Annotated in this window: 39 protein-coding genes, 1 tRNA gene and 1 other annotated feature (1 of these 41 only partly in view); of the genes, 1 reads left to right on the top strand and 39 read right to left on the bottom strand. The window is 52.6% G+C overall.

Annotated features, from left to right (window positions below; genetic code table 11):
• Positions 1–56: 56 nt before the first annotated feature.
• The 28 genes from ilvN to KGZ93_11345 all read right to left on the bottom strand — a co-directional run bounded on the left by ilvN (position 57) and on the right by KGZ93_11345 (position 29,627).
• The gene (ilvN, locus tag KGZ93_11480; GenBank protein MBS3910220.1) at positions 57–545 is read right to left on the bottom strand and encodes an acetolactate synthase small subunit; all 489 of its coding nucleotides are present in this window, start codon (positions 543–545) and stop codon (positions 57–59) included.
• Between the two features lie 4 nt (positions 546–549).
• On the bottom strand, positions 550–2,283 hold the full coding sequence (gene ilvB, locus KGZ93_11475) for a biosynthetic-type acetolactate synthase large subunit (GenBank protein ID MBS3910219.1): 1,734 nt from the start codon (positions 2,281–2,283) through the stop codon (positions 550–552).
• Between the two features lie 48 nt (positions 2,284–2,331).
• Entirely contained in the window at positions 2,332–3,996 is a 1,665-nt protein-coding gene (gene ilvD, locus KGZ93_11470; protein ID MBS3910218.1) for a dihydroxy-acid dehydratase, read from the bottom strand.
• Positions 3,997–4,040: 44 nt separating this feature from the next.
• Positions 4,041–4,274 (bottom strand) — a binding site (T-box leader).
• Positions 4,275–4,591: 317 nt separating this feature from the next.
• Positions 4,592–4,810 carry a type II toxin-antitoxin system Phd/YefM family antitoxin gene (locus KGZ93_11465; GenBank protein MBS3910217.1) on the bottom strand — a complete coding sequence of 73 codons (219 nt, stop codon included), beginning with the start codon at positions 4,808–4,810 and terminating at the stop codon, positions 4,592–4,594.
• A 347-nt stretch (positions 4,811–5,157) separates the two neighbouring features.
• Positions 5,158–5,388: a hypothetical protein gene (locus KGZ93_11460; GenBank protein ID MBS3910216.1), complete on the bottom strand. Its 231-nt coding sequence runs from the start codon at positions 5,386–5,388 to the stop codon at positions 5,158–5,160.
• Between the two features lie 110 nt (positions 5,389–5,498).
• Positions 5,499–6,563: an isocitrate/isopropylmalate dehydrogenase family protein gene (locus KGZ93_11455; GenBank protein MBS3910215.1), complete on the bottom strand. Its 1,065-nt coding sequence runs from the start codon at positions 6,561–6,563 to the stop codon at positions 5,499–5,501.
• A gap of 400 nt (positions 6,564–6,963) precedes the next feature.
• Entirely contained in the window at positions 6,964–7,443 is a 480-nt protein-coding gene (locus tag KGZ93_11450) for a transposase (protein ID MBS3910214.1), read from the bottom strand.
• 86 nt (positions 7,444–7,529) lie between these two features.
• On the bottom strand, positions 7,530–8,033 hold the full coding sequence (locus KGZ93_11445; protein ID MBS3910213.1) for a 3-isopropylmalate dehydratase small subunit: 504 nt from the start codon (positions 8,031–8,033) through the stop codon (positions 7,530–7,532).
• Positions 8,034–8,175: 142 nt separating this feature from the next.
• On the bottom strand, positions 8,176–9,429 hold the full coding sequence (locus KGZ93_11440) for a 3-isopropylmalate dehydratase large subunit (protein MBS3910212.1): 1,254 nt from the start codon (positions 9,427–9,429) through the stop codon (positions 8,176–8,178).
• Complete coding sequence (gene nifV, locus KGZ93_11435) at positions 9,422–10,618, bottom strand: homocitrate synthase (protein MBS3910211.1); 1,197 nt, start codon at positions 10,616–10,618, stop codon at positions 9,422–9,424. Before nifV ends, KGZ93_11440 begins: the two co-directional genes overlap by 8 nt.
• A 181-nt stretch (positions 10,619–10,799) precedes the next feature.
• Entirely contained in the window at positions 10,800–12,245 is a 1,446-nt protein-coding gene (gatB, locus tag KGZ93_11430; GenBank protein MBS3910210.1) for an Asp-tRNA(Asn)/Glu-tRNA(Gln) amidotransferase subunit GatB, read from the bottom strand.
• Positions 12,246–12,337: 92 nt separating this feature from the next.
• A complete protein-coding gene (gene gatA, locus KGZ93_11425; GenBank protein ID MBS3910209.1) occupies positions 12,338–13,792 on the bottom strand; it encodes an Asp-tRNA(Asn)/Glu-tRNA(Gln) amidotransferase subunit GatA in 1,455 nt (484 codons plus the stop codon).
• A 56-nt stretch (positions 13,793–13,848) separates the two neighbouring features.
• On the bottom strand, positions 13,849–14,133 hold the full coding sequence (gene gatC / locus KGZ93_11420) for an Asp-tRNA(Asn)/Glu-tRNA(Gln) amidotransferase subunit GatC (GenBank protein MBS3910208.1): 285 nt from the start codon (positions 14,131–14,133) through the stop codon (positions 13,849–13,851).
• Between the two features lie 31 nt (positions 14,134–14,164).
• A complete protein-coding gene (locus KGZ93_11415; GenBank protein ID MBS3910207.1) occupies positions 14,165–14,872 on the bottom strand; it encodes a CPBP family intramembrane metalloprotease in 708 nt (235 codons plus the stop codon).
• Complete coding sequence (gene ligA / locus KGZ93_11410; protein MBS3910206.1) at positions 14,865–16,871, bottom strand: NAD-dependent DNA ligase LigA; 2,007 nt, start codon at positions 16,869–16,871, stop codon at positions 14,865–14,867. The genes KGZ93_11415 and ligA overlap by 8 nt, the downstream gene beginning before the upstream one ends.
• Positions 16,871–17,962 (bottom strand): polysaccharide deacetylase family protein, encoded by a 1,092-nt coding sequence (locus KGZ93_11405; protein ID MBS3910205.1) that lies wholly within the window; start codon positions 17,960–17,962, stop codon positions 16,871–16,873. Before KGZ93_11405 ends, ligA begins: the two co-directional genes overlap by 1 nt.
• 354 nt (positions 17,963–18,316) lie before the next feature.
• A complete protein-coding gene (locus tag KGZ93_11400; protein ID MBS3910204.1) occupies positions 18,317–19,039 on the bottom strand; it encodes a UPF0280 family protein in 723 nt (240 codons plus the stop codon).
• 149 nt (positions 19,040–19,188) lie between these two features.
• Complete coding sequence (locus KGZ93_11395; GenBank protein MBS3910203.1) at positions 19,189–19,578, bottom strand: hypothetical protein; 390 nt, start codon at positions 19,576–19,578, stop codon at positions 19,189–19,191.
• A gap of 440 nt (positions 19,579–20,018) precedes the next feature.
• A complete protein-coding gene (locus tag KGZ93_11390; GenBank protein MBS3910202.1) occupies positions 20,019–20,840 on the bottom strand; it encodes a hypothetical protein in 822 nt (273 codons plus the stop codon).
• A gap of 22 nt (positions 20,841–20,862) precedes the next feature.
• Positions 20,863–21,174: a hypothetical protein gene (locus KGZ93_11385; protein ID MBS3910201.1), complete on the bottom strand. Its 312-nt coding sequence runs from the start codon at positions 21,172–21,174 to the stop codon at positions 20,863–20,865.
• 161 nt (positions 21,175–21,335) lie between these two features.
• Positions 21,336–21,863, bottom strand: coding sequence for a hypothetical protein (locus tag KGZ93_11380; protein ID MBS3910200.1), 528 nt, complete (start codon positions 21,861–21,863; stop codon positions 21,336–21,338).
• Between the two features lie 83 nt (positions 21,864–21,946).
• Positions 21,947–22,840 carry a hypothetical protein gene (locus KGZ93_11375; GenBank protein MBS3910199.1) on the bottom strand — a complete coding sequence of 298 codons (894 nt, stop codon included), beginning with the start codon at positions 22,838–22,840 and terminating at the stop codon, positions 21,947–21,949.
• Between the two features lie 338 nt (positions 22,841–23,178).
• Positions 23,179–23,724: a hypothetical protein gene (locus tag KGZ93_11370; protein MBS3910198.1), complete on the bottom strand. Its 546-nt coding sequence runs from the start codon at positions 23,722–23,724 to the stop codon at positions 23,179–23,181.
• 538 nt (positions 23,725–24,262) lie between these two features.
• A complete protein-coding gene (locus KGZ93_11365; GenBank protein MBS3910197.1) occupies positions 24,263–24,655 on the bottom strand; it encodes a hypothetical protein in 393 nt (130 codons plus the stop codon).
• Between the two features lie 273 nt (positions 24,656–24,928).
• Positions 24,929–25,990, bottom strand: coding sequence for a flippase-like domain-containing protein (locus KGZ93_11360; GenBank protein MBS3910196.1), 1,062 nt, complete (start codon positions 25,988–25,990; stop codon positions 24,929–24,931).
• A gap of 153 nt (positions 25,991–26,143) precedes the next feature.
• Positions 26,144–27,625: an HD domain-containing protein gene (locus KGZ93_11355; protein ID MBS3910195.1), complete on the bottom strand. Its 1,482-nt coding sequence runs from the start codon at positions 27,623–27,625 to the stop codon at positions 26,144–26,146.
• Positions 27,618–29,327 (bottom strand): Flp pilus assembly complex ATPase component TadA, encoded by a 1,710-nt coding sequence (tadA, locus tag KGZ93_11350; protein MBS3910194.1) that lies wholly within the window; start codon positions 29,325–29,327, stop codon positions 27,618–27,620. The genes KGZ93_11355 and tadA overlap by 8 nt, the downstream gene beginning before the upstream one ends.
• Positions 29,328–29,553: 226 nt before the next feature.
• Positions 29,554–29,627, bottom strand: a tRNA-Glu gene (locus KGZ93_11345).
• Between the two features lie 175 nt (positions 29,628–29,802).
• Between KGZ93_11345 and KGZ93_11340 the strand changes: the two genes are divergently transcribed.
• The gene (locus KGZ93_11340; protein ID MBS3910193.1) at positions 29,803–30,312 is read left to right on the top strand and encodes a rubrerythrin; all 510 of its coding nucleotides are present in this window, start codon (positions 29,803–29,805) and stop codon (positions 30,310–30,312) included.
• 227 nt (positions 30,313–30,539) lie between these two features.
• Here KGZ93_11340 and KGZ93_11335 read toward each other — a convergent pair whose 3' ends face one another.
• From KGZ93_11335 to KGZ93_11285, 11 genes are all read right to left on the bottom strand, one after another.
• A complete protein-coding gene (locus KGZ93_11335) occupies positions 30,540–32,105 on the bottom strand; it encodes a VCBS repeat-containing protein (protein ID MBS3910192.1) in 1,566 nt (521 codons plus the stop codon).
• 310 nt (positions 32,106–32,415) lie between these two features.
• Positions 32,416–33,483, bottom strand: coding sequence for a chemotaxis response regulator protein-glutamate methylesterase (locus KGZ93_11330; GenBank protein MBS3910191.1), 1,068 nt, complete (start codon positions 33,481–33,483; stop codon positions 32,416–32,418).
• Positions 33,484–33,496: 13 nt separating this feature from the next.
• Positions 33,497–34,363, bottom strand: a complete 867-nt coding sequence (locus KGZ93_11325) for a protein-glutamate O-methyltransferase (GenBank protein MBS3910190.1) — start codon at positions 34,361–34,363, stop codon at positions 33,497–33,499.
• 83 nt (positions 34,364–34,446) lie between these two features.
• Positions 34,447–34,935 (bottom strand): purine-binding chemotaxis protein CheW, encoded by a 489-nt coding sequence (locus tag KGZ93_11320; GenBank protein MBS3910189.1) that lies wholly within the window; start codon positions 34,933–34,935, stop codon positions 34,447–34,449.
• Positions 34,936–34,953: 18 nt separating this feature from the next.
• On the bottom strand, positions 34,954–36,675 hold the full coding sequence (locus KGZ93_11315; GenBank protein MBS3910188.1) for a CZB domain-containing protein: 1,722 nt from the start codon (positions 36,673–36,675) through the stop codon (positions 34,954–34,956).
• A gap of 162 nt (positions 36,676–36,837) precedes the next feature.
• Positions 36,838–38,976, bottom strand: coding sequence for a chemotaxis protein CheA (locus tag KGZ93_11310; protein MBS3910187.1), 2,139 nt, complete (start codon positions 38,974–38,976; stop codon positions 36,838–36,840).
• A gap of 81 nt (positions 38,977–39,057) precedes the next feature.
• A complete protein-coding gene (locus tag KGZ93_11305) occupies positions 39,058–39,438 on the bottom strand; it encodes a response regulator (protein MBS3910186.1) in 381 nt (126 codons plus the stop codon).
• Positions 39,439–39,468: 30 nt separating this feature from the next.
• Positions 39,469–39,762 (bottom strand): STAS domain-containing protein, encoded by a 294-nt coding sequence (locus tag KGZ93_11300; GenBank protein MBS3910185.1) that lies wholly within the window; start codon positions 39,760–39,762, stop codon positions 39,469–39,471.
• A 45-nt stretch (positions 39,763–39,807) separates the two neighbouring features.
• Positions 39,808–41,724 carry a hypothetical protein gene (locus tag KGZ93_11295; protein MBS3910184.1) on the bottom strand — a complete coding sequence of 639 codons (1,917 nt, stop codon included), beginning with the start codon at positions 41,722–41,724 and terminating at the stop codon, positions 39,808–39,810.
• Between the two features lie 197 nt (positions 41,725–41,921).
• A complete protein-coding gene (locus tag KGZ93_11290) occupies positions 41,922–43,460 on the bottom strand; it encodes a CZB domain-containing protein (protein MBS3910183.1) in 1,539 nt (512 codons plus the stop codon).
• 250 nt (positions 43,461–43,710) lie between these two features.
• Positions 43,711–46,718: the 3' portion of a hypothetical protein gene (locus tag KGZ93_11285; GenBank protein ID MBS3910182.1), read on the bottom strand. Its footprint extends 151 nt past the window's final position; the window shows 3,008 of its 3,159 coding nt (coding positions 152–3,159); the start codon falls outside the window, past its right edge; it ends in the stop codon at positions 43,711–43,713.

Below are 46,718 nucleotides of genomic sequence, written 5' to 3'. Positions count from 1 at the left end.
CCCCTGCCGGTCTATCTTTGCCTCATTTTTGTCGGCAGGTTTACGACCTCCAGGCGCTACACCTCCGCGAGCTTGCCCCTCGCCAGCGCAACTTTGCCGGTCCTGACCAGCTCTTTGATACCGTAAGGCCTCAGGAGGTCTTCGAGCGCCTGTATCTTGTTGGACGTGCCGGTTATCTCGATGGTCAACGTAGACTTGCTGACATCGATGATATTTGCCCTGAAGATATTGGCCGTCTCGACTATCTCCGGGCGCATATTCGGCGGCGCGTTCACTTTTATAAGTACGAGTTCACGCTCGACCGAATCCGCCGGGTCCAAATCGCTTATCTTCAAGACGTTTATCAGCTTGTACAACTGCTTGGTTATCTGCTCGAGCTTGACGTCGTCGGCGTCGACGACGATGGTCATGCGCGAGATATCCGCGTCCTCGGTCGTACCCACCGCTAAGCTGTCGATATTGAAACCGCGCCGGCTGAAGAGGCCGGAGACTCTCGCTAAAACTCCCGGTTTGTTCTCGACGAGAACCGATAGTATATGCTTCATTCTCCTACTCCTCCCCCTCATCCATCATCTGACTTAACGACGCGCCCGGGATACCGCCGAGCATCTCATCGATTGACGCTCCCGGCGCGACCATCGGGAAGACGTTCTCTTCGCGCGCGATCACAAAATCTATAAGAATCGGCTCGCGGTCTTCGATTGCCTGCTTTAAGACCTTCTCGACCTCGGCCGTCTCGGTTACCCGAACTCCCTTTATGCCGTAAGCGTCGGCCAGCTTGACAAAGTCGGGCGTGCCGACGTTCAGGTCGACGTGGGAATATCTTCTATCATAGAAGAGTTCCTGCCACTGGCGAACCATCCCTAAGTAGCCGTTGTTGAGTATCGCGATGATTATCGGCAGCTTGTTGACCGCGACCGTCGCCAGGTCCTGCGAGACCATCTGGAAGCCGCCGTCGCCGTCGATGTCGAAGACGAGCGCGTCGGGGCGCCCCACCTGCGCGCCTATGGCTGCGGGCAGACCGAATCCCATCGTTCCCAGGCCGCCGGACGAAACAAAACTGCGCGGCTTGTTCGCACTGTAGAACTGCGCCGCCCACATCTGGTTTTGACCGACCCCGGTTGCGACTATCGTATCCATCTTTTTAGACAGCTCGCTTATCTTCTCCACGACATACTCGGGGCGTATCTCGCCGTTCTGGTGATAGTGGAGCGGGTACTTCTTCTTCCAGCCCGCTATCATCTCGTGCCACCTCGTCTTGTCCGCGTGCGGCTCACCTATCTTCTTGACCGCCGCCACGAGGTCGCCGAGGACGACCTTCAAGTCGCCGACTATGGGGACGTCGACCGCCACGTTCTTGCCTATCTCGGCGGGGTCGATATCTATGTGGATAATCTTCGCGTGCGGCGCGAAGGTCGAAACCTTGCCGGTAACGCGGTCGTCGAAGCGGACACCGACCGCCAGAATCAAGTCGCTATCCATTATCGCGTAATTCGCGTACCGGGTCCCGTGCATCCCGAGCATCCGCAGAGAGAGCGGGTGCTCATCGGGAAAGGCTCCTTTACCCATAAGCGTCGTCGTTACCGGCACTTGTATCAGTTCCGCCAATTCCTTAAGCTCATCCCAAGCCTGAGACTTGATGATTCCGCCGCCGGCATAGATGATGGGCTTCTCGGCCTTGTTCATCATCTTAGCAGCTTCCCTTATCTGCCTGGCATGCCCTTTGTAGGTCGGCTTGTACCCCGGTATCGTAAAATCGCTCGGGTAGTTAAAATCTATCTCCGTTTTCGCGATATCAACCGGTATATCGATAAGGACCGGACCCGGCCTGCCGGAGACGGCGAGCTGAAACGCCTGCCGGACGATGAGCGGCAGCTGGTTGGCATCCTTTATCAGATAATTGTGTTTAGTAATCGGCAATGTAATGCCGGTTATATCCGCTTCCTGAAATGCGTCGGTTCCGAGCACATGCGTCGCGACCTGTCCCGTAATTACTACTATCGGAACAGAGTCCATAAACGCGTTGGCGATTGCCGTGACGACATTTGTCGCCCCCGGCCCCGAAGTCACAAGACAAACACCCGGTTTTCCGGTAACGCGCGCGTAAGCGTCGGCCGCATGGCCCGCGACCTGCTCGTGCCGCACGAGTATATGCCGAATATTCTTCGCATAATACAGCGCGTCGTAGATGGGCAACACCACCCCGCCGGGATAGCCGAAAATGACATCTACGCCTTCCATCTCCAGACTTTTGATTAATGCTTCCGCTCCTGTTATACGCATTCACATCACCTCCAATTTTTCTATCAGCTGTCAGCGTTAGGCTGACGACTATTCCAAAATCGCCCCTTTAGCGGCGGACGATACCATCCGCGCGTAAAGCGCGAGATATCCCTTCTTCACTTTGAATTCGGGGGCGTTCCAACTGCCCATGCGAGCTTGTAATTCGTCATCAGTAAGTTTGACATCGAGCGCTCTGCCCGGAATATCTATTTCTATCGTGTCGCCCTCTTTGAGGGCCGCTATCGGGCCGCCCTCCTGGGCTTCCGGTGAAACGTGGCCGATAGCGGCACCGCGCGTACCGCCGGAAAAACGACCATCGGTGATGAGCGCGACCTTGTCGTCCAGGCCCATGCCCGCCAAAGCCGACGTCGGCGTGAGCATCTCGCGCATGCCGGGGCCGCCTTTCGGCCCCTCGTAGCGGATGACGATGACGTCCCCCGGGTTTATCCGGTTGCTCAATATCGCATCTGTCGCCTCCGGTTCACCGTCAAAAACGCGCGCCGGACCGGAATGCACCAGCATCCTTTCAGCGACCGCGGCCTGCTTGACCACCGCTCCATCGGGAGCCAGGTTTCCGAAGAGAATCGCGAGCCCGCCCGTCTCTGAATACGGGTCGCTAAGCGGCCTGATAACCGTGTTGTCGAGAACCTCCACGCCGGACAGGTTGTCCGCCAATGGCTTCCCGGTAACCGTCATAACCGTCGTATCCAAATGACCGCCCTTGTTAAGCTCGGCCATTACCGCCATGATTCCGCCCGCCCGGTAGAGGTCCTCGATATGCTGAGTGCCCGCCGGGCTTATCTTGCAAAGGTTAGGCGTCTGTTGGCTTATCTCATCGACCATCTCCAGGTCGAACTCTATATCCGCTTCATGAGCGATGGCCGCCATATGAAGTACCGTGTTGGTCGAACCGCCGAGCGCCATGTCGACCGCGAGCGCGTTCCTAAACGCCTCCTTGGTCAATATCCGATCCGGCTTGATATCGCTCTCCAGCAACCCCATGACCGCCATGCCCGCGTGCTTAGCCAGGCGAATCCGCTCCGAATAGGTCGCGGGGATTGTCCCGTTGCCCGGGAGCCCCAGGCCTATCGCCTCGGTGAGGCAGTTCATCGTGTTAGCGGTAAACATACCCGAGCATGAGCCGCAGGTCGGGCAAGCGCAGCTCTCGTACTCGGCAAGCTCCTCTTCGGTCATCTTGCCCGAGCCGACGGCGCCGACCGCCTCGAAGACGCTGATAAGGTCGATGTCTTTGCCGCGATACTTTCCGGCGAGCATCGGCCCGCCGCTCACGACCACCGACGGAATATTCAACCGGGCGGTTGCCATAAGCATCCCCGGCGTTACCTTGTCGCAACTAGGGATGAGCACCAGCGCGTCGAAACGGTGCGCTTCGACGACCAACTCGACCGAGTCGGCGATTATCTCCCGGCTCGGCAGCGAATACTTCATCCCGGCATGGTTCATAGCGATGCCGTCACAGACGCCTATCGTCGAGAACTCGAACGGGGTGCCGCCGGCGAGGCGAATCCCCGCCTTTACCGCCTCGGCTATCTTGTCCAGGTGAATATGGCCCGGCACAATATCATTGGCGGAGTTAGCAACACCAATAAACGGCCGGCTCATCTCTTCGTCGGTCAACCCGGTCGCCTTCAAGAGCGACCTGTGCGGCGCCCGAATAACTCCTTTTTTAACCTCATCGCTTCTAAGTGCCATAGAACCCTCCGGATGATATTCTGAACTAAAAAACCCCCCATCCCTTATGGGACGAGAGGAATATCTCGCGGTACCACCCAACTTCAGCAAGGTTATTTTCAACCTTACCGCTCTCTGCACCCGTAACGTGGGCAGACGGGTCAAGCTACTCGGCGACGCTCGCTGTTCACATGACCGGCTCAAGGGCGACGTTCGACTTACATCCTATACCGGCTTCCCACCACCCCCGGCTCGCTCTTATAGTAAGAAAGTCTACTACTCCCCGTCATAGCCTCTGTCCTTGTAGGTTTTCTCTTAGTAGATTTACTTGGAGAATATTAGATGGATTATACAGAACGCAAAGGTGGGTGTCAATATACCGTTGGAAACTCGGATGTTACAAGGCGACAATTGAACACAGTTTGCAAATTGCTCTCGATAAGGGCTTGCAACTTCATTTCGAGTGCAAAATTGGACTGCGTTAAGACTGATAATTTTTGATTGGCAATTTCAAAAAGAGACATATTATTTTTCCAAAAAATATTTTGTTATGGAAGGGGCGTGCCAACGCAACCCATCAGCCGCGCCGCTTTTTGGCGTCGGCTGGATGGGTTTGTTAGCCCATTCTTGATTCCCTGACTGCGTCCAGGATGTCTTGGGTCGTTGCTTTGGTTTTAACCCCTGCAACATCAAATGGGGACTTGGTTTTTTGATCTTTTGCCTTTAGAGAAAATACCGAGCCATCCTTTCTTCGAATTTCGATTTCTTCTCTTTGAGCAATCCGTAACAACTTTGAAAGATTCTGACGTGCCTCTGAATAAGTAAATACTTTCATGTCTAATTACTCCAATATGTCGATATTTAATTCGGCAGCCACATGCTTCATACGGTTATCGAGCGTAAGCTTCCGTTACGGTTAGACCCAGAGGCTTTATAACATCTTCTCGTAAAACCTCTCCGGGGTGAGTTGGTTTTCTCATTCTAAACACTCCTCATAAATTTAATGATAATCACGGTAATCTACATCTGTTGCATCTGTGCCGTCAGACCGAAAAATAACTCGCCGGTTGCCGCTAACCCAAACAGACCAATTTTGCCGCCTGTCACCGAGCACTCACACACCCTACAAGCTATCCAAATACTCGGCGACGAGCTTTTCTGTGGCATCGATTTCCGTGCGCCCTATCCTATCGAAGGTATTCTTGGGCGTGTGCCGGCTGTTGTCTTTTCAGACGCGTCGCATGTGGCGTCGGGCGCTTCCGTCTTCAAGCCGGCGCTCTTTAGAAGTACGTAGATGCCGGTGGCCGCTCTCTCGACAACGAGCGATTCTACCACCGCAGGCCCCCACAACCAGCCCAGGCTTAAAATCACGAAAACGAGGCCTAGGATTAAAAGGCCTCGTTTTAAAATCATAGGATGTTGCCCCCCCATGCATACTATCAGCAATCCGTCTTCTGCTAATGCCGCCACTTAAAGCCCGACACTTTAATCGCAGGCCGAACGCTCGCGGCTGACCGCTTCTCTTACGATTGAATCTTGTCGATAATCGCGTCGGCTATCCCCGACGTTCCGGCGGTTCCACCTAAGTCATAAGTTACGTTCTTGCCTTCGGCGATAACGTCGCGCGTCGCGTTAAAGACTTTGTCCGCGGCTTCACGCTCGCCGAGATGCTTGAGCATCAAGACACTCGTCAAAATCAGCGCCGTCGGGTTGACCTTGTTCAGCCCGGCGTATTTGGGCGCGCTGCCGTGGACCGGCTCAAAAACGGCGTATTCTTCGCCGATGTTGGCGCCCGGCGCCATACCGAGGCCGCCCACCAGTCCGGCGCACAAATCGCTTAGGATGTCGCCGTAGAGGTTGGGGCATGCAATCACATCATAGAGTTCAGGCTTTTGGACGAGCTGCATGCACATATTGTCCACGATTCTATCCTCGGTCTCGATATCGGGATAGTCCTCGCCGACCTCGTTCGCCACGCGCAAGAAGAGGCCGTCGGAATATTTCATGATATTGGCCTTGTGGACCGCGGTGACTTTTTTACGCCCTTCCCTCCGGGCATATTCGTAAGCGAAGCGAACGATGCGCTCGCTGCCGCTTACCGAAATCGGCTTGATGCTGATGCCGGCGTCTTCGAAACGGAACTTGCCGCCGCGCTCCTTGATAAAATCGATAAGCTCTATCGCCTCATCGCTTCCTTGTTCAAACTCGATGCCGGCGTAGAGGTCTTCGGTGTTCTCGCGCACGATGACCAAATCGATATCCTCATACCGGCTTTTGACGCCTTTTAAGCTATAGGCCGGGCGCAGGTTCGCGTAGAGGTCGAGCGCTTTCCTGAGCGCGACGTTAACGCTGCGAAAACCCGTGCCGACCGGTGTGGTTATCGGTCCCTTTATCGCGACCTTGTTTCTCTTAACCGACTCGATAACCTGGTCGGGCAAGGGCGTGCCGTATTTATCCATTACATCAGCGCCGGCCTCTTGAATCTCCCAATCGATTTTGACGCCGGTCGAATCGACCACGCGGCGCATCGCCTCGGATATCTCCGGCCCGATACCGTCACCCGGAATCATCGTAATTGTATGCATCATAAGGTCCACCTCTCCTTGTCCGCCTTGTTGCGTAGGGGCGGAGCTTGTCTCCGCCTCATATTATTGCGTAGGGGCGGAGCTTGTCTCCGCCCAAACAACGTTAACCCTCAACCACTAAATCGCAATTTACCAATACATTTTTTTACCAATAACGTCTGATGCGGATTGGTTTTCGAATATAGAGGTCAGAACTCTGCGCATCTTCAAAGCGCACATTTCCTCTCCCGAAAACGACCAGCTAGAGTGACCTGGTATTTTAATTCGCATCAAAGCCTGTTGCGCAAAGTGAAAAAAGACAGTAAAAACCACAATATATGTTGTATTTGCGTTAGTCAGTAATGACAACATATGGATGACGATTGAGTTTATGCAACAGGCTCATCAACGTCAATAATCAACGTCAATATATTAAATTATCGTTTATCCCGCTATATGGATAATCATCGATCGATCCGGCTAATCCTTTTCGAACCGGATTATTAACAATATACGTGGCGATCTCTAAAAGGCTTTCACTGCCCCTAACAATGTGATCGTAACATCCACGTTGCCATACGATACCGGAAATACCATGCATCCAAGCCATTCTGGTTGATTTGCTCTTAAAGCCCTGAACATATCTGCTCACTGGGGTATTACTTAGACCCGGTGATAACAGCAAATGTAAATGATTTGGCATCAAACAATACGTAAATAAATCGAAATTCAAACGATCGATTTCCTCAGATATCGTGTAGCACACGGCTTTATTTAACTCTTCGCCAACAAAAATGGCTCTTTTGTCTTTGCAGCAAATTGTTAAAAAATAGGCATAAGGTTGTGAATAGTCAAATTCGCGTAGCCTTAAGCGTTTTCTTGTAGTAAAATGGCGCCCCTCCATAATTGCAGTCCTTCAATAATGGGCCGAGACAAGCTCGGCCCCTACGCAACAAATCCTACTTCTATGATTGCCGATTAATCCTATTCTTACGCGTCTAGCGCGAAACCGCCGTGCTTGCGAAAGTGCTCGAGAAGGCCGCCGTCGTTGAGTATCTTAATCATGACGTCGGGCAGCGGTTTGGCTTGGATGGTGATGCCTTTGGTGACATTGCGAATCTCGCCCTTGCCGACGTCTACCTCGAGTTCATCGCCCCGGTCGATTTGGGTCGTGTCGCAAATCAGCACCGGCAGGCCGACATTGATGGCGTTGCGGTAGAAGATGCGCGCGAACGACTGGGCGAGCACCGCGCCGACACCGGCTATCTTGATGATAGTCGGGGCGTGCTCGCGGCTCGAGCCAAGCCCGAAGTTCTTGCCCGCCACGACGAAATCACCGGGCTGCACCTTCTGCGCAAACTCCGGGTCGGCGTCTTCGAGGACGTGCTTGGCGAGTTCCGGCAGGTTGGTACGCAAATGAAAGAGCCTGCCCGGCGCGATATGGTCTGTGCTGATGCTATCTCCGAATTTGAATACTTTTCCTTTGATTTGCATGCGATTATCCACTCGTTTCTATTACAATTCTTTAAAAACACATAACTTTTAAATCTAATATCTATGCTCAAATCTAACATCTATGTTCTTAATGGACTCCCTAAGCTAACCCATCACAAACAATTGTTTTCAGGAACCAAATCTACAAGTACTTCCTCGGGTCGGCGATTACGCCCTCTAGAGCGGTCGCCGCGGCCGTCGCCGGCGAACTCAAATAAATAAACGCCTCGGTATTGCCCATGCGACCCTGGAAATTGCGGTTCTGGGTAGCCAAGCATACCTCACCGTCCCCCAAAATGCCGCCATGGACACCGACACAAGCCCCGCAACCGGGATTGACGATAGCGGCGCCCGCCGACGCGAGCTTCGCGAGAATTCCCTCCTCGATCGCCTGGAGGTATACCTCCTTAGAGGCGGGGCAAACGAGCAGCCTGGTATTGGGATTGCGGCTCTTGCCCGCCAGTATCCGGGCGGCGATACGTAAATCCTCAATCCTGCCGTTGGTACAGGTACCGATGAAGACCTGGTCGACCTTGGTCCCTATGACCTCGGAAATCGTCTTCGTGTTGTCTACGGTGTGCGGGCACGATATGGTCGGCTCGAGGTCGGTAACGTCTATCTCGACAACGCGCTCATAGGTCGCGTCGGCGTCGGGCGCGATTTCACGCCACTTGTCCCCGCGACCGCGCTCTTCTAGATATTTCTTGGTCTTCTCATCCGTCTTAAAAAGCCCGGCTTTGGCGCCGGCCTCCACGGCCATATTCGCCAGCGTAAATCTGCCCGACATATCCATCGCGTCTATAGTCGGGCCGCTAAACTCGATCGACTGATAAGTCGCCCCGTCGGCGCCGATCATCCCTATAAAATGAAGCATCAAATCCTTGGGATAGACGCCCTTTTTAAACTCGCCGGTAACGTAGACCTTGATGGTCTCGGGAACCCGCAGCCACGTCTTGCCCGACGCGATACCTATCGCCACGTCGGTCGAGCCCATCCCCGTTGCGAACGCGCCGAGCGCGCCGGCGGTGCAGGTATGCGAATCGGCCCCGATAAGCACCTCGCCCGGGTTTATATAGTCTTCGACCATCCGCTGGTGGCAGACCCCCTCGTCGACATCGGAGAGAATCGCGCCGGTCTTCGCGGCGAAATCGCGGAGTATCTTGTGCGCGTTGGAGAGTTCTTTACGCGGGCTCGGCGCCGCGTGGTCGATAAAGAGAACCGTGCGCTCCGGGTTCGCCGCCTGCTCCATCCCCAACTTCCGCAGCTGTTCCACCGCGAGCGGCCCGGTCCCGTCCTGTACCAGCGCCGCGTCGATGTTGGCGACGACTATATCTCCGGCATAAGCGTCTAAGCCGCTATGCTCGCTCAATATCTTCTCGACAATCGTCTTACTCACAAGCCTCGTACGGCTCCTTTCCATGTTTGCGCAGGTAATCCTGGTAGATGTATACTAGTTCTTTTTCGAACAACGAACGCTTCAGCTCGACCGAGGCGCTCCTTACCGCCGTTAAAACCTCCTGGGCCGCGTCCTGGTCTATCTCTACCCCGAACTCCCTGAACTTCTGAACGATAGAAGCCGAGCCGGAGTGCTTCCCGATAACGAGCTGGCGCTCGAGGCCGACCTCTTCGGGCGCGAACACCTCGTAAGTTTTCGGGTTCTTTATGACGCCATCCGCGTGAATGCCCGATTCGTGGGCGAAGACGTTGGTGCCGACAATCGCTTTCCAAATCGGGATAGTCCGCGCCGACGCCCTCGCGACATACTCGGAGAGTTCGCGGAACATCTCCGTCTTGAAGCCAAGCTCGATATGGCCCAAGTATTTCATCGCCATGATAACCTCTTCGAGCGCCGCGTTCCCCGCGCGCTCACCGAGTCCGTTGACCGTTGTGTTTATCCAGTTCGCACCGGCTTTTACGCCGGCCAAAGCGTTGGCGGTAGCCATTCCGAAATCGTTATGCGTATGCATCTCGACGTCGGTGCCGACCGATTCCTTAAAATCCCTGATTATCTGGAAGGTGCTGAAGGGGTCCATGACGCCGATGGTGTCACAGAACCGGATGCGGTCCGCGCCGGCTTCTTTTGCCGCGTTGCCGAACTCTATAAGAAAACCGATATCGGTCCGGGAGCCGTCCTCGGCGTTGACCGAGACATACAAGCCGTTTTCCTTGGCGAATTTCACGCTCTCCACGACACTATCGACGACCCACGCCCGGTCTTTCTTGAGTTTATGTTTAATGTGGATATCGGAGGTGGCAATCGATATCGCCACGGCATCGACACCGCAATCTATGGAGTGCTGGATATCGGGGATGACCGCCCTGTTCCATCCCAAAATGCTTGAACGCAAACCGAGGCCGGCGATTTCTTTGATGACCGCTTTTTCGTCGCCGCCCATCGCCGGGATTCCGGCCTCTATTTGATGGACACCTATCTCATCCAACAGCTGGGCGATTCTTATCTTCTCATGGTTGGAGAAGACGACTCCCGCCGTTTGCTCGCCGTCACGCAAAGTCGTATCATCTATCCTGATATCTTCAGGGTTGATATGTGAGAACGGGCTTCTTAAATCAAAGTTATCTAACATTAAATCAGCCAACACAATACCTCCACTTTCGGTGCTATAGCAAGATAGAAACTATCTGGGTTCACGATAGAACATAATCGTAGATTACTATTTTAGAGGAAAAATAAGGGTTAAGGCAAGGCAAATCGCTTATTACGCTACGACTAAGTTTATGTTTTAGCTGGAAAAGCTAAAAATTTAACTACAATCTTTCCTTCAGAAGCTTGTTGATAAGCCCCGGGTTGCCGCGCCCTTTGGTCAAGCGCATCGCCTGTCCCACCAAGAAGCCGAATGCGCGCTCCTTGCCGTCGTGAAATTCCCGGACGGCGTCGGGATTTTGCGCGATGACATCGTCTACAATCTTCGCTATCTCATCCTCGCCGCTTATCTGGGTCATGCCCTTCTCTTCGACAATAGCCTTGGGCAGCTTGCCGGTCTTAAACATCTCCGAAAAAATCTCTTTCGCTATCTTGCCGCTAATGGTGCCGTCATCGATCAATTCCACCATCTCGACGAGGTGTGCCGGTTTTATCTCGCTCGCGTCTATCTCGACGTTTTCGGCGTTTAGGTAATAGGTCAAGTCCCCGAGTATCCAGTTGCTAATAATTTTGGCGTCGCCGCCATATAGGGCGGCGGCGGCTTCGAAGAAGTCACCTGTCGCTTTGGTCTCGACGAGGAGGTTCGCGTCGTGCGCGGGCAGGCCGAAATCGCTCATATAGCGCTCCTTGCGCTCATCGGGCAGCTCGGGCAATTCCGCGCGCAACCCCTCGATCCACTCCGGGTCGAACTCCATCGGCACCAGGTCGGGGTCGGGGAAGTAGCGATAATCGTGCGCGTACTCTTTGGTTCTGAGCGTGCTCGTCGTGTTCTTGGTCTCGTCCCAGTGCCGCGTCTCTTGGACTATAGCCTCCCCGTTCTCAAGGGCTTTTGTCTGGCGCTCTATCTCGTATGCGAGCCCACGCTGGAGCGACCGGAACGAATTGAGGTTTTTCAGCTCGGCTTTGACGCCGAACTCCTCCTGTCCAACGGGGCGAAGAGAGATATTGGCGTCGACCCGCATCGAGCCCTGGTCCATATTGCAGTCGGAGACCCCGAGTGAGACGAGAACCGCGCGGAGCTTCTGCGCGTACGCCTTGGCCTCTTCCGGCGTGCGAATATCCGGCTCCGAGACGATCTCCATCAACGGGACTCCCGCCCGGTTGAAATCTACTTGGCTATAGTCCGCGCCCGCTATCCTGCCGGCGCCGCCGATATGGAGAAGCTTGCCGGTGTCCTCTTCGAGGTGAATCCGGGTGACGCCTATCGTCGTCGCGTAATCTTCCATCTCTAAATCGACGTGCCCGTCGATGCAGAGGGGAGTGTCATACTGGGATATCTGGTAGTTCTTAGGCATGTCGGGATAGAAGTAGTTCTTTCGGTGGAACTGGCTGAAAAGGGAGATGTCGCAGAATATCGCCAGACCCGTCCTGATAACATACTCGACCGCTTTTTTGTTCGGAACCGGCAGCGAGCCGGGCATGCCGAGGCAAACCGGGCAGGTCTGCGTATTGGGCGCCTCTCCAAAACGCGTGCCGCAGCCGCAAAACATCTTGCTCTCGGTGTCGAGTTCGACATGTATCTCTAAGCCGATTACGCTTTCAAATTCCATATATTTCACCTATCCCCACAGAAAATATCTTCTAATAATCGCCCGATTAACCGGGCGCAGACTAATCTTTTACAGCAGACGCGAACAAGTCGCTACAGCTCGGGCTTCTCACTCCACCCGAAACTCTGCTCAAAGCTGTAGGCTACCCGCAACATCATCTCTTCGCCGAGCGTCTTCCCTATCACCTGCAGGCCGACCGGGAGGCCGCCTACCGTGCCGCACGGCACCGATATGCCCGGAAGCCCCGCCAGGTTCACCGGTATCGTGCAGATATCGGAGAGATACATCGAGAGCGGGTCGTCGACCTTCTCGCCTATCTTAAACGCCGTCGTCGGCGCGGTCGGCGAGACCAGCACGTCATAATCGGCGAACGCCCGGTTGAAATCGTCCATTATCAACGTCCTCACCTTCTGCGCCTGGCCGTAGTAAGCGTCATAGTACCCCGCGCTCAACGCATAGGTGCCGAGCATTATCCGACGCTTGACCTCATCGCCGAAACCCTCGGCGCGCGTGCGCATATACATATCTATCAAGTCTTCCGCGTCGGGAACGCGATAGCCATAACGCACCCCGTCGAACCTGGCCAAGTTAGAGCCGGCTTCGGCCGGCGCTATAATATAATACGCCGAGAGGGAGTGCTCGATATTGGGGAGGGAAGTCTCGGCGACGACCGCGCCGTTGTCCTCCAGGAGCTTTAGGGCGTTCTCGATCACCGCTCTTATCTTCGGGTCGATCCCCTCCGCCATCAGCTCTTTCGGAACGCCTATCTTTATCCCGTTCAAATCATTGACGAGCGCTTTCGTATAATCGGGCTTGTCTATCTTGACCGAAGTCGAGTCGTTGATGTCATGGCCGATGAGGTGGTTGAGGACAATCGCGCAATCGGTAACATCCTTAGTGAACGGTCCTATCTGGTCGAGAGACGAAGCGAACGCGATAAGGCCGAACCTCGAGACCAGACCATAAGTCGGCTTCATGCCGACTATGCCGCAGAGCGCCGCCGGTTGTCTAATCGACCCCCCGGTATCGGACCCCAGCGAAAATATCGCCTCATCGGCCGCGACGACCGAGGCCGAGCCGCCGCTTGAGCCGCCCGGAACCCGCTCCAAATCCCATGGGTTACGGGTCACGAAAAACCCCGAGTTCTCGGTCGAAGAACCCATCGCGAACTCGTCCATGTTGGTCTTTCCCGTCATCACGATACCTTCGTCGAGCAGGTTTTTGACCGCGGTCGAGGTATAGACGGGGATATAGTTCTCGAGAATCTTCGAGCCGCAGGTCGTGCGAATCCCCTCCGTGCTCATGACGTCTTTGATGGCGGTAGGGATTCCGGCCAGCGGGCCTATCCTCTCACCGCCCGCGATTTTTTTGTCTATTTCATCCGCCTTCGCAAACGCTTCTTCCCGCGTGACGGTTATGTACGATTTGACGCGCTCCTCGACATCGTCGATGCGCGAAAAGACGCTCTCGGCGCAGTCTTTCGCGCTTATCTCTTTTGAGACGAGCCTCTCGTGAAGTTCGTGGATGGTCAGTTTAAAAAGTTCCATGTAGCCTCCGCTTTTGTCCGATTGCATAGTCCCCGGCTTTTGGCCGTTTGGCGGCCCTAGACGATTCTCGGTACGACGAACGCCTGGTCTTCCTGGTGGGGCGCGTTAGCGAGAGCGACTTCCGGCGCCAGGCACCGGCCTACCTTATCCTCGCGCAAAACGTTCTTCAACGGGATGGCGTGCGCCGTAGGCTGGACGTCTTTAGTGTCGAGTTCCGCGATTTTGCCCGCGTGCTCCAGAATAACATCGAGCTGCTTGGCGAATCTTTCGACTTCGGCGTCGCTCAACGCGAGCCTGGCCAACCACGCAACGTGTTTAACATCCTTTTCGCTAATGGCCATATATCGACAACCTCCTGAATTATAAAAGCCCTTACCCTACAGCCGGCGGAACACCACCATAGTATACCACTACGACCGATATCAAGTTATTGAGCGCGTGCAGCATTATGGGCGGGCCCAACGAGTCGCTCCGCTCGTAAAGGTAGGCGAGCGCGAACCCGATGACGGCAATCGGCACCAACAAATACAAGTTAAAATGGGCCAGCGAAAAAAGCACGCCGCTGGCGATTACGGCAACGTTAACGCCCCAGCGCTGCCTGAGCGCCTGGTAGAGAAACCCCCGAAAAAACAGCTCTTCAGCGACCGGGGCGAGCACGGCGACCATCATCGCGGCGATAATAAAACCAGTGGTGCCCGCTCCAAAGGCTTCCGGGATTTGCCGCGCGATGTCTTGAGTCTCCTCGAGCCCGACACGTTCCGCAAGAATGACGTAGAAATAACTTATTATTTTTACCAAGAAGAACCATATCACCACAAGACCGGCGCCCGCAACCAGGTTAAATCGCTTAAAGCCGAGTGCCTTCCAGGTCGCGCCGCGCTTCAATATCGCAAAATACCACACCGCGGCGACCAAAAGCAAATAGCCGACAGCGGTCCCCGCAATGGGAACGACGCCTTTCGGCACCTCGATGACGCGCCCGACCAGAAAGACGAGCGACCCCATCGTTATCATCAAAATAAAAAAGAGCAGAGCATAAGCGACATCGGTAATCGTCCAGGGAACGCTTCTATCATCCATCAATAAGCCCCATAAACTCTTCTTCCGTCAATATCTTTACCCCTAAGGATTTCGCTTTATCATACTTGCCGCCCGCGTCTTCACCCGCGACCACATAGGCGGTCTTCTTGCTCACGCTCGACGACGCCTTCGCGCCCATCGACTTGACTATCGTTTCGGCCTCACTTCTTGTCAGCTTGCTCATAGCGCCGGTAAAGACAAAGGTCTGCCCGGCGAATCTCTGCTCGGGACGAGCGACTACGGACTGCTCCATCTTGACCCCGGCGCGCCGCAACTTCTCGATTACCCGCGCGTTGCGCTCTTCGCCGAAGAACTCGACGATGCTCTCGGCAATCCTCGGCCCTATCTCATCTATCGCGGTCAGCTCTTCGCGGGACGCTCCCGCAAGCGCGGCGACCGAGCCGAAATGCTCCGCCAGCACCTCCGCCCCGCGCGCGCCCACGTGCCTGATACCGAGCGCGAAGAGCAGGCGAGCGAGCGGTCGTCCTTTCGACGCCTCGATGGCGCCGAGCAGGTTATCGGCCGCCTTGTCCGCGAAATGCTCGATAACAAGGAGTTCCTCTTTAGTCAAAGTGTAGATATCCGCCACGTCCTTGATGAGTGATTTATCGAGCAGTTGGCGCGCGACCGATTCCCCCAGCCCGTCGATGTCCATCGCGCCCCGCGAGGCAAAATGCTGGACATGCTCGAAGATGACGGCGGGGCAGTTGATGTTGACGCAACGGGCGACCGCTTCACCCTCCGGGCGGACCACATCGCCGCCGCAGGCCGGGCACGTCGTCGGCATCACAAACTCACGCTCCTTGCCGGTGCGCTTGCTGACAATAGGCGCGACAATCTCGGGAATGACATCGCCCGCTTTATGAATGATGACGGTGTCGCCAATGCGTATGTCTTTACGCTTTATCTCGTCTTCGTTGTGGAGCGTCGCCCGACTGACCGTCGACCCCGCGACGACGACCGGGTCGAGCACCGCGGTCGGCGTCACCGCGCCGGTACGCCCGACGCTGAGCTCGATGGCCCTCAGAACGGTCGTCCGCTGCTCCGCCGGGAACTTATAGGCAATCGCCCAGCGGGGCGCTTTGCTGGTAGAACCTAATATATCTTGCTGCGCAAACGAATCGACCTTGACAACGACCCCGTCGATTTCGAAGGGGAGTGTATGGCGTTGTTCCTGCCAGCTCTCACAAAACTCGTAAGCCTCCTCGATCGAAGCCGCTTTTCCGGAGTGCTTATTAATCCTTAAGCCGGCCTCCCGTAAAAACGCCAACGTCTCCCAGTGGCTGGAGAACGATAAGCCGGAACTAAAACCGAGTGCGTAGACGAGCATGTCGAGATGGCGCTCAGCGGTAACTCCCGGATTCAATTGACGGAGCGAGCCGGCGGCCGCGTTTCTCGGGTTGGCGAAGAGGGGAAGCCCCTCCTCTTCACGCTCTTCGTTTAGTTGCTTGAATTGCCCTTTTGACAGGTACGCCTCCCCGCGCACCTCCAAGACCCCAAGCTCCCCATCTGTCAGCAGGCGCAAGGGGAGCGACTGGATAGTCTTGATGTTGGCCGTAATATCCTCGCCGACCTCACCGTCGCCCCTGGTAGCTCCCGAAACGTAAACACCGTTCTCGTATACGATGGCGACCGCGACACCGTCGATTTTCAGCTCACAGACAAAATCTATCTTATCGGTATCGAGTTCCCGACTTATTCTATTGAAGAACTCCGACAACTCTTCGAACGAGAAGGCGTTAGCGAGGCTGAGCATTTTCGACCTGTGTTTAATGGGCTTGAAAGCTTCGGAAGGTTCGGCCCCGATACGCTGTGTCGGTGAATCGGGCGTGATAAGCTCTGGATGTTGACTCTCGATAGCTTCAAGCTCACGAACTAAAATGTCGTACTCATCATCGGATATTTCGGGAGAGTCTAGCACATAATAGCGATAATTATGATAATTGACCTGTCTTCGCAGCTCTTCAGCGCGTTTCCCGACCGCCTTCTTATCGCTCATTACTCGAAAAGTTCCGGGACCGTGACCAATTCGTATCCCCTGCTCTCGATATCTTCGATAAGGCCGGGCAGCATCTCAGCGGTCTGGCTGCTGCCGCAATGCATAAGCACTATCGCGCCATTGGTAAGCCCCGCGAGTGTCCTATTCCTCACCTGCTCCGGCTTCATCCCCGGCTTCCAGTCGAGGGAATCGACCGTCCAATAAATCGAGGTATAACCCGCCTTTGCGGCGACTCTTAAGACCCGGCCGTCACGGGCGCCGAACGGCGGCCTGAAAATCGGCTTCATGCTCGTCTTCGTCAGTCCCATCAGCAACTCATCGGCCTTACTTAGCTGGTAGACTATCTCGCTATCGGTCTGCTTGGTAAAATCGATATGCGAATACGAATGGTTTCCCACGCTGTGACCCTCGCTTACGATCTTCTTCGTCAGTTCCGCGTTTTCCTCAATCCACGTGCCTATAAGAAAAAACGTTCCTTTGACATTGGCGGCTTTCAGCGCATCTAGAATTCGCGGCGTGGCCTCACTGGCCTCCCCGGCATCGAACGTAAGTGCTATTCGCTTTTTGTCCGCCGGACCCTTAAAAAGCTCTTTTGCGGAGGCTTTTATCGCGGGTTGCCCCGCCGGCGCCGCAACCTCATCCTCAACTTGAGTCTTTGCCGCATCCTCCGGAGGCAACTCCTTTACCGGAACCTTGAGTACCATGCCTATCCGCAGGTTGTTGTTGTCAGCCGAAACACGATTGAGCTTCTTGATCTCCTCGATGGTAGTCGAATACTCTAACGCGATGAGGTAATAACTATCGCCGTCCTTAACCGTGTATTTGATATGATTGGGTTCCGTCATCGTCGTTGTCGTTGTCGTCGAAGGCGGGGGTGCGTAGACCGCCGCGGCGACTTTTACGGGTTTTTCAGCGACACGTTTCGGCTCCGAACCAACCAAAATGAGTTTTGCCAGGCCATAGATTCCATAGCCAATCAGGCTTACCGCAAAAATGACAACGGCGAGGGCTACCGCAATGCGCTTGTAGTTCCATCTGACGCCTACGCGCCGTTGGGGCCTGCTTGTCTCAGAAGTTCCGATATCTTCCAAAGAGCCTCCCTCCCATGCCGATCACAGCGGGTTATGTCCTTCAAATACCGCTTGGGTTCGAGCCTTGATTAATCGCATGCTTCCACATAAGCTTTGGCGCCATAGACTAAGCGTTTACCCTAAGTGACACCTTTGATTCGCACAGCGCTTGCCGGGCTTATCGATCAACCGGTCTGTGGCTGCTAGTTCTTATTATAGGCATTGGTGTGAGCAATATACCAGTCCATTAAGGGACGAATAATAAGTACTTTCCTGAAATGCTATAGCGTAATATTGGAGAAAGGAACTGCCCCGCGGATGCGACGATGTCTACCTCAAGTAATGCTTAAGCCATGCGAAAGAGGGCTGCGGTTGTCAAATCGGCGCAAATTCGAATTTTCCCCAGCCGCCGAGTCCGTCGCCGATCACGATTATTACACCTTCGACACCGGGAACGGTCTGCGCGAAATCAATCGCTCTTCCAATATCTTCCTTCGTGCGCACCATATTGCCGACACGCGTGGCAACCGCGTCTGCGAGCGCAACGTCAGCCGAGAAAACGACGGCGGCGTCCGCCCTGCCGAAACTGATCGAGTGCCCTACGCTCCCGGATGAGGTGCAAATCCCCAGCGGAGTATCTTCGGCCTTGACGGAGACGGCTAAGCGATTACTCAAAGGAGACTCGCCCGCGTAGATACCCATCTTGCGGTCTTTATTCGACTTGATAAAGATGTCTCCACCGTTTTCTACGATAACCTCATCCGCGTGCTCCAGAAGCGCGCGACCGACATATTCGGAGATCGCTCCCGCAACCGCCGCCATCGGACCGACACCGGCGGCCTTTGCCGCGTCAGCCATAGATTGGACGATGTCGGGCGCATTCGCGGGAACCTCTACCGGAGTAAAGCTTGTCTTGAAAACCGGAAACCGCTCGATGAACTCTTCGATTAAGGCACGATAATAAACGACTAACTCATGCGCCGTCGCCGACAAATCGTCGGTGGCGCAGATCAGTAAGTCGGTCTCTTCGACTCTTACCTCGAAAGGAACGAGTCCCCCGGCTGCCATCTGATCGCGGTAGAATCGCGGCTCGTACACAGAACACCTCGCATAGAAGACTACTAAGCGTAGCCTAGCATATTTATTGGCTATATCGCCATCGAACGCACGGGGTCGGAAAGGAATGTCTCTGTAATCGAAAATGGAAAGAGGGCCGGTTTTCACCGACCCTCTTTCCATTTTCGCAGCTACTTATCGGGCGTTGAACTTACTCGATCTCCGGCTTTACCACCGGAACCATCATCTATCTCCGCTCTTACCGTTCCAACGACACTCTGCGCATCATCCGCCAGCGCCTTAAGCCCCTCAGAATACTTCGACGCCTCGGCTTGCGCTTTTTTCGCAAACGCCGCACTCTTGTCGATATCTTCCTTGGTCTCGGTCACTTTTGTCTGTATGACCTCGATATCTTTCTTGGTCTTGCTATATGCGCTCATAACTCGGTCATAGGCCTTGACCGCCTTCTCGTAAGCTGCTTGCACTCCCTGCTGCTCTTCTTTAAACTCAGCAGAAACTTGCGGGAAAAGACTTAGCACGGCTATGATTATGATAGCCGGCTTTAAAAACAGCCTTAGCATTAACACTCCTTTTTAGAGCCGAAGCTCTGTAAAACCAACACTTGCATTGAGGAGGCAGTTGCGAGCCTTGCGGCATACGGACCAACCCGCATGATATAAACTCGCATCCTGCATGCACCACTGTTAATGCTCCCTAGATTAGCCTGCCGCCAAAAATATTATAGTGTTCTTGAAAAAGCTTATAGTGCACACCTCCCGACCATAAATTCCGGCAGAATCAGCATGGAACAATATTAAGTTTTCAGAGACCCATGAGTTTTTTTGTTATAGCGAAGTTTTTGATGAGTAGAGTGCGGTAAGGATTGCGTAAATTAGATGATTCGTCTTTACTTTCGTGTAAGTTCTATTATTGTATCGGTCGGACTGCGGTAAACTTTAGGCGTAAAACTCGGCTGGCAGGGCTTGAGAATCGAGGTCGTGGAGGCGACTTACCACTGCGATTATTCTTCCCGTAACTCCCGTAACAACGTCCCCTCTTGGCTGATATCGCTCAACACACTGTGCGCTTCCTTGAGTTCGAGATGCGCGTCCCTTATCAGCTTCATTCCCTCCTGGCCGTCCACGGGAATACTCTCAAAATAAGGCTTGGCATCCTCGTTTTTCTTCTTCGCTATATCGATGTGATCTTTAAAATCGCTTAAGAGTCCCTCGAGTCGGCGTGTATCTCTTCCCCGCGACTTAAGCGTGACGACCATCTCGCTCACTTTTGACGAAGCACTTTCAGAACGGGCTATCATAGCCCCAAGCTTTTCATGCAAAATCAAGCCCGCCATGCGCTTAGACACACCGCGATAATTCCGCCAATGCTCACGAAATCTCTTCGCGATTTCTCGCAACTCATCGACGCTCTTTGCGTTTTTAATATCGGTCCGGGTCCGAAGCAACCACTCGGAATCCTGGTTGATCTCAGCCAGCATAGCCGAACGCTTATCCTCGGGGATTCCGTTTACCTGCTCTATTCTCACTTTCAGAACATCGAGATATCTAATAGCGGATTGGTCGGCGTGGAGCATGAAGGTCTTTGCTTTCTCAAGCAGGCGCTGCCGGGTTTTGCTCTCTGTACCGTCCAGCCCTTCTTTCGCGGTGCCGTAGGAGTCTCGCGCATTCTTGTATCCGGTAAAAGCATCGCTGAACGCACTCTTCTCTTTGCCGAACCGACCTTCGGCAATCTCGGCACTGTCGGACATCGCGCTCGTCATCTGAGCCTGACCGAGGCCGAACGCACACAATGTGAAGACTATCGTCAACGCTCTCAGGTACACAGTAATATCTCCATGCGTCTAGTTAAAATCCGTCGAGTTCACGATCGATTTCCGCGACCGCTGCTTCAACCCCAAAATTCTCAAAATCCGCTATATCCTCACTAAAAGCCTCCAGCTCTTCCTGTAATTGGAGAACGTCTTCGCCGAGGGCGTCCGCGTCGGCTGCCCCCATTGACGCGCCGCGTTCATCGGGTGCGCCGGCCTGCTGCGAAGTTCGTACGGGGTTCGAGTTTGCGGCTTTAAAGGGGTCTCTCTCGTCAGAATCCTTCCGGCATCCGATAAGCAGCCCGGACAGTATCGAGCATATAAGGAGTATGCTGCAGAGTTTGCGCATCGTTACCTCCGCCCACTATGCGAGTGGATCATCTATAGAAAAGGCGCGGAAAGCCATATCTTGCGCTTGGCGGCAAACCTAGTATGCGCCTAAGTCACATAATCGCACAAAAGACGAGCGGCGGCAAATTCTTTTAAGGATTAGGTTTATGTTCCGACACTCTAATAGAACCGAAGCGCCCCGTAGATGTGGTACATGGTTAGCGCCATATATAAAAGGAGTATAAAGATGCCGGTCTCTAAGACTAACCGGTATCTTCGCAAGAACCAGATGAACGCGGTTATAATCAAACCCACCGCTATCTTAAACGCGCCGGCGGCTTCAGAACCGATCGTAAACAAACGGTCCATCACCGGATTAGCTTCAGAATGACCCGCGGACAAAGCCTTTAAGGTAAAAGTAAAATCGGCGATGTTTAAGAGATTGAAGAGTATCAAGAGGAGTATCACCGCATAAAGATTTTCGCGTAAATGAAAAGCGCCTTTTCCAAAAACCTGAGAGTAGAATCCTCTCCCGCCATGGTTTTGCCGACGGTCAAAACCATGGCGGCGCTCCCAAAGCTTCAGGCTTACGGCTCTCTTCCGACGACTGGATCTCCTTCGATTCGGTCCGAAATCGGCGCAACCGTCACAGGGCATCTCGCAACCGGTTCTTACATCTTTGCCGACATAGCAGATACGCTTATCCAAGTGCAAAACCCCACAAAAGTTATTTCGCCCCACGTTAATATTTTAAGCCCGCAAACGACAAAAACATTAACGCGCCTTGATTGCTATCGGCTCAAAACTCCGCTGAATTGACAAGAATCGGGGTCGCAGTAGCCGACACTCCCAAACGTTCGACAAATGTACTCGTCGGAAGCTCCTTCGAGGTTGACGTTGAAGCGCGCTCTCATCAGCGATACAATCAAGTCCAGCGTTATGAGTACCACCCTCTTGCAACACCGGCACCTGCTCGTATCGTCCGCAAGATGCTCTATCGCTTGCGCCACAACCCTCATGGTCGTGCCGTCATTTTGTTCGGTCGAGCCTCGCACGGCGCTGAAAACCGTCTGGAAAGCAACGCCTACCGCGGCCGCCATGCCACACACACCCGTGCTATGGACAAACTTCGGATTCGACTGCTCTTTCGTAGATTCGAGAGCCGCTAGTATCTCTTCGTCACTCAAGCTTATCGAGCCCTCATTCTTAACGGCGACCAATAGAGCGGCTGTAAAGATCCACGCGTGGTCGCAAGAGTGCTTCTCCAGGGTGGGGTGGGACATCAAAAATTGAGCGATATCGAAGGGATTCCGGGAGCCGCTCACCCTTATAACCTCTTCGAGCACACTCGATAACGGCATATGCTGACAGGTGCGACAGACAAAATGTCCTTCTGGGCACCAAACCCTCGCCCGATGCTCTTCTCCGCAAAAATAGCAGTTTAAAATAACGTCTTCATCAAGGTACTCGAGGTTTTCAGCACATAGCGCGCACCTCTTTTCGGGAAATACTCGCGCCTCCGGGTTCGCTTCCGCAACGAGCAATAGCCCTAAATCCGAATGCTCTCCATCGGTAGTCGAACCTTGTACCGTCGCGGAACGCCGTTCTTTCGAGGACGCGCCGGACGCGACCTCTGGCTGCCTGCTATTTGCCTCGGATAGGTCTCCACCGGAACCTATTTCCACACATCAGCCGTGGTAGTAGCTTCCTTTTGGTTCCGCATCAAACATGCTTTACCTCTTGATAATTTATCAACTAAATATTAACACCTCTAGCGATTTATTTCCATCCCTATTTCCCTAGCGGTCTAATATGGTTTAAACCTATCTCGTGCGGTTATCATGCATTACTATCGTCGTTTTATAAATAGACTTCAATTCGAAACAGAGGCCCGTATGCCCCGCGGCCGCCTACAATGATTATATTCCGACAAGTGCGAGTAATGTTGGACAACATAAAACCAGCGAACCCGCACTTTGCAGGCGTTCGCTGGTCCAATTCTCAACTGTTACTATGATTCCCGCTACTCTTTATCGGGGAGCATTTCTTCTTTAACGATTTTCCACTTATCTTTTTCTTTTGCGACTTCCCAACGGTATGTATTCTTACCATAAGTGCTGTAGTCCTGGGCCTGCGTGCGATACTTAATAAAAAACTCGACCGCGGCTTCGACTTCCGCCTTATCGCCGGTAAATTTTTCTTCCGTGAATACGACGTCTGATATATTGAAGGAGCTAATCTTCTCCCCGGAATTATCATCCGTCGCGGCGGCTAAGTCGGCGGCGGTTAGAGCGTCCAATAAACGCTGTTGCTCTACGAGCGCCCCCGTCTCGGCGCTGTAATACTCAATCAGTAGCTGCTTGAAATCCCTGATTTTATTTCGATTCTCATCTAGACGAGCGTTATGCTTGACCACCCAGCCGTTGATGACTAAATTCTTGACCTCCACCTCGCGCTTCTTCGCGTCCGGTGACGACTTGCCGCCCAACATCATCCGCACGCCAACTACAGCCAGAACCACGACGACTGCCCCGACAACGATCGCATACGACCTCTTATTTAAGCGCACTAAATCCTCCAATCTTAAACAAAGGCCTTAAGTTATCGCCTTAACGTGACCTATGACACAAAGTCCGTGCTTCGTCCTAATTCTATTAAATAAGGCGCCCAATAGCAAATTTAAGCAACAATATGTTCATCTAAAAAAGAATCACTCGCGGCGGGTGCGGCTAGCCTCAGCTAGTCAAAGCCGGCAGGATTTCCGTTTGCGCAGTTCAAAGTGGCGTGAACGATCTTTCGGGCAAAATAAAGAGAGGCCTAAGATAACCTTCGCTTCGCCGCCCTTCCCCATTCTGGGGCTCCAATAAGGATTTCCTATGAACACCTCGGGTTTACTCACCCAACATATCCATTAGGTCCTTTATTCACTGACAGCTTATGCCTGACTCTCGATCCCATCCATTTCGGTGGGGTACGCTAGCCTTTTTCTACTATCTCAAGCCTCTCAATTTGAAATTTTCAAATATCTATTCGTAGCTTATCCCGCAACAAAATTATACTTAAAAATGTCGCTCCGGTCAAGTACATTTTTGGATGAGGCAATACGGTTATTTCTTATCACCGACAACCCGCTTACCGCTCCACTTTCGCTCGCCGCAAAGTCGCCCAGTCGCGCATTCACCCTCAGTGCCGTCCGCCGAATTCCCGCGTTTCCAGGCCGAGTAAGCGGAGAATATCGTCGAACATCTGGGACAGGGGCGCGCGACCTTCGGCTCCTGTGTTCTTACGCGCTCTCGACAATTGGGGCAAATGATCACCGGCGAGTCCTCTTCGGTCTTCGCTTTAACGGCTTGCAATGCCCCCGACATTTTTCCCGCACAGTCGACACATAGCGTAAGACGGGTCGATTGCTCGAATCGGAGCGAATCGTATTGCGCCAAGACGAGAGTCCAGATATCGCCGCACTGATTACCGCATATATCGCATTGTCCCTTTTTCAACCTTTTAACCTTTGATGTGATAGAAATGTCGACGAATTCAACGGCGATTCCTTCTTCGATAAATACGATTTCCTCTTGTGCCGACTACAGCTATGCATGCAAGCGCTCAAAAACTAATTGTAGGCTTAAGGTTAAGCCATAGAGTCCGCAAAAATCAAGTCTAAATCAAGTCTCTGTCTTGAAAGAACACGGCGGTCCGCGCCCCTTGCGTCGCTAATATCTCGCCGCGTTAAATCGGGCGGACCCAATAAACGACCGCCGCCCGACAGGTGTTTATCCCGCGTCAGCGCGTTCCGTCGCCGAGACCCGTGAAAACGACTTCGCGACCACTAAGCTGCCGGCTATCAGCGTCAAATAGTATGTGAGCGCTCGCCAGACCAACACGACCAGTCCGATCAGGTGGGCGGGGACAACACCGAAGAGCAACATCGTAAAGCCGACTTCCACCGCCCCGCTCCCACCCGGGGTTGGTGAGACGGGTACCAGACAGAAGAGCAGAAACATCCTGAAGATGAGGGTAGAAAAATTTCCCTCCCACCCAAAGCCCAGCAGAACGAGCGGAAGGACGGAGAAGAGCGCAAACCATGCTCCGACCTGGACAAGGAATACAAGGCCCAGCGCAAAATAGTTTTTCGGCGAAAACAGGTCTTTTAGGTTCGCGCTAAGGCGATTGATTTCATCGTCGATTTTGTTCTCGAAGCTCTCCCGCCGGTCGGCTTTCAACCATAGACGCATAAAGCGAGTATTAAACGCACGACACACGACATGTGTCGCGTCCGCCGGGCGCTTAATAAAGTAAAGGGCGAGCAAAGACCAAATTATGGCCACAGCGACTACTCCAATGAGTATATTCGTGCCGATCCCTTCCGGAACCGACGACCTGAAAGCAATCAATATCACGAGCCCCAGAAAAGCGAAGAGCCACGAAGAAATCATCGCCCGAGCGCCTGTAACCGCGATCGCCTGGCCCGGTGATAATTCTTCTTTAGATAGAAGGTACACCTGCGTAGGCATCAATCCGGACCCGAACGGAGTGATAAAGCCGAAGAAACTGCCGCCCAGATAGACCTTTCCCGAAGCGACCATGGATATCGGGCGCTCGATCGCTTTGGTAAGAATATAGAACGCGGCGGCGCTAAAGAACCAACTCAGAAATACCGCCGGCATCGCCGCCGCGAGATAAGCGGCATTCATCCTTTTCAACGCGTCTAGCGTGTCGGTGTCGTACGTAAAATACATGATACCGGCGATCGCCGCTATACCGAGAAACAAAACGAACGCCAAGCCTTTTTTTGCTCTATTTCGATCTATCTGATTACCTGAATCACCATGCAAAACGCGAATAAGCCTCCGTCATCGTCACACCAAACGCCATTTAAGCATAACCAATTATACGCCAATTTCCGCTAAGTGAGTGATTTAGATGACGGGCCGTACGCGAGATCGCGGCTGGCGGATACGCGTCTTAGGCAAGGGGCGACGGCTTGCTTAAGAAACTTCCGCGCGGTAGACGTCCTCGATTCTCTCGATTACGCGGCTCATTGCCACCACCATTTCCGGGTCGAATTGGACATTCGCGCCGGCATTCAACCGCGTAAGACCTTCGCGAAGCGTCAGCGATTTGCTGTAGGGCCGATCTGACGTGATAGCTTCGAGCGCATCGGCAATCGCTAAAATGCGCGCCCCAAAAGGAATTTCCTCGCCCGCCAATCCCGAAGGATAGCCTTTGCCGTTAAACCACTCGTGGTGATGGCGGACGATCGGTACGACATCGGCTAGAAATTCGATGGGACGAATTATATCGGCGCTAATTACCGAATGCGTCTTCATCGCCGACATTTCATCAGACGTCAGCGAGCTGGTCTTATTCAATATATTCTCAGCGATTCCGATTTTTCCAATGTCGTGAAGGAGGCCCGCGTACTCGATAATCCGCACATCGTCCTCACCGAGACCGAGTTCTTGGGCCAGGGTGACGGCGAACCTGCTGACGCGGTCCGAATGATTGGCGGTATACGAGTCTCGCGCGTCGATTGCCATGGCCAGCGCCCTCATGATCTCGACGGTCAGCCCGCGCATGCCGTCGACGAGTGACGCGCTCTTTATGGCGACGGCGGTCTGGTCGGTAAATAGCTTAAACCTGTCGAGTATGCTCTCATCGAAGCTACGGGTTTGCTTATACCAGACGACAATGCTCCCAATAGGCTTGCCGTCGACCGTAAGCGGCGCCGCGAGCATCGCCTTGGCTCCGAAGCAACTACACACGCTCTTAGCATCCTCACTCAAATGCGATTGGTAGAGGTTCTCGACTACTGTGACTTTGCCCGCGATTAACGAGAGGCAAAGGTCGCAGTTGATTATCTTGTCTCTCATGCGGATGAGAAGCCCGTGTTTCTCATCATCCGTAAAACCATACGCACTCTTTATCGTCATACTCCCCGTTTTCTTGTCGACGAGAGCAACCAAAGAACAATCTCCGCCCAAAAGCCCGCAAATACGCTCACTCGCTAAATCGAGTAAGGTGTCGAGACTGCTTCCGGCGAGAATCGCTCCGTCGATATCGTTTAGGAGCGAGAGTTCTTTGACTCTGGACTGCAATTCATCGATATATTCCTGGATAGCACCATAAGACGATTTAAGCTGGTCACGAATGTACTCAAGGACATCGGCAAGCTCATCTAAATGGCCGTCCGCCGGTTTGTCGATGACAATCGTCAAGTTTCCTTCCGCTAGCTGTGTCGCCGCGCCGGTGAGCGAATTGAGACTGTTGCGCGTATTGGCGGCGATAATCATGCCCAAGATCATCGATATCAGCGCGAACAAAGCCGTAGCGCAAATCAAGCCCTGTCTGAGGCTCGTCTCATCTCCCACAAATATGGCAGCCAGGCTAAGAACAAAGACCAGCGCCCCCGATATTTGGATTACGGTTATTTTGCGCCGAATGCCCTTGGCGAAAATATTTTTAATCATCCGCCGCGACCTCAGCCTCTTGAGTAACCCTCAGAACGGCCTCCACGGAGGTCTTACCTTGGACAATCTTCGCGAGACCGGCGTCGCGAAGCGTCCTAAAACCCCTTCGCAATGCGGCATCGCGTATTCGTGCGGCGGGCGCTTTGGCGACAATAAGGTTCTTGATTTCCTCGTCGACCTCTAAGATTTCAAAGATAGCTTCCCGGCCTTTGTATCCGGTTCCTTTACACTCGATACAACCGTGCGGTCTATAAAAAAGAAGGTTCGGGGCGTCGCTTAGACCGAGTTCGTCCAGCAACTCCGGGGTAGGCGCGTATTCTTCTTTGCAGTGTTCGCAGAGCAAGCGCACCAGCCTTTGCGCTATGATGCCGAGAATAGCCGACGAGGCTAGAAACGGCTCGATGCCCATTTCAATGAATCGAGCGGCGGTCGAGGGCGCGTCATTCGTGTGGATAGTGGAAAAGACGAGGTGGCCCGAGAGGGCGGCATGAACCGCAATGTCCGCGGTCTCTTTGTCTCTAATTTCGCCGACCATTATGACATCGGGGTCTTGGCGTAGAATAGAACGCAAGCCGCTCGCGAATGTGACCCCGGCTTTCGGATTGACCTGTATCTGGTTGGTTAGCGCCAGCTTATACTCAACAGGGTCTTCAATAGTCACGACGTTTTTCTCAACATCCGCAATTATATTCAAAGCGGTATAAAGCGTTGTCGTCTTGCCGCTTCCGGTCGGTCCGGCCACCAATATCATACCGTAAGGCCTGTTTATCATCCGTCGAAATCTCGGTAGGTCCCGCTCATCGAACCCGAGTTTCTCCTCGCCCACCATAATAGCCTTCTTCTCGAGCAGTCTTAACACGATTTTCTCTCCGAAAATCGTTGGGACAGTCGAGATTCGTATGTCGATCTTATCGTTTCCGGTATCGACGGAGAACCGTCCGTCTTGCGGTGCTCGTTTCTCCGCTATGTCTAGGTCGGCCATGATTTTCAGGCGTGAGACTACTTCCGCATGCATGGACATAAGGGCGGTCATGACTTCGTGCAAAATGCCGTCGACCCTGTTTCTGATTCTTAATTGGCGCTCATCGGGTTCGATATGTATATCGCTAGCCCTGTCGTTTACCGCTTGCCTTATTATCATATTGACGAGCTTGACCGCCGAACCATCCGCCATGTTCGCATTATCGATTAGTTTCTCGGAATGGTCTGTCGAATAAGTCACATCCGCGTCGGCATCCGGCGCTGTCTCTTGTATCCAGTAATATTTGTCGATTGCTTTGAGCACGCTCCGCTCCGTGCTGACGACCGCATTAATATCGCATCCGCTAATACCCGCCACATCATCGATGGCGAAGACGTCGAGCGGGTCCGGCATGGCAAGCGTCAACACATTACCGACTCTTGAAACCGGTATAACCTTATGACGCCTCGCTATCGCTTCGGGTATGAGATTGACGACCTCCTTATCGGGCACGACCTGTTCAAGGTCTATGCTGGGGATATTGAGCTGCTTGCCCAAAAACTCTATCATCGTTTCTTCGCTGACATACCCGAGCTGTCGCAAAACATGGCCAAGACGCCTTCCTGATTTTTTTTGTTCAAAAAGCGCGTCTTCCAATTGCTCTTGCGTGATTATGCCAAAGGCTACCAGGAGTTCTCCCAGTCGTATTTTACCTGAGCATTGTCCCGCGGTATTGTACATTCGAACTCCTTCTTATTCGTGCTTCAGCCTACGAATGTATTAATCGGTTACCGGCCGATTATCCTTGAATAATATGGGCGGTCTTAGCACTTAAATGAGGATCTTTGTCGAGCGCGACACAGCGATTTGCGCCGGTATGGGCCATTATGAAAATGCGCGGCGCGAATGCCGCGAAAAACCGATAATGCCCGACAAAAAAAAGACCGCGACGGGCGGTCTTTTTTTGTAGCGCGTACGGGGGTCGAACCCGTGATCTTCGCCTTGAGAGGGCGATGTCCTAGGCCACTAGACGAACGCGCCATAAAAATCTTCGACGGCTGTTTGCCGCATAAAAATTATAAACGATGGGATGCCCGGTGACAAGTCTGGTCGGATGGGATAGACTTGTTCAATATCCGCGTGCTTATAATCGGGATTTCATTTGCGCCTTGCGGTCGCAGGGTCGGGGGCGCGTCAACTAAAGGAGGACTAAACCTTGAATATATGGAAATGCGGTCTCTGCGGGTTATTGATAGCAAACAAAGAAGCACCGGGGGGTTGCACCGTCTGCGGAGCTTCCAGTGATAAGTTCAAGACTACGGAGACGTCCGCAAACATTTTAGGTTCGGCGACCGAGAACAACCTGAAACGAGCCTTTGCCGGAGAATCCCAAGTCAACCGCCGCTATCTGTTGTTTGCCAAAATTGCCGAACAAGAGGGCGACGAGATTGCCGAGGACTTATTTTTGAAGTTCGCGTACGAGGAGACTTGGCACGCCCTCTCACATCTATTGTATCTGCGCGGCGCAAAGACGACGATGGAGAACATTCTCGAGTCGATTGAGGGAGAGTCATACGAGGCGCGGAAGATGTACAAAGATTTCGAGGCGAAAGCCCGGGAGGAAGGCTTCGACGATATAGCCAAATTCTTCGGTTGGCTTTCAAAAGCCGAGGGAAGACATTCCGCGAAGTTCAAAGAGTACTTGGAGATGCGGGGGAGCGAGTAGTGCGGAATCAAGATCATGTAGCCGATAACTTATAATACGCGCCGGCGTACTCGCTTCCGCGGTGATCTTTTTCGCAAGATTTGGCGATGACGTTGAGACGGATGCAATCGCGACACTCGAAGCCTTTTATGCGGTAGTAACGACACAGCTGCGTCCGCTCTCCCGTCTCGCTAAAGATCGACGGTGAGAGACCGTAAGGCGTAGTCGCCAGGCCCCCATCGCCAAGACTAATCTTCAGTAAAGCCCTGGTCGGCAATGATCGCGTTGGACCAATCGAACGTCCCCGAAACACCTCTCCACCACGTCCTCGGCAGAAACCGATTACCGGAATCGTTCTCGAACATCCATGCCCTGGCGTGCCCGTCTCGATAACCGTACAGGAACGCCAAATCGGTTAGACCATCCGCGTTATAATCGCCGGCCATTATCTTCGCCTGATTCCAGCTAAATGCCCCCGGTTCGCCCGACCATCGCTTGCGGGCCGTTAACGAACCGGCTTTGTTCGCGTAGAGCGTTATAATGGACGTGCCTCCCTTTGGCTCATCGTAGAAGATGGCGATGTCCGCGTGGTCATCGCGGTTGAAATAGCCGGAAACCATCTTGACCCTGTCCGCCAAGAGGGTATTTGGCGCGGATTTCCACCAGACGCGGGGTGAAAAACCGTTGCCCTTGGACGCGAATACCCATATCGCCGTGGGACCTTGAGCATAGTCGTATAGGAACGCCAAATCAGAACGGCCGTCACCGTTGAAGTCTCCAGACAGCATCTTGGCGCTTTCCCAATCGAACGCTCCCGGTTCCCCCTGCCACCATTTTGACATGGCGAAGCCGCCGGACTTGTCCGCCAGCATAACCCACAACGCGCTGCTCTCGGCCGATGTGCCGTCAAACAAGGCCAAGTCGCTGCGGCCGTCTTTGTTAAAGTCTCCGGACGCCAGGCTCACCCGTTCCCAATCGAACCGGCCCGGTTGGCTGGTCCACACCATCTTGACCTTGACCCGCCGACCTTTACCCGAATAAAAGACCCAGATGGACGAGGTATCATCGTGGTTCCGATAGAATAACGCCGTATCGGCAATATTGTCCCCGTTAAAATCACCGGAAGTCATCTTTGAGTTTTGCGCCGTGAACGCACCCCCGGCACCGGACCAAACGCTAACGGCATTGAATTTGCCCTTATTTGAATAGAAACGCCAGAGAGAGCGCTTATTCGATGCCCCGTCGTACAAAACCGATAAATCGGATACCCCGTCGCCATTGTAATCGCTTTGCTTGCGCGTCAGCTTATCGCGCAACGGCGGCAAGGTTCGCTCGCCTCCGCGAGATACCGTTATCGCACGACCTCCGCCAACACTCGGGTGACGTTTGGCGACATATCCGCCCGCGCCCTTCCAGTAGGGATAAGGCGTAACTCGTACCACCGAACCGGTAGATGACGCTTGTTCGTACGCCACGTATTTTGTTTGCTCCCTGTTTGCCCAGCCCCCGAAGAGCACCACGTGAACGCCTTTTGCGACGATTATGTCGCCCGGTTCCAGGTCTCTTTTTTTGACGGGTTTTGTCGTGCCGGCCAGCGTGTTAGTCGTTTGCCCAGGCTTATTTAGTGCTAAAGCATATGAGACAAAGCCGCTGCAATCCGCTCTATAGCCCCTGAATGTGCGAGACTGGCTATACGACACCGAGTTCTTTGTCCATGACTCGGCCCGATCCATGACCTCGGATCTGGTTACCGCGGACGCGCTGCCTCCCATGAGTGTGATGATTGTCAATATTGCCGGTAAAAGACTCCGCATTACTCTTCGCAGAAGAATCACCCCTTCCGTTCGTTTTTTGCAATCCGTGATTGGTTATACTCAACGGAGAGAGGCAAGTCCAGCCCTCGGGCCGCGTTGCTCCCGCGACGGCGTCACGCTTAACGCGGCTTTCAAGTTTTTAGAATTACTTGAACATCGTGGTGAAAGGGTTCGGGTTTGAGGGTATCTCGTTAAGAGCCTTGCCAAAAAAACTCACTTCAAAGAAATTTTTCGTTCAGAGAAATAATCATACGCATGGTTCTGCTCAGCAACCGCTAGTGGAACAAAAATAGAAGTTTATCACAATATTTTAAGACGCTCTCCGGTCGCGTCCCGCTAGTAAGCGGGGAATCTCTTCGATTGAGGCGATTTTGTCGACGCCTCCCAACTCAATAGCTACTCTGGGCATACCGAAGACCACGCACGTCTCTTTGCTTTGGGCGATGTTGAAGGCACCCGCATCCTTTAGCTCCCGCATCCCCTTTGCTCCGTCGTTTCCCATCCCCGTAAGTATAATGCCGATCGCTTCGTGCCCGGCGGAATTCGCGGCGGAACGAAACAAAACATCTACCGACGGCTTGTGTCGGTTTACGGGCGGCCCGTCTTTTATTTGGACATAATAACCTTGGATATCCTTCTGCAATAACATGTGTCTTCCGCCCGGTGCTATTAGAACGGCGCCTCGCCTCACCCTATCGCCGTTCTTCGCCTCCCTGACATCAAGGTCGACCAAACCGTTAATCCTGTCGGCATAAGCCTTCGTAAATTGCTCCGGCATATGCTGAACAATGACTATCCCGGGCGAGTCTTTCGGTAACAAGACAAGTAAATCGCTAATGGCTACGGTGCCGCCCGTCGATGCGCCGAGCACAATTACGCCGTCCCCGTGTTTCGACCCGGTAAAGCGTTTTCGCGCCACGACTTCGTCTACGGAATGCGCGGGCGCCGCGACGAGTTTCGGTTGCGTTTTTCTTATATTGGCCTTAGATGCGGCCTTAACTTTTGCGATAAGCTCTTCCGCAAGCGCCTCAATACCTTCGCCGATATTTGCCTTAGGTTTCGTAACAAAATCGACCGCGCCAAACTCCAGGGCTTTAAATGTTTCAGCGGCGCGCCGATCGGTATAGGAGCTTAACATAACGACGGGCGTTGGATTTGAATGCATAATCTTCTCTAGAAACGAAATTCCATCCATGCCCGGCATCTCGACATCGAGCGTTATTACGTCGGGAGCGTGAACTTTAAGCTTTCGTTCGGCGAAATAAGCGTCGCTTGCTACTGCAACCACCTCGATTGCGGGGTCGCGCTCCAATATCTCTTTCACCAGTTGTCGAATGACCGCCGAATCATCGACAACGAGCACCTTTATCTTTGACATCGATACTCCTTAGCTACACAGAACGAAGGGTGGTCTTACGGAACGTGCTGTTACCAATTAGTTTGAACCTGCTCTCGTTGCCTATAGCCGATTCGGAGTGGCCCAAGAAAAGAACGCCGCCATCCCGCAAAACATCATGGAAACTATTTATTACCTTCGCTTTTGTTGCTTCATCGAAATAGATGATCACATTACGGCAGAGTACAACATCGATTTGCTCATTGAACGGATATCTCTCACTTGTGAGATTATGCCGCTTGAATATAACCATCTTTTTAAGCTTATCTTTTGCCATATACCGGCCTGTATTCGCATTGACGCCCTTCTTGAAATATTTTCGCAAATACTCAGGCGGAACCGGCGCGACTCCATCCTGACAGTAGATGCCCGCCCTTGCTTTTTCGAGCATCTCCGTATCGAGGTCGGTGGCTAAAATCTTTATATCCCAGCCGGCTTTATCGAGAAAGTATTCGCACAATGTAATGGCAATAGTATATGGCTCCTCGCCCGACGAGCAGCCGGCGCTCCAGATTCTAAGTTTGCGTGTGCCGTTTTTTTCGCCTTCCTCGCAAATCCCGGGCAAAACGGCCTCTGTTAAAAATTCAAAATGGTGCCTCTCTCGGAAGAAATCGGTTTTATTAGTCGTTATGCGGTTGATTAAATGCGTAACCTCCGAATAATCCCCGGTTTCAGTAAGAAAATAATAGTATTCCGCAAAGCTTGATAACCCTAAAGCACGTAATCGCTTGGATAGACGGGCCACCACAAGCGTTTTCTTCTGGTCGGTCAAATTGATACCGGTTAATTCCTTGATGAGGGTTTTTAACCGCCCAAACTCCCTATCGTCTATCTTGAATTGGGCTCCGCATTTAATTTGCATAGATGTTTCCTCGTCTTTACCGATTACCGAAAGTAATTTCGAACAGCTACGTCCCGGGGGTTTTTAGCCCCCGGGACGTACGTTTACGCTATCTCCGACAACTGAAGCTCGTTCGAGCTTAAGACCCTATCGATATCTAATATAATAATCAATTCCTCGTCTTTTCTACCCATTCCCTTGATAAAATCGACTCGTATACCTGAGGAAAAATCAGGAGTTTGCTGTATATCTTCGGGACTGAGATTTACAACATCGGAAACAGCATCCACAATAATGCCTACAACCCGTTCCCGCACTTCCATTATTAAGATAACAGTAAAGTTATCATACTCTCTCGGCTTCATGTTTAATTTCAGTCGCAAGTCCACAACGGGTACCACCGAGCCCCTCAGGTTCAATACACCCTTAACAAAAGGCGGTACATTCGGCACCTTCGCGAACCCTTGATATCCGATAATTTCCTGGACTTTTAGCACCTCAACCCCGTATTTTTCATTATCGAGAGCGAAGGTGACGAATTGGTCGCCGGCGCCAGTGGAGATGGCCCGCGTCACATCTTTGAGTTTTTCCATTTCAACCATCTCCTTTTTCTAGAATTCTTCAAAATCCTCTTCGTTCCTAATCTCCATATTCTCCGCGCCGGCCGCCCTGGCCGATACCTTCACGCTCTCTTTGTGCGCGACGCTCTCTTTGTGCGCGGTCTTGCCAACCAACGACAACCTCGACCCTTTTTCACGGGCAGTCTTACCATCCCTATTGAATAAACTCTCGTTTGCTATGGAAAAGACCGACATTGCTTTCCGCAGTTCTTCCGCCTCGTACGCCAGGGACTGCGATGCCGCGGCCGCCTCTTCAACGAGCGCGGCGTTTTGCTGCACAACATCGTCCATCATACCAACAGCTTTGTTTACCTGGTCGATTCCGGTAGCCTGTTCCTGCGAGGCCGATGATATCTCGGATACGGTCTCGGCGACCTTCTGAATCGCGTCGATAATCGCCGTGAGGGTCTTTCCGGATTCTTCGACCAGCTTGTTGCCTTTCTCGACCTTGCCGACGCTGTCTTTTATGAGGTTCTGTATCTCTTTTGCGGCTTCAGCGCTTCGTTGAGCAAGATTCCTGACCTCGCCTGCGACAACCGCAAAACCCTTTCCTTGCTCGCCGGCGCGCGCCGCTTCGACCGCCGCGTTCAAGGCTAGGAGGTTGGTCTGGAACGCTATCTCGTTTACCACATTTATGATATCGGCTATTTTCTCGCTCGCCTCTGTTACCTCGCTCATCGAAGATACTGTCTCTTCAACGACTCTGCCCCCGTTTTGGGCCAGATCGGACGCATTCCTCGCAAGGGTGCTTGCGTTTCGCGCGCTATCGGCGTTCTGCTTTATCGTTGAAGACATCTCTTCAATGGTCGCCGCCGTCTCTTCCAGGGCCGATGCTTGTTCTTGTGTCCTTTGTGAGAGTTCCTGATTGCCGGCTGAAATCTGATCGGCGGCGTTAGCAACGGTTTCCGAAGATTCGTTTACGTTGCCGACCATCTCTGATAAGTTCTTGACCATGCCGTTGAGTTCATGGGCCATTTCGCCCAGCTCGTCGCTACGATTATTAAGATCGACCTGCCGCGTGAAATCCCCTTTTGCTACTAGTTTTAGTGAGTCCACCATACGCTGGACGGCGGTGACGATATTTCTCGACAGCATGTAAGCTATGGCGACGCCGAGAAGAACGCCCACTATCGTTACTATAATCACCAGCATGTTTTGCGCTTTTTCACTCGCGGCGGAAGCCGCTTCTTGCCTCTCTATATTGCTCTCCGAGATATCTATCAACTCGGTATAGAGACCATCCAACTTCGAGATAGTGGGAACCGTTTTTTCCTTAAAATACATAAGAGAATTGGCTTTACGGCCCGCACTCATCTCATCTAATACCTGAGCGCCGCCCTCATGCAAGTGCTTATGGGGCTCCTCAAGCGACTTAAGCAGACCGGCTGTTTGGGGGTCGAGTTGTCCAAATTCCTCTGAATCGACCATGCCGTAATACCATTTGCCAAACCCACAATCACGCGGGTTCAACGTTTTCTTAAATTCAGTACCGATTAGCATATGATCGGATAGCGCTATCAACCAATCAGCGTGCTGCTTTTGAAACGTCTGCATATTGCTTTTAAAACCGAATTCTTCGACAATCGCCTTGTTTGCGGTTGTCAGGTTTGAACTCGTAATAAAGATGACGACGCTCGTCACAACGAGGAGCGCGATCATCGCTCCCAATGCAAGGTATAATTTGTTCCTAATGTTCATTTTCACCATTTCCATTTGCCTCCTTGAGCAATAATTTTATCTGCTTTGCGCTTCCGTGCCGTCGATAAACCTGGAAAACCAGCCTCTATACACCAGCGTGTCCAGCCCCCTTTTATTTGTATTATTCTTACTTATCAAGGTTTTGTTTGTATCCTTAATAGTCGCATCCACCTTCGACTACGCCGCGGATCCGGTCGCGCCGGCCACGTTATAGGCGCCGGCCACATTGAAGGCCATCTTTTCGAGGCCGTGAATGTCGATAATCAAAGAGACCGTGCCGTCGCCGAGGATTGTGGCGCCCGCGGTTCCATCGACCTGGCGAAAGTTCTTTTCAAGGCTTTTAATAACCGCCTGCTGCTGGCCGATAACATCGTCGACAAGAATGCCGAATCTGCGCCGGCCGCTTTCTATGATGACCACAAGCGCTTCCGATGGGTCTATTTTGTCGGTTTGAATATCGAAAACCCGGTGCAGGCGCACGAGCGGCAGATACTCACCGCGGGCGTCGATAACTTCACCGGTCCCCTCGACCGTTTTGACGGCTTCTATGCGCGGTCGAATCGACTCCACAATCGACAGAAGGGGTATGATAAAGGTTTCATCCCCAACCTTCACATTCATACCGTCGATGATCGCCAAGGTGAGCGGCAATCTAATCCTGAACGTAGTTCCCTTGCCGACCTCGGATATCACCTCGATGGCGCCTTTAAGCTCATCAATGTTGCGCTTAACGACATCGAGGCCGACACCGCGCCCGGAGACATCGGTTACTTTTTTGGCGGTGGAGAATCCCGGCATAAACATAAGCTGGTACGTATCCTCTTTGTTCAGCTCGTCCCCCCGGTTGATAAGACCTTTCTCGACCGCTTTTTCCATAATCGCCTCGGAATCTATGCCGCGACCGTCGTCAAAGACTTCGATGATGATGTTTCCCTCCTGTTGATACGCTAAAAGCTTAACAACCGCTTCTTCCGGCTTGCCCGCCTTTCGACGCTCGCTAGACGATTCGATGCCGTGATCGACCGAGTTTCGAATTAGATGCTTTAAAGGGTCGCTCAACTGCTCGATCACGTTTTTGTCGAGTTCGGTCTCTGTTCCCGACAGCAATAGCCGCGCATGCTTTCCTTCAGCGGTCGCGAGATCTCTTACGACGCGATGAAAACGACTGAAGAGCCCTTCGACCGGTATCATGCGCACGCGCATTACCTGCTCCTGCAAGTCCCGGCTGATCCTTTGAAGCATCTCGAGCGCGCCCAGGGCGGTCCTTTTCCCATTGCCGCTTTCATGTAGACCCTGCTGGTCTACCCGGGCAACCGCGATGACCATTTCGCCGACGAGATTTACTAGTTTGTCGAGCTTCTCGGTATCGACCCGGATTGTAGTCGCTTTTTGAACCTCACGGCTCCTTAATTGCTTATCAAGCGCGCTTTTTACGTGTTCCTCTTTAACTTTACCGCTCTGAACAAGCAGTTCTCCGATCTTACTCTGCGACGACAATGCCTCTTCAACATCCTTGGATATAACATGGCCTTCTTCGGCCAAGATTTCGCCGAGCTTCATGTCGGCGACGCGAAGGTCGACACCCTCTTTGAAGTGAAGCGAACTGTCGGAGATCGATATCTCGCTATCGTCCGCAACAAAAATAAAGATATTCTCGAGGCTCGAGAACGGCTCGGCTGTTCTCACTATCAGCCTCCATGTTAGATATAATTTGTGGATATCGATATTGTCAAAATCAGGAAGGCCTCGCGCATCGACAACTATCTCGACTATCTCACCGATATCTTGCAGCTCGCGAAAGAGCATTAAGGGGTCGGTTCCGGTTTCCAACAGGTTCTCGGAGAGCTTCATCTCAACTTCAAAATATGAGTCCTCCGCACGCTTTCTCGAGCCTGGGTTCCCCGTCTCGGTATCATCCGTGGGATCCTCGCGCTTGGGCAAAAACTGCGCAAGTAATTCGAGCGTGAACTCAAGTTCACGCTGGTCAAAACAGGATTCACCTGATGCGGCGGATTTAATCATCGCTTTCAGCAAATCCACGGCCCGCAACAACACGCTAACGAGTTCACCGGTGGCCGCGAGTTCACGCCGGCGAACGAGATCGAGCACGCTCTCCATGGAATGCGTAAAATCGGATATCGCCGTAAGACCGACCAATCCGCCACTGCCCTTAATCGTATGAGCTGCGCGAAAGATCCGATTGATGAGTTCTTCGTCTTCGCTAGACTCATCAAGCGCCACAACATCTATCTCAAGTTCTTGGATTAACTCAGTAGCCTCTGTAATAAAGGTTTCAAGCAACGTTCCCTGGTCCATAGTTTTACCTCCAATAAGCTGTCGTCTGTGCTATCGTCCCTGCTTGTTGACTCTTTAGCGGGATCTCAATATTTAGCGCGGCTAGCGAACGAACTTCCTCACGACGCCGACCAATTGGTCGTTGTTGAAAGGCTTGACCAGCCAGCCGGCGGCGCCGGCGTTTTTCCCTTCCATCTTTTTTGTCTCCTGAGACTCGGTGGTCAGTATGAGAACCGGGATAAAACGGAGCGCGCTATCCTTTTTAACCTCTTGCACAAAGGTAATCCCATCCATCTCCGGCATATTGATATCGCTTATAATAAGCGATATCCGCACACCCCTCGTCTTTAGCTGCCGCAGTTTTTGCAGACCATCTTTGCCATTGATAGCTTCCTCAACAGCATAGCCGGCCTCGCTCAATGTGAACTTGACCGACGCTCTGAGCGTCGCCGAGTCGTCAACGACCAAAACGCTTTGATCCATTCGCCTCACCCTTCAATATCGCGGCAATAATCAAGCTGCCGATAATAGTAACTTTTTTAGCCCGGATAACGCCAATGCCTCATCCATTGCCGGGCCGGCAATGTACACAATCGGCCTACTCGTCTCCAAAAAATACCTTTTAAGCGCAATAAGCAATTGTAGGGCCGCCGTATCTATCTCGGTTACCCCTGAACAATCGATTGTTGCGCTTGCGCCTTCGTCATAAAGCTCCCTTAGTTCAACATGGAGAGCTTCAATGCTCGCAATTGACAGGATGCCGGTAATAACAATCGTGCCTTTCTTGTCCTTATGTAGTTTAAACATACGCCTCCTCCACACAGTAGGTGATGCCGCTCGGTCTTTGGCGCGCTAAAAAAGAATTAACTCGCCTTCTTGTTCGCCATGTTCAACGTCGACATCGCACATGTCGCCCGCTATTTTCTTATGCGATAATACCGTAAACTTTTCGATGGTATCTTGGAGTCGGGTGTCGCGCACCCTCCAATCATCACCATCGATCGTTGAAAGCACTCTCTTTTTTGTCTTACCCGCCATCGATGCGAGTTTTTGGAAATCTTCTTTCAGCTCCTTGTTCTGGTCTGCCAGCGCGCGAACTCTTTCTAGATCCGCAAGCGATGCTTGAATCAACTCCTGAAGCATCGAAACATGCTCTGATAAGAGCGAGAACGTCGATTTTACCTGCGACTTGGCGCGGTAAAAATTGCCGAGTAAATCATCGATATCCCCGGCGATCGACTCGAGGTTCGACTCGACGCCTACCCTATGCCTCCCCATCGAATCGATGAGTTGATTTAAGAACCGATAATCTTGAGAAACCGCCCTATGGGATTCTCTCATTTCATTGCTGATATAGTCGGCCAAGCCATCGACGCGCTGCGACAGCTCCCCGTCTTTCGCCAGACCGCTGCTCCGAGCGACCTCTATCTTTATAGGAATGTTTATTAGATGAAAATTGGTGGCCCTCTTTAAGCGCCTAAACTGTCTCTCAAGAATTTCGAGCATTTCGGAAAGACCCACAGCCGTGAACCACAATTGCTCCCAACTGTTTGCCGCATTTTGCATCATGGATGCCGTACATATAACGGCATCCTCGACACCCTGGAACGATTCATCGACATCGCTTAAGTATTTATCCTTTGAGTCGCCATCGCCGGTTTGATTCACGACTTCCGCGTCGAGCAACAGCTTTTGTATTATTTTGAACTTGTCCTCCAGCTCTCGCACCGTAGCGTCGAGTCGCATATCGATGTCGTCCAGCAGCTGAATGCAGAGCAGCGGCACGCTTTCCTGGAACGAGACTATATCGAGCAGATGTTCGGCGCCCGCCGCGCCCGCGTTTTCGTCGACCTGTCCGAACTCACCGTTGGTTGCCTCCTCAAGAGACCTGCGCACATGGTCCGTGCATTGTGTAAGGATATCCTGCACCTGCAACTCGTTCATGATCTCGCGTATAGCTTGCAAGGACCGGTTTACCGCTCCGTTGATCCCATCGAGACGTACGACAAGTTTTACGATATTCTCTTGGAGCCCTTCATGTTTTTGTTTAAGATTGCCGCTTATTTGCCGAACATCGGACTTGCAGAGCGAGGTCTGTTTCTCGCTTATCTCCTGGAACAAGTTGTATTTTTCGGCGAGCGCTTCCGAAGTATTTACAATATCATCGATAAGAGCGATAGCCGCATTAGCCATCTTCTTTAACTCATTCGTTATCGGATTTAGCGTGCGTCCCGCGTCGCCCGCCTTAATAGCGACAATCGCCGCATTGAGCGAGAGCATCTCTATCTCGGCCGCGAAATCGCGAATACTCTCGATCGACGATTTGAGATTATCTATACGCGTCATCAATTCACTCATTTTTTGAAACGCGTCACCCTGATCGCTTACGACCCTAATGAGGTAATCCGCGGCGTGTCGCAATTTATTTAGATCGCTGTTCTTTTCAGAACCTTCTTGCGGGAGAAGACCGCTCTCTCTTTTGAAATATCGACTTAGCCCATTCGCCTCACCCTCTGTAGTGCGAAGCGCCGCGTTGATGTCGGGTAGGCTTACACCGATCTTCAAAAACGCCGTCTCTGTGAGGCCCTGCACTTCGACGAGCTTTCCGCCGGCCATAGAAACAATCGTTTTATACTTGCCCAACATTCCCTCGTACTCTTCTACGATTAAAGCCAACGGATTCATGTAATCGCCGAGGGGGTCTTTATCGTCTTTGTGATCTCCATTTAATGTGGTTGTCAGCTCTTCAACAAAGCAAATCTCACTCATTTCGCACACTACCTATCCTTATCTTTGGACAAGGTTTTAAGCCTGCATCAATCCATACTATAAATATCGAATTATATATCGGCTGCACGATAAACGGCTTTATGGCTATTTCAGGACTAATTGTTTTTGCGGACGGGGATACGTAATTCGGTTTCGGCGGGACACATGCATCATACTGCTCATGTCAACCATCTCCCTTAAAACTCGTCGAAATCATCGGATGCCGCGCTGAGTTCCTCCGCGCCGGCGGCCTTCGCTTTAAGGCGTGCGGGTTGCCTTGGGATAATGCGTGTGACTGTCGCAAGACTCCTGTTCTTGTGCTCTTTCGCAAGCGCGTTCGTACCGCTAAACGACGCCATGAGATTCTTAAGTTCCTCGGCCTCCATCGCCAACGACTGAGATGCCGCGGCCGCCTCTTCGACCAACGTGCTGTTGTTCTGAACCACGTCATCCATCATGGAAACGGCTTTATTTACCTGGTCGATGCCGGTTGCCTGTTCTTGTGATGCCGAAGCGATTTCCGTTACGGTTTCGGCGACCTCTTTAATCGAAGAAATTATTTCCAGCAAGGTCTCGCCGGATTTCTCTGCCAGCTTGTTGCCTTTATCTACCTTTTCAGCGCTATCCTGGATTAAATTCTGTATCTCTTTTGCGGCTTCAGCGCTTCGTTGAGCAAGATTCCTAACCTCGCCTGCGACAACCGCAAAACCCTTTCCTTGCTCGCCGGCGCGCGCCGCTTCGACCGCCGCGTTCAAGGCTAGGAGGTTGGTCTGGAACGCAATCTCATTTATCACGTTTATAATGTCCGCGATCTTCTTGCTGGCCCCGGTCACCTCGCCCATGGATGCCATTGTATCTTCGACGACAGCGCCGCCGTTTTGCGCCAACGCAGCCGCGTCAACCGCCAACGTGCTCGCACGACGAGCGCTTTCAGCGTTGGTCTTAACCGTCGCGGACATCTCTTCAATGGTTGCGGCCGTTTCTTCCAGGGCCGATGCTTGTTCTTGTGTCCTTTGTGAGAGTTCCTGGTTGCCGGCTGAGATCTGGTCGGAGGCGTTAGCAACGTTTTCCGATGCCTCAACGACCTTGCCGACCATTGAAAGAGTGCTACGCGTCAATAAATAAGCGACCGCGACTCCAACGAGCGCTCCCATTACGGTCAAGACGATAATAAGCAGGTTGCCGGCGCGTTCGCTTTTTTGTGCGTCCGCTTTGTGTTGTTCGACTTTTTCATATAAGGTTTTAACGAGTTCATTGTAAATACCGTCAAGTTGGGTAATTGTCGGCAATGTGTTTTCTTCGTAGTACTTTACAGCGTTTGCTTTGCGGCCCTGCTGAAGCTCGCTGGTAACACCGGCACCTCCTTCATGAAGTTTTCTGTGCGGTTCTTCGAGTTCTTTCAGGATACGCTGTGTTTCAGGCGATTCCGCCTTAAACTCCGCTGATTCGATGTAGCTGTAATACCATTTGCCGAAATCGCACTCCTGCGGATTGAGTGTTTTCTTAAACTCACCGCCAATCAGAATGTGATTCGATAGAGCGTTTATCCAATCAACGTGTTGCTTCTGGTAGGTTTTCGTCTGACTTTCAAATTCAGTTTCCTTTATAATCTCCTTATTTGCCCGTACCAGGTTGGAGTTGGTTATATTGATGACAACACTCATAATAACCATAAGCGCGATAATCGCCCCAAAAGCCAGATACAGTTTCTTAGAAATACTTAGATTTGATTTCACGTTTCTTAACCCCTTTCAATTAACTAGCTTTAAGACTACACATGTACTCGCTTGCTTTAGCTTCTTTTAGCTTCTTACTTACCTTTTCGAGATATTGTATCGTCGTGTTGGCGGAATATATGAGCGTTTCATAGCATTTTTCTTATACACTCTTGTCGTCGGAGATTAGCTGAACATTTTGTGCGCGAACCAAAAAGCCGGCTCGATCGCCGGCTTTTTCTGAATATGGAATTTTCTTATCCAGCCGATATTATCCCCGGGAAAGTCCTCCGACAAGCGATTCTATGGCTTTCCTTTGGGAGTCGGACTTGGCGCAAGTGATGGCCCTCAACAAATGCGGCTTCGCCGCTTGCGCGTTGCCGCTCTCTATCAATACCAGACCCAGCGCATATGCGGCGTTCGAGTCCTCAGGGTTCCGTGCGAGCAGGTCTTCAAAATAGGCTGTCGCTTCGACGGCGTGATCCCTCATCAACTTGCGAGCGACCTGAAGATGGGGATAGTCGAGGGTCAGGCGCAATGCCTGATCGACTCTTCCCATCTTTCGATAAGCGGATATCGCCGCTTGCAATGGTTCGTCCGGGTGGTACGGTTGCTCCAAGTACCAAGCGATGATTTCTTCAGCCGGTTTCGCCGAGAGGTCCTTGCTGAATAAGCGGTTATACGTGACGATATTCGGTTGTATTCCCGCTTTTCCCATCTCCCTGAACTTGGTTTCAGCCGTCTCAAAATCGGGCGCCTTATATATCAGCGTATTGAAGGTAATCACGTCCGGCTTCGAATGCTCCGTCTTCATCTTTTCGAGCCAAGAGCGAGCGACTTCATAATCGGGAGACTTGAGCATCAACGCATTATAGGTAATTGTATTGGGTTGAACCTCTTCTTGCTCCATCCTCGCGAATAGGGCGGCGGCCGATTCGTATTCTTCCGTTTTCGAAATGAGCGTACTGTATGTTATAACATTTGGGACAATAGCCTCGGAACGCATCTCGTCGAGGAGGGCCTGGGCCGTCTCAAAATCGGGCGCCTTGAAGATGAGTGTGTTATACGTCACGGCATTCGGTTTGACGCCCTTGGCGCGCATCGTCTCCAACCACGCGACCGCGATATCGTAATACGGTGCTTTCGAGATGAGCGAGGTGTAGGTCACGATGTTGGGTTTGACGCCTTCACGGCGAATCGTCCCCAGATATGAAAGCACCTCGGCCATATACTCACGGATAAGTCTCTTAGCCGCCGCCAGACGCGGGTAATCCAGCGCCAGACGCAAGGCTTGGTCGACACGGCCAATCCGTTTGAAAGAGACGATAGCCGTCTCTATCGGCTCTTCCGCAAGGCTCTCTTGCGCCCGGTACCATAGGATCAATTCATCGGCCGAAACCGTGGAGAGGTCTTTTTCAAAGAGCGTCCCGAATGTATCGGTAGTCGGCTCGACTCCGTCAGCCCGCATCGTCTCGACAAGCGATTGCGCTCTTTCAAAACCGGCGGCCTTCTTAATCAAGGTATTATACGTGTCGATATCGGGTTTTATTCCCTTTTTGCGCATCGAATCCAGCCATGATTTTGCGGTATCGAAATACGGTGCTTTCGAGATAATAGTGTTATAACTGGTAACGCTAGGCGGTACGGCTTCCTCTCGGATCGTGTTAAGATACGCGAAAACCTCATCCATGATCTCCCGGATGAGCCTTTTGGCCACCGGAAGATGCGGATATTCAACAGCTAAGCGCAACGACCGGTCGACGCGCCCGTACTTCCGGTAGGTGGCCATCGCTGTCTGGATAGGCTCCTCCGAGTGATGCTCTTGCGATAAGTACCATTTCAGCAATTCCTCCGCAGGCTGAGACGATATGTTCTTACTAAGCAGGCGGTTATATGTGTCGAGATTCGGTTTGACGCTATCTCTCGCCATCGCGTCGAGCCAAGATTTCGCGGTATCGAAATCGACGGCTTTAGATATCAGCATATTATATGTGACGATATTGAGCTTTATGCCCTCGGCCCGCACCGAGTCGAGCAGGGCGCGGACAATATCATAGCCCGGAGCTTTGGGTATTAGTTTATTGAAGACGGCGATATTCGGCTGCAAACCGTCTCGCTCCATCGTCTCCAGCCAGAACTTGCCCGTCTCAAAATCGGGCGCCTTAGCGATGAGCGCTCCGTAGATATGGGCGCTAAGCCGACCCCCGTCCTCAGTGAGAGATCTCAGCCAATACCTAGCCGTCTCGTAGTCGGGTGCTTTCGCTATAAGTAACCCATAAGTGGAAATATCCGGCTCTATCCCCTCGCGCTCCATCTCCTCAACGAGAGATTTGGCCTTTGCGTAATCGGATTTGGCGATCATCGCATCATATATAGGGGCGCCCGGTACGAGCCCTGCTTCCCGCATCGACGAGAGCAGCGCGACGGCGGTCTCATGGTCCGGTGCTTTAGCGACGAGCGCATTGTAAATGGTAACATCGGGCTCTATCCCCTCGCGCTCCATCTCCTCAACGAGAGATTTGGCGGTACCGAAATCGGGCGCCAACGCGACAAGTATGTTATATATATCCGCCGTCGGCTGTACGCCGGCGGCCTTTGCTTTGAGAAAAAACGCGTTGGCGGTCGGATAATCCGTCAGGCTCGAAAGCAACCTACCCCAACCCTGAGCATCTTTCAGCGCCGAGCCTTGTTCGGATGCTTCAACCGCCGCTTCTCCGCCGCGGGCGTCACCAGTGAGGCGGCTCGCGACCGCCTGGGCGACATAGCCGGCATCCTCCGTCCTGCCGAGCGCGTTAAGAGTATACATGTAGCACTCGGGAGTGCCGCTCTCGACGACAGACTCCAAGACGATTTCGCCCAGGATCGACAATAGTGCGGCGGCCTCGGTATCTGAACCCGCATCCATGACCGGCGCGGCGTCGAATCTTTCAATCTTGAATTCGTCCCTAACCAGGCTGAGTACCGAGTCGTCGACGAGCACTCTGTCGGTGTGTGGGAACATCGCCAAGCCGGCTGCTTTGCGAAGACTATGGCCGACCCATTCCCGCTTACCGTCCGGCATTTCGATGCGACGGTCGTGACCGGAGAAGAGGCTGATACGGAGCGCCGGGAGCCGATTTTGCGCGATCCCGTAAGCCCGCGCCACCTCATCGTTAAAATTATTGGCTAGAATCACGCCTAGACAACTGAGCGCGCGTACGCGCTCGGACCTGTCGGTCATGAGCATGAAACCGTTGCCGGTGAATTTTACAAAGATATCCGAAAGTCGAAGGTTGTGAA

The sequence above is a fragment of the Actinomycetota bacterium genome (assembly GCA_018333515.1).
Lineage (GTDB): Bacteria > Actinomycetota > Aquicultoria > Aquicultorales > Aquicultoraceae > Aquicultor.
The sequence above is the reverse complement of the archived record's forward strand: the minus strand, read 5'-3'. Positions and strand labels throughout refer to the sequence as shown.

Bases quoted from the DNA above. Each gene is read 5' to 3' on its own strand.
- ilvN (MBS3910220.1), bottom strand. From the start codon at position 545: ATGAAGCATATACTATCGGTTCTCGTCGAGAACAAACCGGGAGTTTTA.
- ilvB (MBS3910219.1), bottom strand. From the start codon at position 2,283: ATGCGTATAACAGGAGCGGAAGCATTAATCAAAAGTCTGGAGATGGAA.
- ilvD (MBS3910218.1), bottom strand. From the start codon at position 3,996: ATGGCACTTAGAAGCGATGAGGTTAAAAAAGGAGTTATTCGGGCGCCG.
- KGZ93_11465 (MBS3910217.1), bottom strand. From the start codon at position 4,810: ATGAAAGTATTTACTTATTCAGAGGCACGTCAGAATCTTTCAAAGTTG.
- KGZ93_11460 (MBS3910216.1), bottom strand. From the start codon at position 5,388: ATGATTTTAAAACGAGGCCTTTTAATCCTAGGCCTCGTTTTCGTGATT.
- KGZ93_11455 (MBS3910215.1), bottom strand. From the start codon at position 6,563: ATGATGCATACAATTACGATGATTCCGGGTGACGGTATCGGGCCGGAG.
- KGZ93_11450 (MBS3910214.1), bottom strand. From the start codon at position 7,443: ATGGAGGGGCGCCATTTTACTACAAGAAAACGCTTAAGGCTACGCGAA.
- KGZ93_11445 (MBS3910213.1), bottom strand. From the start codon at position 8,033: ATGCAAATCAAAGGAAAAGTATTCAAATTCGGAGATAGCATCAGCACA.
- nifV (MBS3910211.1), bottom strand. From the start codon at position 10,618: ATGTTAGATAACTTTGATTTAAGAAGCCCGTTCTCACATATCAACCCT.
- gatB (MBS3910210.1), bottom strand. From the start codon at position 12,245: ATGGAATTTGAAAGCGTAATCGGCTTAGAGATACATGTCGAACTCGAC.
- gatA (MBS3910209.1), bottom strand. From the start codon at position 13,792: ATGGAACTTTTTAAACTGACCATCCACGAACTTCACGAGAGGCTCGTC.
- gatC (MBS3910208.1), bottom strand. From the start codon at position 14,133: ATGGCCATTAGCGAAAAGGATGTTAAACACGTTGCGTGGTTGGCCAGG.
- KGZ93_11415 (MBS3910207.1), bottom strand. From the start codon at position 14,872: ATGGATGATAGAAGCGTTCCCTGGACGATTACCGATGTCGCTTATGCT.
- ligA (MBS3910206.1), bottom strand. From the start codon at position 16,871: ATGAGCGATAAGAAGGCGGTCGGGAAACGCGCTGAAGAGCTGCGAAGA.
- KGZ93_11395 (MBS3910203.1), bottom strand. From the start codon at position 19,578: ATGCTAAGGCTGTTTTTAAAGCCGGCTATCATAATCATAGCCGTGCTA.
- KGZ93_11385 (MBS3910201.1), bottom strand. From the start codon at position 21,174: ATGCGCAAACTCTGCAGCATACTCCTTATATGCTCGATACTGTCCGGG.
- KGZ93_11355 (MBS3910195.1), bottom strand. From the start codon at position 27,625: ATGATTAAAAATATTTTCGCCAAGGGCATTCGGCGCAAAATAACCGTA.
- tadA (MBS3910194.1), bottom strand. From the start codon at position 29,327: ATGTACAATACCGCGGGACAATGCTCAGGTAAAATACGACTGGGAGAA.
- KGZ93_11335 (MBS3910192.1), bottom strand. From the start codon at position 32,105: ATGCGGAGTCTTTTACCGGCAATATTGACAATCATCACACTCATGGGA.
- KGZ93_11330 (MBS3910191.1), bottom strand. From the start codon at position 33,483: ATGTCAAAGATAAAGGTGCTCGTTGTCGATGATTCGGCGGTCATTCGA.
- KGZ93_11325 (MBS3910190.1), bottom strand. From the start codon at position 34,363: ATGCAAATTAAATGCGGAGCCCAATTCAAGATAGACGATAGGGAGTTT.
- KGZ93_11320 (MBS3910189.1), bottom strand. From the start codon at position 34,935: ATGGAAAAACTCAAAGATGTGACGCGGGCCATCTCCACTGGCGCCGGC.
- KGZ93_11315 (MBS3910188.1), bottom strand. From the start codon at position 36,675: ATGGAAATGGTGAAAATGAACATTAGGAACAAATTATACCTTGCATTG.
- KGZ93_11310 (MBS3910187.1), bottom strand. From the start codon at position 38,976: ATGGACCAGGGAACGTTGCTTGAAACCTTTATTACAGAGGCTACTGAG.
- KGZ93_11305 (MBS3910186.1), bottom strand. From the start codon at position 39,438: ATGGATCAAAGCGTTTTGGTCGTTGACGACTCGGCGACGCTCAGAGCG.
- KGZ93_11300 (MBS3910185.1), bottom strand. From the start codon at position 39,762: ATGTTTAAACTACATAAGGACAAGAAAGGCACGATTGTTATTACCGGC.
- KGZ93_11295 (MBS3910184.1), bottom strand. From the start codon at position 41,724: ATGAGTGAGATTTGCTTTGTTGAAGAGCTGACAACCACATTAAATGGA.